The sequence below is a fragment of the Gordonia sp. NPDC003376 genome (genome assembly GCF_053589235.1).
The window spans coordinates 57,796-98,862 of the sequence record NZ_JBSFRM010000021.1 but is presented as its reverse complement, the minus strand read 5'-3'; the positions used below and the strand labels follow the sequence as shown (position 1 = coordinate 98,862).

At 68.7% G+C, this 41,067-nt stretch carries 41 protein-coding genes, 1 pseudogene and 1 riboswitch; of the genes and pseudogenes, 26 read left to right on the top strand and 16 right to left on the bottom strand.

Annotated features, from left to right (window positions below; translation table 11 throughout):
* Both ACWDUA_RS19320 and ACWDUA_RS19315 read right to left on the bottom strand, forming a co-directional pair.
* Window positions 1-985, bottom strand: a pseudogene (locus tag ACWDUA_RS19320) (IS1380 family transposase); the annotation flags it as partial.
* A gap of 554 nt (window positions 986-1,539) precedes the next feature.
* Entirely contained in the window at window positions 1,540-1,854 is a 315-nt protein-coding gene (locus ACWDUA_RS19315; RefSeq protein WP_449752620.1) for a DMT family transporter, read from the bottom strand.
* 16 nt (window positions 1,855-1,870) lie between these two features.
* A riboswitch (guanidine-III (ykkC-III) riboswitch) is annotated at window positions 1,871-1,937 on the bottom strand.
* Window positions 1,938-2,044: 107 nt separating this feature from the next.
* Here ACWDUA_RS19315 and ACWDUA_RS19310 point away from each other — a divergent pair.
* The 3 genes from ACWDUA_RS19310 to ACWDUA_RS19300 all read left to right on the top strand — a co-directional run bounded on the left by ACWDUA_RS19310 (window position 2,045) and on the right by ACWDUA_RS19300 (window position 5,101).
* A complete protein-coding gene (locus tag ACWDUA_RS19310; protein ID WP_053776858.1) occupies window positions 2,045-2,362 on the top strand; it encodes an antibiotic biosynthesis monooxygenase in 318 nt (105 codons plus the stop codon).
* A gap of 64 nt (window positions 2,363-2,426) precedes the next feature.
* Window positions 2,427-3,479: an alpha/beta fold hydrolase gene (locus ACWDUA_RS19305; RefSeq protein WP_449752619.1), complete on the top strand. Its 1,053-nt coding sequence runs from the start codon at window positions 2,427-2,429 to the stop codon at window positions 3,477-3,479.
* Between the two features lie 143 nt (window positions 3,480-3,622).
* Entirely contained in the window at window positions 3,623-5,101 is a 1,479-nt protein-coding gene (locus ACWDUA_RS19300) for a flavin monoamine oxidase family protein (RefSeq protein WP_449752618.1), read from the top strand.
* A gap of 25 nt (window positions 5,102-5,126) precedes the next feature.
* On the opposite strand, the gene ACWDUA_RS19295 is transcribed toward ACWDUA_RS19300, so the two are convergent.
* Window positions 5,127-5,849, bottom strand: a complete 723-nt coding sequence (locus tag ACWDUA_RS19295; RefSeq protein ID WP_449752617.1) for a hypothetical protein — start codon at window positions 5,847-5,849, stop codon at window positions 5,127-5,129.
* A 157-nt stretch (window positions 5,850-6,006) separates the two neighbouring features.
* Between ACWDUA_RS19295 and ACWDUA_RS19290 the strand changes: the two genes are divergently transcribed.
* The 3 genes from ACWDUA_RS19290 (at window position 6,007) to ACWDUA_RS19280 (ending at window position 8,545) form a co-directional block, all read left to right on the top strand.
* On the top strand, window positions 6,007-6,957 hold the full coding sequence (locus tag ACWDUA_RS19290; protein WP_449752616.1) for an esterase/lipase family protein: 951 nt from the start codon (window positions 6,007-6,009) through the stop codon (window positions 6,955-6,957).
* A 135-nt stretch (window positions 6,958-7,092) separates the two neighbouring features.
* Window positions 7,093-7,740, top strand: a complete 648-nt coding sequence (locus ACWDUA_RS19285; RefSeq protein ID WP_449752615.1) for an NAD(P)-dependent oxidoreductase — start codon at window positions 7,093-7,095, stop codon at window positions 7,738-7,740.
* A gap of 1 nt (window position 7,741) precedes the next feature.
* Window positions 7,742-8,545 (top strand): MBL fold metallo-hydrolase, encoded by an 804-nt coding sequence (locus ACWDUA_RS19280; RefSeq protein ID WP_449752614.1) that lies wholly within the window; start codon window positions 7,742-7,744, stop codon window positions 8,543-8,545.
* Between the two features lie 70 nt (window positions 8,546-8,615).
* Here the strand turns inward: ACWDUA_RS19280 and ACWDUA_RS19275 are convergent, their stop codons facing one another.
* Window positions 8,616-9,299 carry a TetR/AcrR family transcriptional regulator gene (locus tag ACWDUA_RS19275; protein ID WP_449752613.1) on the bottom strand — a complete coding sequence of 228 codons (684 nt, stop codon included), beginning with the start codon at window positions 9,297-9,299 and terminating at the stop codon, window positions 8,616-8,618.
* 145 nt (window positions 9,300-9,444) lie between these two features.
* Between ACWDUA_RS19275 and ACWDUA_RS19270 the strand changes: the two genes are divergently transcribed.
* The 3 genes from ACWDUA_RS19270 to ACWDUA_RS19260 all read left to right on the top strand — a co-directional run bounded on the left by ACWDUA_RS19270 (window position 9,445) and on the right by ACWDUA_RS19260 (window position 13,717).
* A complete protein-coding gene (locus tag ACWDUA_RS19270) occupies window positions 9,445-11,097 on the top strand; it encodes an FAD-dependent monooxygenase (RefSeq protein ID WP_449752612.1) in 1,653 nt (550 codons plus the stop codon).
* Window positions 11,094-12,761, top strand: a complete 1,668-nt coding sequence (locus ACWDUA_RS19265; protein WP_449752611.1) for an FAD-binding dehydrogenase — start codon at window positions 11,094-11,096, stop codon at window positions 12,759-12,761. The genes ACWDUA_RS19270 and ACWDUA_RS19265 overlap by 4 nt, the downstream gene beginning before the upstream one ends.
* Before the next feature lie 107 nt (window positions 12,762-12,868).
* The gene (locus ACWDUA_RS19260) at window positions 12,869-13,717 is read left to right on the top strand and encodes an MBL fold metallo-hydrolase (RefSeq protein WP_449752610.1); all 849 of its coding nucleotides are present in this window, start codon (window positions 12,869-12,871) and stop codon (window positions 13,715-13,717) included.
* On the opposite strand, the gene ACWDUA_RS19255 is transcribed toward ACWDUA_RS19260, so the two are convergent.
* The 4 genes from ACWDUA_RS19255 to ACWDUA_RS19240 form a co-directional block, all read right to left on the bottom strand.
* The gene (locus tag ACWDUA_RS19255; RefSeq protein WP_449752609.1) at window positions 13,709-14,434 is read right to left on the bottom strand and encodes a TetR/AcrR family transcriptional regulator; all 726 of its coding nucleotides are present in this window, start codon (window positions 14,432-14,434) and stop codon (window positions 13,709-13,711) included. The two genes, ACWDUA_RS19260 and ACWDUA_RS19255, sit on opposite strands and share 9 nt — an antisense overlap.
* Before the next feature lie 59 nt (window positions 14,435-14,493).
* The gene (locus ACWDUA_RS19250) at window positions 14,494-16,083 is read right to left on the bottom strand and encodes a zinc-binding dehydrogenase (RefSeq protein ID WP_449752608.1); all 1,590 of its coding nucleotides are present in this window, start codon (window positions 16,081-16,083) and stop codon (window positions 14,494-14,496) included.
* Between the two features lie 541 nt (window positions 16,084-16,624).
* Window positions 16,625-16,948, bottom strand: coding sequence for an AzlD domain-containing protein (locus tag ACWDUA_RS19245; RefSeq protein WP_449752607.1), 324 nt, complete (start codon window positions 16,946-16,948; stop codon window positions 16,625-16,627).
* Complete coding sequence (locus ACWDUA_RS19240; protein WP_449752606.1) at window positions 16,945-17,682, bottom strand: AzlC family ABC transporter permease; 738 nt, start codon at window positions 17,680-17,682, stop codon at window positions 16,945-16,947. Before ACWDUA_RS19240 ends, ACWDUA_RS19245 begins: the two co-directional genes overlap by 4 nt.
* Before the next feature lie 19 nt (window positions 17,683-17,701).
* Here ACWDUA_RS19240 and ACWDUA_RS19235 point away from each other — a divergent pair, with 19 nt between their 5' ends.
* Entirely contained in the window at window positions 17,702-18,325 is a 624-nt protein-coding gene (locus ACWDUA_RS19235; protein WP_449752605.1) for a helix-turn-helix domain-containing protein, read from the top strand.
* Window positions 18,326-18,357: 32 nt separating this feature from the next.
* Here ACWDUA_RS19235 and ACWDUA_RS19230 read toward each other — a convergent pair whose 3' ends face one another.
* Entirely contained in the window at window positions 18,358-19,203 is an 846-nt protein-coding gene (locus tag ACWDUA_RS19230; protein WP_449752604.1) for a maleylpyruvate isomerase N-terminal domain-containing protein, read from the bottom strand.
* A gap of 137 nt (window positions 19,204-19,340) precedes the next feature.
* On the opposite strand from ACWDUA_RS19230, the gene ACWDUA_RS19225 reads away from it, so the two are divergent.
* Window positions 19,341-19,847 (top strand): hypothetical protein, encoded by a 507-nt coding sequence (locus tag ACWDUA_RS19225; protein WP_449752603.1) that lies wholly within the window; start codon window positions 19,341-19,343, stop codon window positions 19,845-19,847.
* Window positions 19,848-19,913: 66 nt separating this feature from the next.
* On the opposite strand, the gene ACWDUA_RS19220 is transcribed toward ACWDUA_RS19225, so the two are convergent.
* Window positions 19,914-21,455, bottom strand: coding sequence for a 4Fe-4S binding protein (locus ACWDUA_RS19220; RefSeq protein ID WP_449752602.1), 1,542 nt, complete (start codon window positions 21,453-21,455; stop codon window positions 19,914-19,916).
* Between the two features lie 7 nt (window positions 21,456-21,462).
* A complete protein-coding gene (locus ACWDUA_RS19215) occupies window positions 21,463-22,464 on the bottom strand; it encodes an AurF N-oxygenase family protein (RefSeq protein ID WP_449752601.1) in 1,002 nt (333 codons plus the stop codon).
* 173 nt (window positions 22,465-22,637) lie between these two features.
* Here ACWDUA_RS19215 and ACWDUA_RS19210 point away from each other — a divergent pair, with 173 nt between their 5' ends.
* On the top strand, window positions 22,638-24,425 hold the full coding sequence (locus ACWDUA_RS19210; RefSeq protein ID WP_449752600.1) for a cation:proton antiporter: 1,788 nt from the start codon (window positions 22,638-22,640) through the stop codon (window positions 24,423-24,425).
* A gap of 6 nt (window positions 24,426-24,431) precedes the next feature.
* On the opposite strand, the gene rpsR is transcribed toward ACWDUA_RS19210, so the two are convergent.
* From rpsR to rpmB, 4 genes are read right to left on the bottom strand one after another with little or no spacing between them, the layout of a single operon-like run.
* Window positions 24,432-24,704 carry a 30S ribosomal protein S18 gene (gene rpsR, locus ACWDUA_RS19205; RefSeq protein WP_449752599.1) on the bottom strand — a complete coding sequence of 91 codons (273 nt, stop codon included), beginning with the start codon at window positions 24,702-24,704 and terminating at the stop codon, window positions 24,432-24,434.
* A gap of 57 nt (window positions 24,705-24,761) precedes the next feature.
* Entirely contained in the window at window positions 24,762-25,067 is a 306-nt protein-coding gene (gene rpsN / locus ACWDUA_RS19200) for a 30S ribosomal protein S14 (protein ID WP_449752598.1), read from the bottom strand.
* Window positions 25,067-25,231: a 50S ribosomal protein L33 gene (rpmG, locus tag ACWDUA_RS19195; protein ID WP_449752597.1), complete on the bottom strand. Its 165-nt coding sequence runs from the start codon at window positions 25,229-25,231 to the stop codon at window positions 25,067-25,069. Before rpmG ends, rpsN begins: the two co-directional genes overlap by 1 nt.
* Window positions 25,231-25,467, bottom strand: coding sequence for a 50S ribosomal protein L28 (rpmB, locus tag ACWDUA_RS19190; protein ID WP_449752596.1), 237 nt, complete (start codon window positions 25,465-25,467; stop codon window positions 25,231-25,233). Before rpmB ends, rpmG begins: the two co-directional genes overlap by 1 nt.
* A 95-nt stretch (window positions 25,468-25,562) precedes the next feature.
* Here rpmB and mrf point away from each other — a divergent pair, with 95 nt between their 5' ends.
* The 8 genes from mrf (at window position 25,563) to ACWDUA_RS19150 (ending at window position 34,600) form a co-directional block, all read left to right on the top strand.
* Window positions 25,563-26,924 (top strand): ribosome hibernation factor-recruiting GTPase MRF, encoded by a 1,362-nt coding sequence (gene mrf, locus ACWDUA_RS19185; RefSeq protein WP_449752595.1) that lies wholly within the window; start codon window positions 25,563-25,565, stop codon window positions 26,922-26,924.
* Window positions 26,921-27,169, top strand: coding sequence for a type B 50S ribosomal protein L31 (locus ACWDUA_RS19180; RefSeq protein WP_449752594.1), 249 nt, complete (start codon window positions 26,921-26,923; stop codon window positions 27,167-27,169). The genes mrf and ACWDUA_RS19180 overlap by 4 nt, the downstream gene beginning before the upstream one ends.
* 157 nt (window positions 27,170-27,326) lie before the next feature.
* Window positions 27,327-27,602 carry a hypothetical protein gene (locus ACWDUA_RS19175; protein WP_449752593.1) on the top strand — a complete coding sequence of 92 codons (276 nt, stop codon included), beginning with the start codon at window positions 27,327-27,329 and terminating at the stop codon, window positions 27,600-27,602.
* 200 nt (window positions 27,603-27,802) lie between these two features.
* Window positions 27,803-29,494 carry a hypothetical protein gene (locus ACWDUA_RS19170; protein WP_449752592.1) on the top strand — a complete coding sequence of 564 codons (1,692 nt, stop codon included), beginning with the start codon at window positions 27,803-27,805 and terminating at the stop codon, window positions 29,492-29,494.
* A 1-nt stretch (window position 29,495) separates the two neighbouring features.
* Window positions 29,496-29,933, top strand: a complete 438-nt coding sequence (locus tag ACWDUA_RS19165; protein ID WP_449752591.1) for a hypothetical protein — start codon at window positions 29,496-29,498, stop codon at window positions 29,931-29,933.
* Window positions 29,930-31,621 carry an FHA domain-containing protein gene (locus ACWDUA_RS19160; RefSeq protein ID WP_449752590.1) on the top strand — a complete coding sequence of 564 codons (1,692 nt, stop codon included), beginning with the start codon at window positions 29,930-29,932 and terminating at the stop codon, window positions 31,619-31,621. Before ACWDUA_RS19165 ends, ACWDUA_RS19160 begins: the two co-directional genes overlap by 4 nt.
* Window positions 31,622-31,652: 31 nt before the next feature.
* Window positions 31,653-33,827: a cation:proton antiporter gene (locus tag ACWDUA_RS19155; protein ID WP_449752589.1), complete on the top strand. Its 2,175-nt coding sequence runs from the start codon at window positions 31,653-31,655 to the stop codon at window positions 33,825-33,827.
* Window positions 33,779-34,600 carry a protein kinase domain-containing protein gene (locus ACWDUA_RS19150; protein WP_449752588.1) on the top strand — a complete coding sequence of 274 codons (822 nt, stop codon included), beginning with the start codon at window positions 33,779-33,781 and terminating at the stop codon, window positions 34,598-34,600. Before ACWDUA_RS19155 ends, ACWDUA_RS19150 begins: the two co-directional genes overlap by 49 nt.
* A gap of 148 nt (window positions 34,601-34,748) precedes the next feature.
* Here the strand turns inward: ACWDUA_RS19150 and ACWDUA_RS19145 are convergent, their stop codons facing one another.
* The gene (locus ACWDUA_RS19145; RefSeq protein ID WP_449752587.1) at window positions 34,749-35,078 is read right to left on the bottom strand and encodes a hypothetical protein; all 330 of its coding nucleotides are present in this window, start codon (window positions 35,076-35,078) and stop codon (window positions 34,749-34,751) included.
* Window positions 35,079-35,255: 177 nt separating this feature from the next.
* On the opposite strand from ACWDUA_RS19145, the gene ACWDUA_RS19140 reads away from it, so the two are divergent.
* The 6 genes from ACWDUA_RS19140 to ACWDUA_RS19115 all read left to right on the top strand — a co-directional run bounded on the left by ACWDUA_RS19140 (window position 35,256) and on the right by ACWDUA_RS19115 (window position 40,690).
* Entirely contained in the window at window positions 35,256-36,125 is an 870-nt protein-coding gene (locus ACWDUA_RS19140; RefSeq protein WP_449752586.1) for a universal stress protein, read from the top strand.
* Window positions 36,126-36,144: 19 nt separating this feature from the next.
* The gene (gene soxR / locus ACWDUA_RS19135; protein ID WP_449752585.1) at window positions 36,145-36,609 is read left to right on the top strand and encodes a redox-sensitive transcriptional activator SoxR; all 465 of its coding nucleotides are present in this window, start codon (window positions 36,145-36,147) and stop codon (window positions 36,607-36,609) included.
* A gap of 10 nt (window positions 36,610-36,619) precedes the next feature.
* Window positions 36,620-37,723 carry a patatin-like phospholipase family protein gene (locus tag ACWDUA_RS19130; RefSeq protein ID WP_449752584.1) on the top strand — a complete coding sequence of 368 codons (1,104 nt, stop codon included), beginning with the start codon at window positions 36,620-36,622 and terminating at the stop codon, window positions 37,721-37,723.
* Entirely contained in the window at window positions 37,720-38,961 is a 1,242-nt protein-coding gene (locus tag ACWDUA_RS19125) for an MFS transporter (RefSeq protein ID WP_449752583.1), read from the top strand. The genes ACWDUA_RS19130 and ACWDUA_RS19125 overlap by 4 nt, the downstream gene beginning before the upstream one ends.
* Before the next feature lie 101 nt (window positions 38,962-39,062).
* Window positions 39,063-40,319 carry an arginine deiminase gene (locus ACWDUA_RS19120; protein WP_449752582.1) on the top strand — a complete coding sequence of 419 codons (1,257 nt, stop codon included), beginning with the start codon at window positions 39,063-39,065 and terminating at the stop codon, window positions 40,317-40,319.
* Window positions 40,319-40,690 carry a GntR family transcriptional regulator gene (locus tag ACWDUA_RS19115; protein WP_449752624.1) on the top strand — a complete coding sequence of 124 codons (372 nt, stop codon included), beginning with the start codon at window positions 40,319-40,321 and terminating at the stop codon, window positions 40,688-40,690. The genes ACWDUA_RS19120 and ACWDUA_RS19115 overlap by 1 nt, the downstream gene beginning before the upstream one ends.
* The last annotated feature ends 377 nt before the right edge of the window (window positions 40,691-41,067 follow it).

The following is a 41,067-nucleotide window of genomic DNA, read 5'->3' as shown; positions in this document are numbered from 1 at the left end:
GTGAAGCGTAGTTGCGCACCCGGATGCGGGCGTTCTTTGCGCACGATCACTCGCATCCCGGCCGGCCAGGTGCTCAGGTCGAGAACACCGGTCAATTCGGCCACCCACGCCCCGTCACGTTGCACACCGTCGGCGTCGTGGGCCGGGGTCCAGGCCTGCGGTGAGAGGTGGTCGATGACGGTGGCCGTGGACTCGGTCAGGCTGAAGCCGACGGAGTATGCCAGTCGTCGGCGGGTCAGGAGTCCAGGAAGTCGTGGGTGCCGCCGGCGGCATCGGTACGGATCAACACACTCTTACCGGGCCGTGAACCGGTGACCGAGGGCAACTGTGCCAGTGTCTGGGCCACCACGGTGATGTGGTCGGCGGCGGTGTTGGCTCCGGCGTTCCCGGCCCGCGACGCGATCGCCAGCGGTTCCCCGGTGCCGGTGGCACCGTGGTCGACGAACGCGCAGAGTGGGTGGAATCCGGAGCCCTGCTTGTAGGTTGGTGCGGCGTGTTCTTTGTCCGAGTGCGCGGTGACCAGGGTGGCGTCGATATCGACGATCGCCGGGTTGCCCGCGTCGGCATCATGATCGGGGGCCGCCTTGCCGGCTGCTCGCCAAGCATTTCGACGGGCTACGGCACGAGCAGCATTGATCGCTGGTAGCGCGGTCGGGGGTGTCGGCGGCCAGCGCAGTGATCAACCGTGACACGGTGGGATCAGAGGCCACGCGACCGAACACCGCCGGATCGGCGCGGACTTGGTTGATGTCGGCCAGACAGTCCCGACCGTTCGCGACCGCGACGACGGCCAGATCCATCACGATCTTGCCTGGGTCATGAGTTGCCAACGGTTACGCCACCCTCCAAGTGCCCTCGACAACCCGGTGGTCAAGCCCGTTTTCTCTGCGGCACGCAGCAACACCGTCGCCCCGGCGTGCGACACGATCCCGGTTCCGGAGCCATCTGCAGATAACGACGGGTAGGGCGACGTAGACTTACTCACCAGATTGGTGCTCGGCGACCATGAGATATTCGGACCTTCGCAAGTCGAATTATCCCAGGTCAGAGCACCTTTCTTCGTTTACGACACGAAACCAGCGTGAAAGCCCGAGGCTAACCTCGGCTAGCAGCCCACAAGCCGAAGTCCGGCGTGTGAGCCGAGACGCCGCCCACTTCAAGCCCAGTGGCTACGCGGCCCGCCCCGCCTAGCGGAACAATCCTTCGAATGCGGCAATCTCGGCTTCAAGCCAGTCGTCGTAGTCGCGGATCCGCCGAATGTGCCCCCGGATGAGGATCGACCGTCGTACATCGAGGGCTCCGGTCGATCCCGGTGGCCAGTTCGTCGGCCCGACGAAGTTTGCGCACGATGTCCTCCGCCGTATGCCACTTACGTCCTGCCATGCCCTACATCGTCGCTTCTCTGCCCTGATTGGGGCAATCAGGACTCTATGACAACCCGGTTCGGTTCACGGGGTACACGCCAACTCTTTTCGTTCCCGCTTGTCGGATCCAGCAAGCGGAACCAGATCAGTACGCGGGATGGTGTTCGATCGGCGATCAGGGCGCAACCTTCAACCCGATCACCCCGGCGACGATCATCGCGATGAACAGCACCTTCAGCAGCGTCGCCGACTCGGCGCCGGTGGCCATGGCGAAGACGACGGTGAGCGACGCCCCGATGCCCACCCACACCGCGTATGCGGTCCCGGTGGGCAGGGTCCGCATCGCAAATGCCAGCCCCGCCATGGACGCCACGAGTGCGACCACGAAGACGATGGTCGCCGGCCATCGCGACAGACCGTCGGATCTGCCGAGCGCTGTGGCCCACACCGATTCGAGGACACCGGACAGGATGAGAACGATCCACGCCATGACGATTCGACCTCCGCGCGCGCCGTCTTGTCGTGGGGCCGGGTACGGTGCACCTCGTCCGGGGTGCGGTTCGCGCACCTGAATCCCGACCCTAGCAAACGTCAACTGCCGGTTGCGGGCTCGTCGTATCCGACGATCTCGCCGACCAGGGTCTTGACTTCAACCGAACTTGAACTCCGATCATCGTCGCATGACACACGAACTGCTGCACCGCATCGACAAGTTCTCTGTCCCGGCCGAGGCGAGGGACGAGTTCCTGGATCAGATCAACGCAATCCACCGACTCCTCGGCCGGCAGCCGGGAATCCTGCGCAACGAAGTCGCCCAACTCGTCCAGGGCGACAGCACTTTCGACGTCGTCACGATGGTGGCCTGGGAGTCGAGGGCGGCAGCCGAGGCCGCAGGCCGGGCAATCGCCGACGACGCCGCGGCGCGAGGGTTCGACCGCATCGCCTTCATGCAGCGACTCGGCGTCACCGGCGATTTCGGAACCTACGTCATCGCGTGATCTGCGTGTGGCCCAGCACGGAGAAGCGGGTCGGTGGTGCAGCTGATCTGGCACCATCGTCTCCGTGACCCGCATCGGCCCCACCCGAACCCTCGTCCGCGCAGCACTGATCGGTGGGCCCGTACTCGTCGGAGCGGCGGCAGTGGCGCGATTCGCGGCGACCAATCTCTGCACATTCCGGCGGGACTGGCGGTCGGTGCTCGCCGCCGGGTACACCGAGAAACAGGTCGTCGTCGACGGGGTGGTGATCAATTACGGGGAGGGGCCGGCACGCGGGAAGCCGCCACTGCTGTTGATCCACGGGCAGGCGTCGGACTGGAAGTCGTACGCTCCTGTGCTGCCCGATCTGGCCGCAATGTTTCACGTGTACGCCGTCGACGTCCCCGGCCACGGCGGCTCGGACCGGATCGCCGATGGCTACACCGCCATCGGAATCGGTGCGCTGCTGAAGCGATTCGTCGACGACGTGATCGGCGAACCGGTCGTGCTCTCCGGCCACTCCTCGGGTGGGCAACTCGCCGCATGGCTTGCCGCGAATGCTCCCGATGACGTCACCGCAGTCCTCCTCGAGGACCCGCCGATGTTCACCACACTGCTTCCGCGCGCCGAAAAGACCTGGAACTGGGTCGATCTCGCGACCTGCTGTCACTCGTTCCGCGCCGCTGACGACACCGACTTCGTCCGCTACTACTGGACCCATCAATACATGTGGAAATACTTCGGGGGCGGCGCCGACCGAATCCGCCGGCTCGGAACCCGATCCCGCGACCGGCATCCTGATCGTCCGCTCGCCCTGTGGTGGTGGCCGGTCAACAACCTGCTCCGCAGTATGCAGACCTACGACCCGGTATTCGGGGACGCGTTCTACACCGACGCCTGGGACGAGGGCTTCGACCATGAGTCCACATTGAAAGCTGTTGTCCAGCAGACGATCTACGTGCACACCGCCGTGGACTTCGACGGCGACATCCTCCGTGGGGCCGCCTCCGACGAGGACGCGGCCCGCATCGTGCACTTGCTCCCGAATGCGAGGCTGGTGCAGGCCGACACCGGCCACGGCTTCCACGACGAGGACCCCGCGCACTTCGTAAGCCTGCTGGACGAACTGCGTCGATGAGACCGGCGTTCACCGTTCCACATGAGATGACGCGCCAACACTGTTACGCTCCCCGAAATACTTGATCGAACGATCGACATCGGGGTCGAGGAATGCCCGTGTCCACGCGGGTGACAGGGTTGTGGCGAGAGTGAGAGGTGAGAATGACTTCTGGTGTGACGCGGCGTCGATTCTTGTCGGGCAGTGCGGTGGCGGCAGGAGCCGCAGCAGGTGCGATGACGTTCGGCCGGGGGTCGGCACAGGCTGCACCCGTCGACGGCGAGGTGGACGCGATCGTCGTCGGAGCCGGTCTGTCGGGTCTGGCCGCGGCGAAGTCCCTGGTGGAGGGCGGTGCGTCGGTCGTCGTCCTCGAAGCGCGTGACCGGCCGGGTGGTCGCGTCCACAACATCACCTCGCCCAAGCTGGGCGCCACCCTCGATGCCGGAGCCGAGTTCATCGGCCCGACCCAGAACCACATCGCCGCGCTCGCCAGGGAATACGGCGTCGCCACCGTTCCCACCTACAACACCGGCGACAGCATCTTCTTCGACGACGGTCGTGCGCAACGCATCTCGGCGTCGGTTCCGTTGCCTCTCATCCCCGACATCGGGCAGGCCGGCCCGGCGCTGGCGCGCGCCCAGGCCGACGCTCTCGCCGGGTTTCCGGTGGGGGAGCCGTGGAAGCACCCGAACGCGCGCTATCTCGATTCGCTGACCTGGAAGCAGTACACCGACCAGATGGTCTCCACCCAGACCGCACGTGACCTGATGCAGGTCGCGATGTCGGCGCCGTTGTCGGTGCGACCGGACGAGGTGTCGGCGCTGTACTTCCTCAACTACATCGCCGCGTCCGGCGACGAGAACAATCCCGGCACCCTGGTCCGGCTGCTCAGCACCGACGACGGCGCACAGGAGCGGCTCTTCGTCGGCGGTGCCGCACAGATCCCGCTGCGCATGGCCAAGGCGCTCGGTGACCGCGTGGTCTACAACGCCCCGGTCCGCTCGATCTCGTGGAACGGCAAGCGGGCCACGGTATCCAGTGATCAGGGCGCCTTCACCGGGCACCGCGTCGTCGTCGCCATGTCGCCGGCCATCAGCGGCCAGATCGACTACCGGCCCGGCCTGTCGGCCGCCCGCAAGGGGCTGCACCGCGGCTATCACATGGGAGCGGTCAGCAAGTTCGCCGCGCTCTATCCCACGGCGTTCTGGCGCAAGAAGGGGCTCTCGGGCCAGGTCTACGGCGACGGCTGGCCGATCGACGTGACCTTCGAGTCCTACACCGAGGGTCACCACATCCTGATGGGCTTCATCTCCGCCGACGCCATGCGACGCCTCGACCACCAGCCCGAGTCGGTGCTGGTGCGCGAGTGTATCGAGAACTTCGTCGACTACTTCGGCCCCGAGGCCTGTGACTACCTCGACTATGGCGTCTTCAAGTGGGATCTCGAACCGTGGTCCAAGGGTGGACCGGTGGCGGTCAGCTCGCCGGGCACCCTCACCCAGTACGGGCCCGCACTGCGCGATCCGGTGGGCCCCGTCCACTGGGCCGGCACCGAGACCGCCGACTACTGGACCGGCTACATGGATGGTGCGGTGCGCTCCGGGCAGCGCGCGGCCCGCGAGGTCCTCGGCGTGCTGTCGTGAGATCCGCGCGCGCCGGGCTCGGAGGTCAGGCGACCGTCGCGATCCCGAGGCTCGGGAAGAAGTAGCAGGTGGCATCGCCCTTCCTGATCGATCCGAAGATCGCCGAGAGCACCGTGCCCTGACCGGTCTCGACGATTCCGCCGCGGACGCCGTTGGACGGGACGTACGTGTTGAGTTCCTTCTTGAGGACCGCGAACACAGGATTGTTCGGTGAGAGGCCGACTCGGGCGGCGACCGCGCCGACGATGACATCGGTGAAGCTGCCCATCCTCGCGCCCAGCCCGCCCTGGAAGGTGTTCACGTTAAACCAGGCGACCTGCATCCCGGACTTGTCGCCGGAGTCGTCGAAGGTCCCGATCGGCACGAAGCCGTACAGGATCTCGCCGGATCGCACCGCGTTGATGTCGATATTGCCGTACGTGATGTTGCCGACGATCGGCGTGAACGGACCCGGAACCGCGCCGCCGAGCGCCGACGGGAAGGTGAAGTCGGTGCACGCACCGATGGTGGGTGTGAACGGGGTGATGCCCAGCTGGTCGAGCAGGGCGTTCGCCGCCTCGATGCCGTCGATCGCGCCGGCGGCCTGCGACGGTGACGGCGCGATCGCATCGAGGGCGCGTTTCGCGGCCAGCGCTTCGGCCGAGGCCGGCGGGGCGGCGTCAGCGGTGGCGGGTGCGATGAGTGCACCGCCGACCAGCGCGACGGACGCCGCGGCGGCGACCATCATGTGGCGAAGAGTCGATTTCATGATGGACCTCCATGGATGATGACCTCGACCCCCGATCGAGAGTCATTGTGGCCCTGTATCTGGCGTCCTCGGGGCGAAATCGGGTGAAACCGGGCGGTTCTGCGACCGATTCCTGGAAACGTCTCATCGTCGGGTGGTGCAGTTGTAGCTTCGGATCATGAGAACCAGGGGGATGCTCATCGCCGTCCTGTCCGCTCTTGCTGCGATCGCGGCACTCGTCGGACCAGGTGGTGGTGTGGCCCGTGCCGATCTGCCGGTGCAGTACAACTTCCTGAGTGGTATCCCGGGCGAGCTGACCCATCCGGGCGGATCGCTGCCCGGTTCCAACGACTTTCACTGCAAGCCATCTGCCGAGCATCCCAATCCGGTTGTGCTGGTGCATGGTACGGGTGGATCGCAGCAGACCAACTGGGGTACCTATGTCCCGCTGCTGAAGAACGAGGGGTACTGCGTCTTCGCGCTCACCTACGGTCGGATCCCCGGCGCGCCATGGCCGATCAGTGCCATCGGCGGAATGCGGCCGATGCAGGATTCGGCTGCCGAACTCGGCCGCTACGTCGACGAGGTCCTCGCCGCCACCGGTGCGGAAAAGGTCGACATCGTCGGACATTCGCAGGGAACGGCGATACCGGACTACTACGCCACACACCTCGGCGGCGCCGACAAGATCGACAAATACGTCTCCCTGGCGCCACTGTGGAACGGGACCAACACCTTTGGTGCAGGACTGCTGCTGCCGCTCGTCCGGCAACTCGGGGTCAGCGCCGAACAGCTGCCGATCTGCCAGGCGTGCGGGCAATTCGACCCGAAGTCGCCGTTCATGACCGAACTACGCGCCGGTGGTGTCTACCTGCCGCACATCACCTACACCAACATCGCCACCCGCTACGACGAACTCGTCGTGCCCTATACGTCCGGGCTGGAGCCGGGCGGCGCCAACGTGCACAACATCGTCGTACAGGACGGCTGCCCCGTCGACCACTCCGAACATGCGGGTATCGCCGGGTCGCGGCGCGCCGCCTTCTTCGTGCTCAACGCACTCGACCCGGACCATCCGAGGCCGGTCCCGTGCGATCGCGCCGCGCCGATCACCGGTAGTCCGTCCTAGGGAGCGGCCCTGGTCGGAGCCCTTCCGGGCTGGGCGCATGGGGCCGGTGCGTTTCCCGTCTTCATCCGGCGCCGGCGAAGTCGGAGATTAGCCTACGATGTAGGTTAATCTGGTGACGATCGGAAGGGGAACCGAATGAAGATCACGATCCTGGGTGCGACCGGCAATGTCGGGTCGGCGACGCTGCGTGAGGCCGTCGCCGCCGGACATCAGGTGGTCGCCTACGTCCGACGGCCCGATGCGGTGGAGGCGTTGCCGGGGGTCACCGTGATCGCCGGTGACCTCGACGATTCGTCGGCCCTGACCGAGGCGATCAGGGGTGCCGATGCCGTGATCGCGGCGGTCACGGGTCCCACCAAGGACTCCACGTTCACCCAACGGACGCTGCCCGTCATCGTCGCCGCCACGCAAGAGGCGGGCGTCGCCCGGCTGGTTCAGGTCTCGGCGTTCGGCGTCGGCGACACCGCCGACAAGGCATCCTGGTTCGCGCGACTGATCTACCGCACCGTGCTCGGCAAGTTCTTCGCCGACAAGGCGGCCGCCGAACATGTCCTGACGGATTCGACGCTCGACTGGGTCATGGTCTATCCGGTCAACCTGAAAAAGGCTGATGCCGTGAAGGACTGGGCGGCAGTGCCTCTCGAGAGCGTTGCGCGGGTCCCGGGGTTGCCGACCCTGCCGTTCGCGAATGTGGCCACGACGTTGGTGGAACTCGCCGGGAGTGCGCACCTCGATGCGCGCCGTATCCTCATCACCACGGCATCCGGGTGGAAGGGGAACTGACATGAAAGTCCATCACCTCAACTGCGGAAGCATGCATCCGTACGCCGTCCCCGACGGTCTGATCTGCCACGTCCTGCTGGTGGAGACCGACGACGGCCTGGCCCTGGTGGATTCGGGCTTCGGCCTGCTCGACGGCCCGCACTGGAAGACCCGCATGGGTCCGACGAGTCGGTATCTACGCCCCGACTACGCCGATGCGGAGACCGCGATCCGCCAGGTCGAGGCACTCGGATACGACCCGCACGACGTGCGGGACATCATCCTCACCCATTTCGACGGTGACCATGTCGGTGGACTGGACGACTTCCCTTGGGCACGTGTGCATCTCACCGTCGACGAGGTCGCCGCCGCTCGAACCCGTGCCACCCTCGTCGAAAAGCGCCGCTACCGGGAGGGGTACATCGACGAGCTGACCGTGGTCGGTCACTCGCCGAGCGCCGCCGAACCGTGGCGGGGATTTCCTGCCGCCACCGAACTGACCGACATCGCCCCCGGCGTCGTGCTCATCGCCCTTCCCGGGCACTCCCGCGGTCACGCCGCGGTGGCCGTCGATGCCGGTGACCACTGGGTCCTGCACGTCGGCGACAGCTTCTATCACCACGGTCAGATCGACGGAACCGGTGGCGTCCCCACGGCGCTGACGGTGATGGAGTCGGTGATCGCCCGCGACCGCGCCAAGGTCCGGGCCAATCATGAACGGCTCAGCGAACTCTGGGCAGATCATGACGCCCACCTCACCCTGGTCAACGCGCACGACCCCACGCTGTTGCGGGCCGCGCAACTGGCCTCGGGGACATCGAACTGATCGGGGCATCGAACTGATCGGACGCGCCGCACTGGCCGGGAAGCGCCGTACTGGTCGGGAAGCGCTCGGCTCAGTCCGCGCCCGAGATCCGCGACCGGTGACGCAGATACGCGGACACGACCACATCGGCGGCACGACGTGCGACCTCGTCCGGCCCGTAATGGAATCGGGTCGGTTGGTCCGGCCCGAAGATCAACTCCTGCTGCAGGATCGCCAGCGCCGTGCGAACGGCGAAGTCCAGGTCGCGCGCGGCGGCGTCATCCTCATCGAGGTGGGCGGTCGCGCCGTCGGGTCCGGTCGAACGATGCAGCGGTGTAGCCAGCCGGCGTGAGATCAGTGTGGTCAATTCGGCAGCGCGCCGATAGACCGTCGGGTTGTCCGACAGCAGCACACTCCGCAGCAGGCGGTGATTCGAGCGGTAGAGCTCGGTCCATTCCGTGGCCGCGTCCCGGATGAATTGCTCGTCGTCCACGTCCGCACCGGTGGTGGCGCCGGCCGGACTCGTCGCGGCTTCCGCCGCGCGTCGGATGAATCGCTCGTGGAGCTCGAGCAACAATGCCGTCTTGTCCGAGAACCGGGCGTAGATCGCCGTCGGCGCACATCCCGCCTTCGCCGAGATCTCGGCGATGGTGATCTCCTCGAACGGCTTGTCGGCCAGGAGTTCCTCGGTGGTCGCGATGATCCGCTCCATCGTGGCGCGGCTACGCGCCTGCCGTGGAGCGATGACCTGGGTGTCGGTGGCTCGACTTGCCATGGACCCACTCTAGGTCAGCGTGGGGGTTGACTAAAACGGTAGTGCCACTACAGAATGGCGTGACGGAGATCTCATGTGGGTGAGATCCATAGCTGCCCAGTGCGATTGCCGGGCCGATTCGTCATGACGCAGAGGTGGTGAACTGATGGCACAGACGGTCATCGTGGTGGGTGCCGGTCCCGTGGGTCTGGGTGCCGCGCTGGAACTGGCTCGGTTCGGTGTTCCGACCGTCGTCCTCGAGGCGCGCGACCGGCCGTCCGGGCATCCCAAGACGCGGAACTTCAACACCCGCACCATGGAGATCGCCCGCGGCTGGGGACCGTTGGTCTACCACCGCTTCCGGTCGGTCGACACCCCTCCTGGCTGGAAGAGTCCCATCCGGTTCTTCGACACCGTGACCGGTCGTGAGTTCGGCTCCATCGAGAGCAGCGGGTTCGCGGGGCCCGGTCCCGCGGTGAGTCCGGCGTTGCCGGTGATGTCGTCGCAGGATCTGCTCGAGTCGATCCAGCGTGACGCCGCGCGCGCGACCGGGCTGGTCGATCTCCGGTTCGGCCACCGGGTGACCGAGGTCGTGCGAGGTGCGGGCTCCACCGACACCGACGCCGCGGTGCTGGTCACCACCGGTGGCGGTGACACCTACGAACTCACGGGTGCGGCGATCGTGGCGGCCGACGGTGTCGACAGCTTCGTTCGCGCGTCGGTCGGCGCCGAACTCGACGGTCCGCAGAACATCCACCACTTCGTCAACTGCTACTTTCACGCACCGCTCGAGTCGTACGTCGGCGACCGCACCGGAGTGCTGCTCTACGTGGCCAATCCGCAGGCGTACGGAGTGCTCCAGCCCCTCGACGCCGCCGGACGGTGGCTGTGCCAGATCACCGTCGGACCCGACGACTGGGATCGGGAACGATGGCCGGCGCAGCGGGTCGTCGACTGGGTCCGGGCAGCCGTCGGCGTGGACGACATCGAGGTGGACGTCCGCAGCGTCGGGACCTGGCGGATGAACGTCACCGTCGCCGACCGGTTCGTCCATGGCCGCGTCGTCCTGTGTGGCGATGCGGCACACCAGTTCCCGCCGACCGGTGGCCTCGGTGTGAACACCGGTCTGCAAGGTATGCACAACGCGATGTGGAAGCTCGCGATGGTCGTTCTCGGTCATGCCGACCAGGCGCTGCTCGCCACCTACGACGCCGAGCGTCGCCCACCGGCGCGACGCACCGCCGACCAGAGCTACGTGAACTTCCAGAACGTCACCCGGATCGGTGCCGCCGAATACGGGCTCGGTGACCCGGGGCTGACCGCGGCCGAGGTCATCGCCGAGACACGCAGGTACGGAAACCATCTCGGTGTCGAGTTCGGGACGCACTACACCTCGGACGCGGTGATCCCGGACGGGTCGTCGCCGCCGGGCGTCGCCGACGACTACTCCGACTACGCACCGTCCGCAGTGCCGGGATGCCGTGCGCCGCATGTGTGGCTCGGCCGCGACCGCGAGGTGTCGACACTCGATCTGTTCGGGGCCGGGTTCACCGTGCTGACCGGGCCGGACGGCGTAGAGTGGCATACCGCTGTGGCGCAACTGCGTTCAGATCGTCGGGTTCCGGTGGTCGGCTACACCGTCGGCTCGGTGGGCCTCACCGACACCGGGAACTTCTTCGACACCTACGGGATCGGCGCAGCCGGGGCCGTGCTGGTTCGACCCGACGGATACGTCGCCTGGCGCTCACCGGACAGATCGGTCCGTGAGGGGAGCGAACTCGTCGATGCGCTGACCGAGATCCTGGGAGGAGACGCATGAGTGACGTCATCGTGGTGGGGGCGGGGCTGGCCGGGCTGGTCGCCGCACACGAACTGACCTCGCGCGGACGGTCGGTGACCCTGGTCGACCAGGAGAACGCGCACAACCTCGGCGGCCAGGCGTTCTGGTCCTTCGGCGGACTGTTCCTGGTGGACTCTCCCGAACAGCGTCGGATGCGTGTACACGATTCGTCGGACCTCGCCTGGAACGACTGGCTCGGCAGCGCCGGATTCGATCGTCTCGACGACGAGGACCGGTGGGGCCGGCGCTGGGCGCAGGCCTACGTCGAGTTCGCGGCGGGGGAGAAACGTTCGTGGATCGCCGAGCAGGGGATCGAGTTGACCCCGATGGTGGGCTGGGCCGAGCGTGGTGACCTCACCGCAGGGGGGCACGGCAACTCCGTCCCCCGGTTCCATGTCGCGTGGGGCACCGGGACCGGGGTCGTCGCCCCGTTCGTGGCCAGTGCCCAGCAGGCCGCCGAGCAGGGACTGCTCACGTTCTGCCATCGGCACCGGATGGACGAGCTGATCGTCGACCAAGGGGCCGTCACCGGGGTCCGCGGCCGGATTCTCGCGCCCGACGACGCACCCCGGGGCGTGGCCTCCAACCGTGACGAGATCGCCGACTTCGAACTGCACGCCCAGGCCGTCATCGTCACCACCGGTGGTATCGGCGCCAATCATGATCTGGTGCGCCGGTTCTGGCCGGATCGGATGGGAACAGCACCGCGCCACATGATCTCCGGGGTCCCCGCCTATGTCGACGGCCGCGGTCTGGAGATCGCGGCGCGCGGTGGTGCCCGCCTGGTGAACCGGGATCGAATGTGGCACTACACCGAGGGGCTGCACAACTGGAATCCGATCTGGCCGGCACACGGTATCCGAATCCTGCCCGGGCCGTCGTCGCTCTGGTTGGATGCGCTGGGCCGGCGGCTGCCCGCGCCGTACTTCCCGGGCTATGACACCGTCGGTACGCTGCACTACCTGCGCACCACCGACGACCTCGCCGGCCACGATCACTCCTGGTTCGTCCTCACCCGCAGGATCCTGGAGAAGGAGTTCGCGCTGTCGGGGTCGGAACAGAATCCGGATATCACCGGCGGTACCAAACTCGACGTCGTGCGATCCCGCCTCGCCCGCGGAATTCCGGGACCGGTGAAGGACTTCGAGGAGCAGGGAACGGACTTCGTCACCGCGGACACGATCGAGGAGTTGGTGTCGGGGATGAACGCGCTCACCGAGCGGCCACTCCTCGACGCCGCCGTCGTCCGGGAACAGATAGAACAGCGAGATCTTCAGGTGTCCAACCCCTTTGCGCGTGACGCCCAGATCCAGGGGATCCACAACTCGCGGCGCTACCTCGGCGACCGGCTCAGCCGGACCACCGCGCCACATCGACTCCTCGACCCGCGCCATGGCCCGCTGATCGGGGTCAAGCTCCACACCCTGACCCGAAAGTCCCTGGGCGGCATACAGACCGACCTCGATTCGCGGGCACTCGGGGCCGATGGTGAACCCGTCGACGGTCTGTACGCCGCCGGTGAGGTCGCCGGCTTCGGTGGAGGTGGCGTGCACGGCTACAACGCACTCGAGGGCACGTTCCTCGGTGGCTGCCTGTTCTCCGGCCGGCAGGCCGGCCGGGCCGCGGCACGGAGTGTGCTCTGATGGGCGCGCCGGGACCGCTGACCATCCTTCGCGGCCTCCGATCCCCGTCTTTGGATCCGTGGCGGCATCTCGAATCACCTTCGGCTGTATCAGGATCGGCCGGGAAGGTGCACGCCCGATTCCTGGGTGTGTCGACCCTGCTGCTGACCGACGGCACCAGCACGATCCTCACCGACGGGTTCTTCACGCGCCCTGGGCTCGTGCGCGTGCGCGCCGGGCGGGTCCGGCCCGACCGCGCCGTGATCCGTGCGACCCTCGACCGATTCGGGATCGGTGCGGTCGACACCGTGTTCGTGGTGCACTCGCACTACGACCACGCGCTCGATTCGGCCGACGTGGCCGACATGACCGGAGCCCGGCTGCTCGGGTCGTCGTCGACCCGCAACATCGCCCGGGGCCATGGATTCGACGACGACCGTTTCGATCTCGTCACCCTCGGTGAACCGTACCGGGTCGGGGCGTTCACGCTCACGGCGCTGCCGGCCGAACACAGTCCGGGTGACCTCGCACCCGGGTCGATCGATGCGCCGATGTCGCCGGGCGTCAAGGCCACCGACTATCGGACCGGGGACTGCTACACACTGCACGTCGAGCACGACGGTCGCGAGCTGATGATCCACGCCAGCGCCAACATGCGGGCCGGCGTGATCAGTGGATACCACGCCGAGACCGTGTATCTCGGCATCGGGGTGCTCGGCAAGCAGACCCCGGGGTTCCGTGACACGTACTGGCAGACCCTCGTCACCGACACCGGTGCCCGCACGGTGATCCCGATCCACTGGGACAACTTCACCCGAGGACTGGATCGACCGCTCGTCCCACTGCCGGAGTTCTTCGACGACTTCACCACGAGTATGGAGTTCCTCACCGCACGAGCCGATCGCGAGGGTGTGCGACTCGAGTTGCCGGTGCTGGGGCGGGTTACCGACCCGTTCATCGAAAAGTACTCACCCTGAGCGCGATTCGGACTCCTCCTCCGGTCCGGGCTGCGGTCGCATCCGGTCGAGTGCGTCGAGCATGACGTGCAGGCCGAACTCGAACTCCGCCTCGTGATCGCACACGGCGAGGTCGGCGGCCGCGGTGGCGACGGCGGGCAGGCCGGAGCCGGCCAGATCGTCCCGGCGCTGCGCGCTCGCCACCGGGTCATCGGTGCCGAACGTGGGCCCGGCATCCACCTCGCGGAGCAGGGTGCCGAGCAGGAAGGCGAGCGCCGTGCGCATGGCGTGGACTGCTTGATCAGTTGGAAACCCCTGGGCCAGTAGTGGTTCGAGCACCGACTCGATCGGTGCCAGCGCGGCCGGCGAGGTGAGCTGGCGGGTGAGCACGACCGGTGCGGCCTTCGGATGCTCGAGCATCGCATGCCGGAATTCGCGTGCGCGCATCTCGATGTCGGTGCGGGGATCGCCCGACGACGGCGTGTCCGCCAGCGTCGACAGCAGCATCTCGGCGAGGCCGTCGAGGATTCCGTCCTTGCCGTCGACGTGGTTGTACAGACTCATCGGGTCGACGTCGAGTTCCTTGGCCACCCGGCGCATGGTGATCGCGTCGAGCCCTTCGGCGTCGACGATCGCCAGGGCCGCGTGCAGGACACGATCGCGCGTGAGGGCGTTGCGGCTGCCGCGGGGCGGGCGGCCACGACGTTTGGCGGGGGCAGGCTCGGGCGCGGAATCCACCCGACCAGTCTGCCCGACCCGCCCCACGCCGTCGCCGCCCGCTCGCCGGTGGGGCCTGATCAGCCCAGCGCCGCCATGATCTCGGCGAGGGCCGCCGGATCTCCACCGATCAGGCTCGCGTCGATCTCCTGGATCGGATTGGAGCCGTCCCAGTTGTCGGCGGCCAGTTTGACCAGGCCGAACACGAACTTCTTGGTGCCGCCGACGTCGGAGATCTCCACCACCGTTCCCGGGTGGTGCTCGGTCTCGAGGTAGGCGAAGCGGCCGTCGTCGCCGCCGATCTGGCCCTCCTGCCCGACGGTGAACCCGGCGGCCAGCGCGCGGTCGTAGAGGCCCTGGTAGTCCTCGCTCCAGTACGCCAGATGCTGCACGCCCTCGTTACCCGCGTCGAGGAAGTCGCGGTACATCGACGGCGCGTCGTCGGTGGGACTGATCAGCTCGATCTGCACGCCACCACTGTTGGCGATGGCGACGTCCATCGCCATGTCCGACAGTTCGCCGCGATAGGTGAAGTTCTGTGGCCGAACGCCTTTCAAGTAGAACCACGGGCCCACGCCGGTGGCGAGAAAGCCGCGCATCGACGCCTCGACATCGCGGACGACGTAACCGATCTGGGCGATGCCACCGAAGATGTTGGCCACCGGATCCGGGGTCGGATCGGGGGTGGTGTGCGCGGCGGAGAAGTCGAGCACCACCTTTCCGACACCCTGCCCGGACCGCAGGTGCTCGGCCGCGGCCTGCGCGTCGTCGGCGTCGAAGACCCGATCGAGTCGCGGAGTGATCGCGCGGCTCGCGACGGCGGGTAGCACCTGGTCGGTCAGGGCGCCGACGACGGCCGCGAGTTCGGCCCGGGTGCGGATGGAGAAGGTGGTGCCGAGCAGCCGCTGGCGCCGGAATGCGACGGTGTCGAGATCGAGTTCGGTGCCCGCACCGGCGAGGCGTCCGATGCTGACGATGGTGCCGCCGATCGCCGTGGCCGCGGGTAGCGACGCGAACAGCGGTCCGCCGACGTGATCGAGGGTGATGCCGGCACCGGCGCCGTCGGTGGCCGCGAGGACCGCCTCGGCGAGGTCCTCGGTCCGAGTGTTGACGGTGACGTCGGCGCCGGCGTCGATCAGGGCCTGGCGCTTGGTGTCGGTGGTCGTCGTCGCGATCACCGTGGAGGCGCCGAGGGCCTTGGCCATCTGCACCCCGATCAGGCCGATCGACGAGGTGGCGCCGACGATCAGCACCGAGTCGCCCGCGGTGAATCCGGCCTGCGTGACCAGCGCGTCGTGTTCGGTGATGAGCCCGACCGGCAACGAGGCGGCGTCGGTGAAGTCCAGGCCGTCGGGGATCGGGACGACGAGGCGCGGATCGCAGATCGCGTTGTCGGCGAAGGCGCCGACCGTGATGCCCATGACCCGGGTGCCCGCGGGTAGATCCGGGCTCAGCAGGCTGGCGGTCTCGACCACCCCGGCCACCTCCATGCCCGCGGTGAACGGGCCGTCGCCCTGGGAGTTGGCGGTGTAGCTGCCTTCGAGGGCGTAGAGATCGGCCCGGTTGACCCCGGCCGCCATCACCCGGATACGGAGCGCACCGAGCTGGTCGGGAGGAGTGATGTCCTCGCGGACCCAGTCCGGTCCCTTTCCGCCGATGAGTGCACGCATGGTCTTCCCCGCTTTCGCCGTCGACGTCGGCCTCCCGGCGTCGGATCTGTTAGACAGATCACAGGGTAAACCTACTTCGTAGGTATATACAAGGATCGGTTCGGTCGTGACGTTCAGAAACCAGGGGAAGCGGGTCGGTCGGAAACCCGGGGAAGCTCGCCTTCCCTTAGGTGCATCGCCGTCCCCGAGTTGCAACGCGGGGAAGGTGATGAATGTCGGGGAGGGTCACTTTCCCCGACTTTCGGGACTTTCCCCGAGTTGCAACGCGGGGAAGGTGATGAATGTCGGGGAGGGTCACTTTCCCCTGGTTTCGGGACTGTCCCCGAGTTGCAACGCGGGGACGGTGGTGAATGTCGGGGAGGGTCACTTTCCCCTGGTTTCGGGACTTTCCCCGAGTTGCAACGCGGGGAAGGTGATGAATGTCGGGGAGGGTCACTTTCCCCTGGTTTCGGCGCGTGGCGGGGAGGGTTGGGCGGGTGTCGGAGGCGCAACCTTCCCCGAGTTTCGGGACTTCCCCCGATTTCCGGACCTTCCCCGACTTTCAGGCGACGCCGACAGTGCGTAGACCGGCGGCGGTCGCGGCGGCGAGGACGACGACCACGGCGATCGGTGCCCGGCAGACCGCGGCGATCACGCCGACGGCGACCCCGGCGGCGCGGGCCCAACCGGCGAAGTCGTGTCCGGCGTAGATCGCGCCGGTGGCGGCGACGGCGAGCAGCAACACCACCGCGGCGCGGTCCATGAGTGCGGCAATCCTCGGCGGCACCGACACCCTGCTGCGTAGCGCGGGTCCGGCGATCCGCAGGAGGTAGGTGCCGAGTGCGAGCGTGGCCACGCCGATCACCACCGACATGCTGTGGCTCATCGGACCGCTTCCTCGATCTGATCGTGAGAATCTCTGGGCGCGTGGCCCATTCGGACGGTGAGCAGGATTCCGACCAGGGCGATCAGCACCGGAACGCCCGGCGGGACGAACGGCACCGCCGCCAGTGCCGCTCCCGCGCCGATGAGAGCCGCAGTGGCAGTGGACCTCTCGCGCAACGCCGGGATGGCGAGGGCGGCGAGCAGTGCGGGGAAGGCGGCATCGAGGCCCAGGACGTCCGGGTCGGCCACCATGCTCCCGAGCAGTGCGCCGAGTGCGGCCCCGGCGGGCCAGCAGGCGAGAATTCCCATGCCGCACAGGAAGAACACCGCGCGTGCCCGACGCCGGTCGGTCTCCGGTGCGGTCAGTGCGGCGGTCTCGTCGTTGATCAGGTGGGCGCCGATCAGCATGGACGGCCCGCGGTCGAGGTGACGGCCGACGGCCAGTCCGTAGCCGAGGTTACGGGTGTTGACCAGCAACCCGGCGGCGGCGCCGAGCAGGGGAGCGCCACCGGCGGCGAGCACCGCGACGAAGACGAACTCCGACGACCCGGCCAGGACCACCACGGCGATGATCGCCAGCTGCCACCAGCTCAGTCCTGCGCCGTGCCCGGACACCCCGTACGACATCCCGATCACCATCACCGACAGGCACATCACCGCAACCGTCCGAACGGTGGCGGCATCCAGATCGCGCCAGGGGGCGCGCACGACAGGTGTTCTGTCCGACGAACGCATGTCTACTAGAATGAACACCATGACAGGTGTTCGTCAAGATGGACGATCGTCCGGCGAACCGGACGATCCGGCCGTGCGGACCGATCCGCGGCAACAGCTCGACCCGAAACAGCTCGTCGCGGCGGGTCTTCGGCGCGAGCGGGCGCGGGCGGGACTCTCGCTGGGCGAGCTGGCCCGCCGGGCCGGCGTCGGCAAGTCGACGCTCTCCCAACTCGAGTCCGGCGTCGGAAACCCCAGCGTGGAAACGATGTGGGCGCTCAGTACGGCCCTGGGTATCCAGTTCTCGGCGCTGCTCGACGCGCCCGAACCGCGCGTCGAGGTGATCCGTGCGGGGGAGGGGCCGGTGATCGCGGCCGCCGACGCCGACTACCTGACGACCCTGCTGTCCTCGGCGCGGCCGGGCTCACGGCGTGACCTCTACCTGATCCGGGCCGAGCCGGACTCGCCGCGGCGGTCGCTGCCGCACGCGCGCGGCATCGTCGAGCATGTGGTGATCAGTGCGGGGCGCGCGCTGGTGGGGCCCGTCGACGATGCGGTCGAGCTCGGGCCGGGTGACTACATCTGCTATCCCGGCGATCTCCCGCACATCTTCGATGCCCGGGAACCCGGCACCGTCGCGGTGCTGATCAGCGAGGCCTTCTGACGCGCCGACCGGCACCGGTGACGGTACCGACGTCAGGTTTGCAGACGTCCGGGGTGTGGCGCGCAGTGGCTGCGGGCGTCGGCGAGCCTGCGGTTCAGACCCAGCGCGAGCCACGGCCGGGCGCCCCATGCCACACACCGTCCGGCCAGGATGGACGGTGCGGCGGTGAACCGGCCGTGCGCGGCCAAGACCACCGAGATCGGGTCGATGCTGATGTGGACGTCGGCAGGCTCCGGGTCGGTGGGATCGATCTCCAGGCGGCCGTCGCGGAACTGGTACACGATCCGTTCGCCGGTCTGCCGGATCCGGATGTCGTAGGTGGCCGAATGACCCGAGCAGACGTGGTGGTCGGCCCACGGCCGGAGGAGTTCGTGGCCACCGCGGGTGACCATCGGCGCGATCATCGGGTCGATCGACCAGTGCCGCCCGAGCGAGCGTGCGATGTCCCGGCCGCGAACGGCCATCTCGCCGATCAGGATTCCCAACGCGGCGTCGGCCCGGACACGACGCTGCCCGGCGATCCGCATCATCGGAACGCGGGCGCCGAAGTGTTCGACGGTGTCGAGCAGTTCGGCCAGGTCGGCGCGGAACATCTCGACCAGGTCGCCGACGTCCCGGGTGGGGAGATTGGCGATCTGCTTGGCATAGATGTCGTTGAGATACTTTGGGTGCGAAGGCCATTCGTCGTCGCCGCGGGTCAGTGCAAGGTAGCGCGACGGCTCACAGGCCACATGCCCGACGCAGTCGGCGAGCGACCATCCACGGTGGGACTCGACGCGGACCTCGGGGGATTCGACGTCGTACACCAACGCGGCGAACCGGTCACCCAGTGCCTGTGCTGCATCGATGTAGTCGAAACGGGAGATCGTCTCGCGCATCGGCGGTTCACCCCCCATCGCACGGACGAGGTTACCCCGGCGAGAGCAAATGTGCATCGACCGATCCACAACGATTTGATAGCGAACGATGGATCGATGGACGACGGAACCGCGGTCGTCGCCGTAGCGTGGCAGCCATGACCTCGCCGTATCGCCGCAGCACCTCGGTCGCCGATCTCAGCGACCTGCCCCGCGGGCTCCGCGACGCACTGCGCAACCACGCGCAGTCGCACCAGCTCACCATCACCGACGGACTTCCCGCCTGGCTCACCCGAAGTGAGAACCCGCCGTCGTCGTCGCTGCTCGGGCGCGCGTTCAAGCGGCGGGCCAACTCCGCCGATCCCGACGCCGAGCACCAGACCCTGGTGATCGTGCACCCCACCCATCTGATCGTGGCCATCTCGGGTGCGGTGCGCGGCGAGAGCGTTCTGTCCGGACCGCTGGTGGCGCTGTCGGTGGCGCGGCGCTCCATCCCGCACGCCGACCGCGTGTCCGACGCGGAGGCCGGCCTCAGCATCACCGGCCTGCGCATCGAGTCCGGTGAGACCGGTTCCTTCTACGTCGGACTCGGACCCGAACAGGCCGGACACGAGTGCGCCGACGCGGTCCGCGCCGCGATCGACGCGGCCAAGAATCCGGGGTGACCCGAATCCTCCTGTGTTCGACACCTACTGTCTACGAATCCTTCTGTCCACGAATCGTTTTGGCACTCAAGCGCGCCTGGTGCGCAACAGGGTCCGGCGGGATCGGCGCGCCCGGGTGCGCGGCAGACGCCCGGCCTCGAGGTCGGCGATCAGCGCGGTGACGGTCTCGGCCGAGTCGGTCTTGTTGGTCCCGATGAACCCGGACGGTCCCCGCTTGATCCAGCCGGTGACGTACATGCCGGGGACGGCGCCGTCGGCGTCGACGATGCGCCCGGCGTCGTGACGGATCGTCCCGGTGGACTCGTCGAAGGGCAGGCCGGGCACCGGCCTGCCGCGATAGCCGATCGCGCCGAGTACCAGTCCCGCATCGAGACGATCGGTGCTGCCGTCGGAGCGCGTCACCGCGACGCCACCGACCCGGCCGTCGGTCACCTCGAGGTGATCCGGCGTGCGGCCGAAGGCGAATCGGATGTGCGGCGCGGTGGGCACCGGGCGTGCGGAGACCTCGCGCAGCAGCTCGAGTTTGCCGCGGATGGTGGGGTCGGTGGTGATCGTCGGGTCGGGGACCTCGCAGGCGTCGATGGTCACCGGGATACCGCCGTCGACCAGCCCCACCAGTTCCGGCAGGGTGAAGGCGGCATGTTCGGCACCGCGACGCCCGAGTAGCGTCACCCGGCGCACCGTCGACGTGCGCAGAGCGGCCAGCGCCCGCCGTGCGATCGGGGTGTCGGCCAGGTCGTCGGGGTCGCGCACCAGGATGCGGGCGACGTCGAGCGCCACATTGCCGGTGCCGATCACCACGGCCTCCTGCACACGCAGGTCGACGGCGAGGTCGGCGAAGTCGGGGTGGTCGTTGTACCAGCCGACGAACGACGTCGCGCTGGTGACACCGACGGCCTCGGCACCCGGCAGGGTCAGCGCGCGGTCGGTGGGGGCGCCACCGGCCCAGATCACCGCCGAGTGCCGGGCCCGCAGCTCGGCGAGGGTGACGTCCCGGCCGACCTCGGTGCGCAGGCGGATCTCCAGTGCGGGATTGCGCGCGATGTCGTCGAACAGCCGCGTCACCGTGCGGGTGGAACCGTGGTCGGGGGCGACGCCGAAGCGGGCGAGACCGAACGGGCGATCGAGCCGCTCGTACATGGTCACCGAGATCTGCCGGTGCCGCAGCAGCTCGTCGGCGGCGTACATCGCCGACGGACCGGACCCGACGATCCCGATCGACACCGGACCGTCGACGGCCAGCGGCCCGGGATGACCCACCGGCGCCAACGGCAACCGCCGGACCGGGTCGACCGGGAAACGGGCTGCGGTGAGGCCCAACGGATCTGACGCATCCGGTGCGGCCGGGTCGGGGAGTGGCACATACATTCCGGTGTTGATGTCGACGAAGCGTTCCTGACCGGGTGTCAGACGATGCGACGGGGTGATCGCCCCGACCGGGCACGCGCTGACGCAGGCACCGCAATCGACGCACGTGCCGGGGTCGATGTAGAGCATCTCGGCGATGCCGAAGTCGGGCTCGTCCGGCGTCGGATGGATGCAGTTCACCGGGCAGGCGTAGACACACGAGGCATCGCCGCAGCACGCCTGGGTGACGACGTGGGGCATCGGTGGATCAGCTCGCGGCGTAGGTGGGTTCGCTGCGGTAGCGCGACTTGCGACCGGAGACGCCCAGGGTATGCCACAGGGTGCGCGAGACCGGATTCATCAGGCCGCACTGGTCGGCGAGCATCCGCACGTCACCGAAGACGTTGCGCAGCACGCGCCTCGACTCGTCGGACTTCCAGAAGATCTCGCGCATCACCTCGTCGGGGACGTCGAACTGACGACGGAACCGGCGCGGCGGCACCATGATCGCGCCGGCCAGCACGCGCATCGTGATCGGCATCGCCAGCGACAGCATGAACCGCTGCACCGGGCCCTTGGCGGGCACGGTCTCGCGCAGATGGTGGTGGGCGAAGGAGATGTGGCGGGCCTCCTCGGCGACGTGCAGCTGCATCACCGCGGCCATGGCCGGATGCAGGTCCTCGCTGGTCCGCAGGAAGTCCTTCTGCAGATGGTCGATCGGCTCCTCGCCGCCGAGCACACCGAAGAAGAAGACGGTGGGGAAGAGGGTGGAGGCCAGCGGGACCAGTGGCGAGAACCGGCGGTAGTACTTCTTGGCGCCGGGCACGTCCATGCCGACCCGGTTGACCAGCTCCTGGAACATCAGGGTGTGGTTGCACTCCTCACGCGACTCGTGCGTGGTGTACCGGAACTCCTTGGCGCCGTTGGGCAGTGAGAAGCTGTACTGCATCAGTCCGCGGATCAGGATGGACTCGAACTGCAGGCCCACCTTGGCGACGTTGGCCTGCCGCCACATGCCGATCGCGATCTGCTTGTCCTGCGGCTGCGCCTGGTACCACGGATGACGGCCGATCGGATCGACCTCGTACGACAGGATCCAACGCGGGTCGTCGGGGACGACGGCCATCTCGGGGGCATCCCAGTCGATGTCGAGGTAGGGATCGAAGTTGCGGTGGACGGACGCGGCCGACAGGTCGTCGAGGACCTGGAGGTAGTCGTCGTCCGCGTCGGACCTGGCATTCTCGGGCTCGTAGCGAAGCGCTTCGGTCATCTCAGAACTCCCCGGGTGTGACGGCGGCAACGGTGGACGGCGACCGCACGGTGACAATGTTCGTTGTCATAGACGGTAACGCGGGTCACTGTATGCGTCAATATCCGATGTAACGATCGGCGATGACCGGCACCGACGCGGACAGCCGGACGATGTGCGGCACGATGTCTGGCATGGAGCAGATCCTGATCGTGATCGGCGTGATCCTGTTGATCACCGCAGTCGTGGAACTCGGCCCCAGGGTGCACGTACCGCCGGCGCTGGCCCTGGTGGTGATCGGCGCGGTGATCGGCATCCTGCCGGTGGTGCCCGCGGTGCACCTCGATCCCGAGTGGATCCTGGTCGGTGTGCTGCCGCCGCTGCTCTATGCGACCGCGGTCCGGATGCCGGCCATGGAGTTCCGGCGCGACTTCGGTGCGATCTCGGCGCTGTCGGTGCTGCTGGTGCTGATCAGTGCCCTCGTGCTCGGGTTGTTCATCTGGGCGGTGGTCCCCGGCATTACCCTTGCCACCGGTGTGGCCCTGGGCGCCATCGTCAGCCCCACCGACGCCGTCGCCACCGGCATCGCCAAGAAACTCGGGGTGCCGTCCCGGGTCACCGCCGTGCTGGAGGGGGAGAGCCTGCTCAACGACGCCTCGGCCCTGGTACTGCTGCGCGCGGCCGTCGCCGCGATGGCCGCATCCATCTCGTTCGGTGGCGTCGTGCTCAACTTCTTCTACTCGGTGATCGTGGCCGTGGTGATCGGTGCGGTGATCGGCATGCTGAACCTGCGGGTGCGTGCCCGGATCAGCGACCCCGCGGTCAACACGGCCATCTCGTTCACCGTCCCGTACCTCGCCTACCTGCCCACCGAGGAACTCGGCGGTTCCGGTCTGGTCGCCGCGGTCACCGCAGGCCTGATCACCGGCGCCGGGGCCGTCCGCTACCTCACGTCGCGGCACCGGATCTCCGACACCCAGAACTGGAAGATGGTCGAGATGCTCGCCGAGGGCGGCGTCTTCTTCTTGATGGGCCTGGAGCTGTGGGGCCTCGTCGTCGACGTCGGCAACGAGCACGACGGCGTCATACACGCGGTGTGGCTGGGACTGGCGGCGCTCGGTGTCACCCTGGTGGTGCGGGCGGTCTATGTGGTGCCCCTGGTGGGGGTGCTGGAACGCCGGCGGCGACGCGGTGAGGCACTGCGCCCGGTACTCGAGGGTTTCACCGCCACGCCGACCGTCGCGACCGAACCGGACAGCCGGCCGTTGCGGCGTAGGTTCTCCCGATGGCGGTGGCGTTTCCGGTTCGGTAGTCGCCGCGATCCCGACCTCGGTGACATGACCGTGGTGTCGCCCGAGACCGCGGGCCGGATCAATGCCCGGGTGACCCGTGCGCTCGCCGACATCGACTACTACGACGATGCACCGATCGGCCCCAAGGAGGCGACCATCGTGGTGTGGGCGGGCCTGCGCGGTGTGGTCACGGTGGCTGCGGCGCAGACCCTGCCCACCGACACCCCGGCACGGTCGCTGCTCGTGCTCACCGCCTTCGTCGTCGCGGCGGCGTCGCTGCTGCTGCAGGGCGGTACGCTCTCGTGGCTGATCCGCGGCCTGCGGTTGCCCGACACCACCGCCGACACCCGCGCCGAACGTCTGCGCGTGCGCGCCGAGATGGACCGGACCGTGCAGCAGGTGATGGCCAACTCGGACACGGTCCGCCACGTCCCGTGGCTGCGTGACCGCATCGAGCAGGCCAACCGCGAGGCCGACGACGACGAGGACGGCGTCGGCACCGGGGCCACCTTCGGGCTCAGCAACACCGAACGTGCCCAGATGCGTGCGGTGCGCCGCGAGATCATCAAGGCCCAGCGCACGGATCTGTTGCGGATGCGGCGGCAGGGCAAGTACTCGTCGGAGACGTTGTCGAAGGTGCTCAGCCAGCTCGATGCCGAGGAGATCAGTCTCGATCTGCAGGGCGGATAGGGGCCGTCACCGTCGGGACTCGTACGGCAGCAGCGCCATCTCGCGGGCATTGCGGATCGCGGTGGCGACCTGACGTTGCTGTTGTGGGGTGAGGCCGGTGAGGCGGCGCGACCGGATGCGTCCGCGGTCGGAGATGAAGTGCCGCAACGTGGCGACGTCCTTGTAGTCCACCGGCTCCCGGCCGGATGCGGTGATGCCGAGCGCGGTCAGCCGGTTGTGCGCCCGGGCCGACGGTTTGGGGTCGCGGGCGGGTCGCTTCCTACCCGTCGATTTCTTCATGGATGCTCCTGTGTGGGTGTGGGTGTGGGTGTGGGTGTGGGTGTGGGTGTGGGTGGGTCACCAGCTGGACTTGCGGATGCCCGGGAGTTCACCGCGGTGCGCGAGCTCGCGGAACCGCACCCGCGACACCCCGGCCTTGCCGAGGAAGCCGCGGGGGCGGCCGTCGACGGCGTCGCGGTTGCGGATGCGGACCGGACTGGCGTCGCGGGGGAGGGCGCGGAGCCTGCGCTGGGCGTCGGCGCGGGCATCGGCATCCGACGTCGGATCGGCGATGATCCGCTTGTACCGGGCCCGGCGGGCGGCGTACCGCGCGACGGTGACCTTGCGCTGTTCGTTGCGGATGATCTTGGCCTTCTTGGCCATCAGCGGTCCTCCTTGAACTCGACGTGGCGGCGTGCGACGGGGTCGTACTTGCGCAGCACGAGGCGATCGGGGTCGTTGCGGCGGTTCTTGCGGGTGACGTAGGTGTATCCGGTTCCGGCGGTGGAGCGTAGCTTGATGATCGGACGGATCTCGTTGCGCGCCATCAGATCTTCTCCCCGCGTGTCCGGAGTTCGGCCACCACGGCCTCGATCCCGCGACGGTCGATGGTCTTGATTCCCTTGGCGCTCACGGTGAGTGTGATGTACCGGCCCTCGGAGGGGAGCAGGTAGCGGCGGCGCTGGATGTTGGGGTTCCAGCGGCGATTGGTGCGCCGATGTGAATGCGACACCTGTTTGCCGAAGCCGGGTCGGCGCCCGGTCACCTGGCAGTGTGCGGACATGCCCATCTCCTTATTGGTAACGATTGGCGTTAATGCATCCGGCACGCTACCGTGGCGAGCAGCCAAATGGAAATCGTTGTCAAAAGTAGAGGTGAGTGGTGGAGATCGAACCGAGCGTCCCCGACCCGGCGCCGCGCACGCCGGTGATCCTGGTGGCCGGCCTCGACGCCGCGGCGGCCGCCCGTACCGCCGATGCCCTGGTCGTGGCCGGTACGACCCTGGTCCATCACGACCTCGGGGCGGTGGCGTCGGGACGGGTGATGCGGACGGTCAGGTCGGTCGACCTCGAGGGTGTGGAGACCGAGACCATCACCGAGGTCACCCTCGAACACGGTTGCGTCTCGTGCACGCTACGCCTGGATCTGCTACCGCTGCTGCGGCGTCTACACCGTCGGGAGTCGGTGGAAACCATTGTGGTTCATCTTGATTCATTGCTCGAGCCGGAGGCGGTGAGCTGGGCGGTCGAGCAGGTGATGGTCTCGGACATGCCGGGCTTCGTCGACGGGCCGGCCGGTCGTGACGTCGAGGTCTCGGCCACGATCGTGTGTGTGGCCGAGTCGGACTGGCTGACGAGTGCCACCGGCGAGATCACCGTCGGCGAGGCGGGACTCGGCGCCGTCGACGACGAGCGCACCCTCGCCCAGGTGGCCGTCGGTCAGGTCGGCTTTGCCGACGCGCTCGTCGTCCAGGGGACCGATCCGATGATGCGGGACCGGTGGGAGACCGCGAGGCTGATGGCCGTCCTGCGTCGGCTCGCGCCCGGAGCGCCGATGATCATGGAGATCCCGCAGCGGCCGCTGACCGCTCTGATGGCGACGCAACTGATGCGGGCGATCCCCGCCGGCGCGAGGCGCGGCCGGATCGACGGTCCGCACGATCCGCTGCTGCGCGGGCAACCGCCCCTGGAACCCGAATGTGGGGTCGGGATGGTCGAGTTCGACTCCGACCGGCCGTTCCACCCGGAGCGGCTGCACGCCGCCTTCGACGCCCTGCTCGACGGGGTGGTGTGCGCCCGCGGCCGGCTGTGGCTGGCCAACCGGCCCGACGAGGCGCTCTGGCTCGAATCGGCCGGTGAGGCCTTGCAGGTCAGCGCCGGTGGTCCGTGGCTCGCCACGATGGACGACGAGGACGTCACCGCCGTCGATCCCGAACGGAGTGCCCTGGCCGCCCTGCGCTGGCATCCCGAGTTCGGTGACCGGCACAGCGCCGTCGTGGTGCTGTGCCACCGCGCCGACCCGGACGAGATCGCCCGCGCGTTGCGGGCCGCATGTCTCGACGACGCGGAGATGGCCGACGGTCAGGCGCTCTGGATGGCCTACCCCGATCCCTTCGGGCATGCCCACGCCGACCCGTGCGACCGGTCCGACCCGGCCGACCTGCGCCTACCCGTCACCGACACCGACCCGGCCCGACCCGACACCGATGTCGGCGACCCCTACCGAGAGGACCCCCGATGAAACCCGGCATCCACCCGCCCTACCAGCCCGTCGTCTTCCGTGACGCTGCCACCGGCACACAGTTCCTGACCCGGTCGACGCTCACCTCGGCCGACACCGTCGAATGGGCCGACGGCAACACCTACCCGTTGGTGGTGGTCGACGTGACCAGCGATTCGCATCCGTTCTGGACCGGCGCCGCCCGCCTCGTCGACACACAGGGCCGCGTGGAACGGTTCCGGCGACGCTACGGCGACCGCCACTGATCGGCGTCGACCTGCGGTGGTGAATCAAAACCGCTGGTAGACAGGCTCCGACGGCTGCCGACACGGTGTCCTCCGTTCGATCGGTTAGCAGGTTCAACGCGGACCCGCCGGGTTAGAGTTGCTTGCATTCACGCACCCGCTCTCACCCTGGAGGATCATGCGTCCCCACGACTCGCGCCGGTCCTCGGCCCGGCGGGTCCGGCTGTTCATGGCCGAACTCGTGGTCGGCGTCGCCGGGCTGTCGGCGACGATGGCATCGGTGGCCGCCGAACCGGTCCGGCACCCGGTCTCCACCGGCTCGCCGGCCGGTCGCGGGCCCGGGACCCGACCCGCGGCGGCCGACACGCCGCTCGCCGTGGCGGTGGTCGCCGCTGTCGCCGTCTCGGTGGTGGGCCGTCTGGTCTCCGACCGGACTCGTCGGAGGCGGAGATGACCGGCGGCGGGCGGTACCCCGCGCAACCCGGTCCGGTCGAGCCGACCCGGCAGGCGCCCGTTCCCGGGCGACCGCCGGGCCCGGGCCGGCCGAACCCGGCACCGCCGCACCATATCCCGCCCCAACCCGTCCCGCCGCACCATATCCCGCCCCAACCCGTCCCGCCCGGTCCGGCGCAACCGCCGGTTCCGCCGCGGCAGGTGCCGCCGCAGCGGCCCGCGCAACCCCCCGCCGGTCGACCGGCGCAGCCACCGCCGGGTGCCGCGCCGCGTGGCGGCCGCTCCGGGGGAGACCTGACGCCCGAGCTCATCGAGACCGACGTCTGGACCGACGCGATGGTCGAGCAGGCCGGGATCCCGGTGATCGACGTCCCGTTCGTCACCGTCGGCTCCGGCATCGGTTCCTTCGTGACCGTCGACTATCTCCGCGTCTGCGGAGTGCCGCTGGAACAGATCGCGGTGCTCGGTCCCCAGGACGTCCCGTGGCACTCCTACGAGTACCTGACCCGCGTCTCGCAGATCCCGAGAACCGAGCGGCTGCGCTCGGACTCGGCCTCCACCCCGGACAACATCTGGGGGTTCCCGTCGTATGCGGTGCGCGAGGCGTGGGCCGACAAGTCCCTGAAACCGCTGTGGAACGTGGGCACCGAACCGATCTTCAGCAACTACTACACGCCCCGCGCCGGTCACGCCTTCGAGTCGATGGAGGCCGAGTGCAACCGGATCGGATACCTGCAGTGCCTTCGGCTCGGGCAGGTCCGCATGATCCGGCGGCGCGCCGGGGGTGGCTACTACACGATCCTCACCCCGCAGGCCGCGGGCACCGGTGTCGCGCCCGGCACCGCCACACCGAATCATGGCGGGGCGCAAGGCGATCCGCAGCAGTACACCACCAAGCGGGTGGCCTTCCGCAGTCAGTGGGTGCACGTCGCGATCGGCTATCCGGGCATCAAGCTCCTGCCCGACCTGCAGGCATTCCGCGAGAAGTACCGTGACGCGAGCAAGGTGGTCAACGCCTACGAGCCGCACGAGACGGTCTATCAGGCGCTGCAGCGGCGGCCGGGCACGGTGATGATCCGCGGTGCCGGCATCGTCGCCTCCCGGGTGCTGCAGCGGCTGATCGACGATCGCGACGCCCTCGGCCTGCAGACGCAGATCGTGCACCTCTTCCGGACCTACGTCGACAAGCCGCACGGACCGCATATCTTCATGCGCCGAAAAGGCAAGGACGGCTGGGCATATCAGGGATTCAACTATCCCAAGTCGGTGTGGGGCGGGCAGCTCAAGGCGCGGATGCGCAGACTCGAGGGCCACGAGCGTGCCGCCGCCTACAAACAGATGGGCGGCACCAACACCCCGGTCCGCAAGGACTGGCAGGAACAGCTCAGGCGCGGCCGGCGGGAGGGCTGGTACCGGGTGGCCGTCGGCAAGGCCGAGTCCCTGGTGCCGGGCCCCGGCGGTCAGGGTGTGGTGGCCACTGTCCGCGTCGACCCGTACGCGTCGATCACCCAGGAGGCACGCCCGGACGGGACGTTCGAGCTCTACGCCGACTACGTGATCGACTGCACCGGACTCGAGGCCGACGTCCGCGAGCATCGGCTGCTCGCCGACCTGCTCGACCACACCGGCGCCGGGATCAACCCGGTGGGCCGGATGGATGTGGGCCGCGACTTCGAACTGCTCGGCTGCCGCAGCGGCAACGGCAAGATCTACGCGTCCGGAAGTGCCACCCTCGGCGGCTACTTCCCGGGGGTCGACACCTTCCTCGGCCTGCAGATCGCCGGCCTGGAGATCGTCGACGACCTTGCCCGGCAAGGATTCTGCAAGAAGCTGACACCGTGGCGGTCGACGCGACAGTGGTGGCGCTGGGTGCGAGGCAAGGGAGTGGACTGACGTGCTGCCGACTCTGTGGGGGCGTGTGCAGACCAGGATCCTGGTGCTGGCCATCGTCGGCGGCGTCTGGACCCTGATCATCGGTCCGCTGCTGCCCGACGGCGCCGACCTCGCCACCAGCTATCGCGTGGCGTTCACCGTGCTCGCGGTGGTCATCGTGCTCGGGATCGCCTGGGAGTTCCTCTACCACCTCCTCCAGCAGTTCCGGTGGGAGAAGGACTGGCCGACGCTGTTCGGCCTGCTCACCGGCATCCCGGAGGGAATCGCCGCCTGGTGTGTGGTGGCCTACACCCCGCTGCTGCCCGAGGATCTGCGGCCGTCGCCGCTGGTCTTCTCGATCCAGTTCGTCACCACGTGGCTCGTGGTGTGGGTCGTGCTCAACGGTCCACTGCGAGCGATCTTCCCGCACTGGCGATTCCAAGGAGGTCGGTTCTTTTGAGTGCGCCTGTCGGCGGTCCCAGCGTGACACCCACGGCGACGTTGGTGCCCGGTCCCGGGATCGTGATCCGCAAGCCGGCCTTCCTGTGCGTGATCGGTGAACGCTCACGTGCCCTGGTGCCCGAGATCCTCGCCCTCGAGGAGTCGGTGGCCGTCCCCGACCGGATGCCGCGCCGCGGGCGCCACGTCGCGCGGGCGCTGGCCCAGCTGGTCGCGACCGCAGATCTCGATCACACCGCCGACGTGGCGTTCGCCGCGCCGGACAGTGTGGGCATCGCGATCTACCTGAGCGGCACCGTCTTCGGTGAGGTCGACGGGCGCCGTCTGCAGCCCGGGGGCGACGAACCCTTCGACCGCGCCATCCCGTGGCCCTATGAGGGTCTGGGACTGTATCTGTCGGGGATCACGCCCGCCGAACCCGGCGAGGAGACCTACGACCTGGTGGAGGGTTTCGTGCCCGCCGCCGGCGCGCTACTGCACACCCCCCTCGGTCTGCGGGGCACGGAGATCCACGACCTGGGTTCCCGCGCGGCCCCGGTCCGCGACGAGCCGGTGCCCGAACCGCTCGCACGACCCGTCGTCGAGGCGGCCACCCCGGCAGCGCATGATGAGCCGGCGGTGCCCGAAGCGCCGGTGAGACCAGAACCCCCGGCGACACCGGAACCCGTGGCAGTGCCGGAACCCGTGGCAGTGCCGGAACCCGTGGCAGTGCTGGAACCCGTGGCAGTGCCAGAACCGGCGGGCACCGAGCCGCCGAGTACCGAACCGCCGAGTACCGAACCGCCGAGTACCGAACCGATGCCGGTGATGGACGACGAGCCCGAGCCGACACCTGCACCACCGTCGCCGTTCCGGTCCGCATCGCTCGGAGGCGTCGACGTCGAACCCGATCGGCGTGCGCCGCTGGGCAAGGCCCCGCCCCGCCCCGCCCCGGCGCTCCCGGAACCGGGCCACCACGATCCCGCGGGATCGGACCAGCAGACCGAGGCCCTGCGTCCAGAGCCGCGGCATTCGGAGCCCCTGCATGCCGAGCCGCTGCATGCCGGCCCCGTGCGTGCGGCGACCCCCGCCGATCATCGGCACGCCGACCGCGCGTTCGGTGATTTCAAGGTGGACTCCCTGCAGGACGCGTCGTCCGAACAACGCGAACCGCTGCCGGTGGAGGAGAGCAAACGCCCGGCAACCGAGGTGGTCGAGATCGTCGAATCCCGTGCCCACGTGCACGGAATCCGATGCTCCCGCGGGCATCTGAATCATCCGCGCTCGTGGCTGTGCGGGGTGTGCGGTATCCGCATGGACCAGCTCACCGGCATCCTCGTCGAGGGTGAACGTCCGCCGTTGGGCTGGCTGCTGCTCGACAACGGCTCGACCTACCTGCTCGACGAGGACCTCGTCCTCGGCCGGGAACCCGGTAGCTCGGGTGGTCGGCGACGCGGCACCCCCAAACCGATCCGGGTGCCCGACGAGACGGGTCAGCTCTCGCGTCGGCACATCGAGATCCGGCTGGTCGAATGGGACGTCCAGGTGATCGACCTGGGCTCGGCGAACGGCACCTACGTCGCCGATCCCGCCCTCGGTAACCGTGAGGTGCGGTTGAATCCGCGCCAGCCGCACGTGCTCTCACCCGGCTCGCATGTCCGGATCGGTGGCCGCCACTTCATCTTCGAATCGCCGCACGCCCGGACATGAGCGCATTCCCACGGGCGACGGGAGCCCGATGATGGACAAACACACGGTGGCATTCCTGCTGATCGACGTCGCGGTGGTGATCGCCGCTGCCCGCGTCGGCGGATGGATCGCCCAGCGGCTGCGTCAGCCGGCCGTGGTCGGCGAGATCGCGGCCGGGATCTCGTTGGGTCCCAGCCTGCTCGGGCTGCTCCCCGGCGACCCGAGCGGATGGTTGTTCCCGGCGGAGGTCCGGCCCCTGCTCGGTGCGCTGGCGCAGATCGGCCTGGTCCTGTTCATGTTCATCGTCGGACTCGAACTCGACATGCGCCTGATCAAGGGCAGGGAACGGGCCGCGGGCACCATCTCGATCTGCTCGATCATCCTGCCGTTCGCGCTCGGCGCGGGGCTCGCGGTGGTGCTCTATCCGTCGCACAACGTGGTCGGCGGCACCGAGATCGGGTTGTTGGGGATGGCGCTGTTCCTCGGCATCGCCATGTCCATCACGGCCTTTCCGGTCCTCGCCCGCATCCTCACCGACCGCGGTATGCAGCGGACCGTCCCCGGCGTGTTCAGTCTCGCGGCCGCAGCGGTCGACGACATCCTCGCGTGGTCGGGCCTCGCCTTCGTGATCGCGGTGATCCAGGGTGGCAGTCCGCTCGCCGTCGCCCGGATCCTCGGACTCACCCTGGTCTACGCCGCCGTCATGTTCCTGGTGATCCGGCCCCTGCTGCGCAGACTCCTGATGTGGCGCAACGCGGCCGGACGTATGACCCCCGACATCCTCGCGGTGATCCTGATCGGGTTGTTCTGCTCTGCCGCGGCCACCGACCTCATCGGCATCCACCAGATCTTCGGTGCCTTCGTCTTCGGTGCGGTGATGCCGAAGGTGGACGCCGAGGACCTGACCCGTGACATCCTCGAACGCCTCGAGCAGGTCAGCGTGCTGCTGTTGTTGCCGATGTTCTTCGTCGTCACCGGTCTCGGGGTGAACCTCGCCGGCATCGGCCCCGGCGGCTGGTGGCAACTGCTGCTGGTGCTGGCCGTCGCGATCGGCGGCAAGTTCGTCGGCGCCTACACCGGGGCCCGGCTGTCGGCGATACCGGGCCGACAGTCGGCGGCGATCGCGGTCCTGATGAACACCCGCGGACTCACCGAGCTGGTGATCCTCAGCGCGGGCAAGCAACTCGGGGTCCTCTCCGACGAGCTGTTCGCGATGATGGTCGTGATGGCACTGGTCACCACCGTCCTCACCGAACCCCTGCTGCGGCTGGTGTACCCGGACGCGGTGGTGGACATGGACATCGCCGCCGCCGAACGCAAGGCCCTGGCCACCGGCACCGCCTCCCGGACGTTGATCGTCCTCGCCGATCTCGACGCCGACCTCGAGGACCTGCTGTCGCGGCATCGGCGTGCGTTCGCCGCGGGCGCGGACACCGACGTCGTCCTCGCCGGGATCCTGCCGACCGCAGCGCGATCGGAACGTCTCGAGCTGGGGGTACCGCTGGTGCCGGATCTGTCGGCGATGGCGTCGGCCGTCGAGAAGCTGGGGGCGCTCGGCTCACGGCTGACCGGCGCCGCCTCGGTGTCGGTGCTGTGCCGGTTCAGCGCCGACCCCGCCGCCGACGTGCAGGAGATGGCCGACAACTCCAACGCCGACGTCGTCGTGGTGGACAGCGAATGGCGGTCGCTGACCGAATCGGTCACCGCCGCACCGATTGTCGTCGTCGACGAGCAGGCGTCCCCGAGCCGGTCGCCCGGCGCCGCGCCGCTGGTCTGTGTGGCCGCCGACCGCCGCTCCGGGCGTACCGCGGTGATGCTCGCCGGCGCGCTCGCCGTGCACGCCCACAGCGCGCTGACCGTGGTGACCTCGGGGTCGAAGCGTCGGCTCACCGCCGACCTGACGCCGGTTGCCGCACGCGGCGTCGACGTCACGGTCACCGATCGTGACGACGTCCTGGTCCTGCCCGGCACCCTGATCATCGCGCCCGCCGACGCCGGCCAGGCTTCGGTTCCGGTGGCCTTCACCGTGATCGACCAGATGCAGACCAGTGAGGAACCACTCGCCCAACGCATCGATCTGCTCGTCGCGGCGGTGGATCCGAGCGTCGGCGAACGCTCGGCACCCACATCCGATCTGAACGCGAACCCATCCGACCGCATCCCCGGAGAGGCACTGACATGGCCACCGTCGAGGTACCGCAGCACCTGGCCGACTTCACCGTCCTGAGCCGACTCGGCGAGGGCGGTAACGGCACCTTCTACCTGGCCGTCCCGCCCGAGCGGCTGGGCCTGGCCACCGACCGCGTGGTGCTCAAGGTGTTCGGTGGCATGTGCAGCGACGACGCCTACCGCCGGGGTGTCCGGGAGCTCCGCGCCTTCGCCGCGGTGCGCTCGCCTCACCTCGCGTCGCTGTACGACGCGGTGCTGCAGGGGCAGTTCATGTACGCGATGGAGTACTTCCCGCTCGGATCGCTGGCCCGGCCGACGCATCCGCTGACCCGCGACGTCGCGCTCGCGGCGATCGCCGACGCTGCACGGGGCGTGGACGCCCTGCACGAGGCCGGGATCGCGCACGCCAACATCACGCCGTCGAGCGTGCTGCTCACCGAGACCGGCGGCCGTGCCGGAGGCAAGGTGTCGGATCTGGGCCTGGCCCGAGTACTCGCCGCCGACGAGCCGATCACCAGCTTCGCGCAGCCCGGTGCGGTGCAATACATGGACCCGGCTCTGCTGGCGGGGGATGCGCCGTCGCGGGCCACCGACATCTGGTCGCTCGGGGCCGTGCTGCACCGCGCGCTGACCGGTCAGGGCGTCTACGGCGAGGTACCCGACGCACAGCCGCTGCTGGCGATCCGCGCCGCACTCTCGACGCCGCCGGCCTTGTCGGACCAGCTCGATCCCCAGGAACGCACCCTGATCGCCAATTGTCTTGCGCTGTCGGGGGAACGCCCGGCGACAGCCGGGGACGTGGCCGAGCGGATCGACCGCCTCCGGCGCTGATCGGCGGCGTCGTGCCACGCTGCCGGTGCCACCGGTCGTGACCACATCGATCCGCGACGGCGGTCGCCCGGACGTCTCGGCCGGCCGGCCGAGACGGCGCCATCGGGGCGTCGTCCGGCCGGTGATCAACGCCGGCCCGGGTGGACGGTCAGCCGGACACCAGGAACGGCGCGGTGGCGAACAGGAACACCACGAACGACGCGAGCAGGAACCACGACGCGCCCTGCCAGACCTGCCAGCGGCCACCGGCACGCCACTGCCGATAGGTGTGCCACAGCGCCCCGAGGGCGCCGACCCCCACGACCGCCGGGGCGACGATCACCAGCACGGTGCGCAGCCCGTCGCCCGACAGCATCGCCACCACGAGGGTGGCGATCCCGAAGCCGAGGACGATCACGCCATAGCGGACGGCGCGACGCACCTGCTCGTCGGTGCTGTCGGGGCCGCGGTCGTGGGGGTGATGCGGATCAGGGGACATGGCCGGCTCGTGGGACGGAAGATTGTCGGAAAGGTGAACATCACCGAGCGTACACATTGCCGAAATATGCCGTATTTCAGGACTTTCCTCACTTTGCCGGGCCCCGTATGTCGGGGCAGGATGGGGAGCGGAAGCAAGGTTATGAGCGTGTGAGAGCACGAGAGGGAGATGACCGAAATGAGTGCCATTCTCGTCGGCGTTGACGGTTCGGATGCGTCCAATGCGGCCGTCGCGTGGGCCGCGAAGACCGCGCAGTACGAAGGCCACGAACTGAAGCTGGTCGCGGTCTACGATGCCAGCACCAGTGACTACGCCCCGGGTCTGATCATTCCCCAGGACGTCATCGACGCCATTCGTCAGGATGCCACCGACTCGGTGCACGCCGCCGCCAAGCTCGCCCACGAGACTGCCCCCGGGCTCGAGGTGCACTCGTCGATCGTCGACGGTGACGCCGCCCGCGTCCTGCTCGAACTCGGCAAGGACGCCGCGATGATCGTGCTCGGCACCCGCGGGCTCGGCAGCGTCCGAGGCCTGTTCCTCGGTTCGGTCTCCACCACCGTCGCCGCCCACCATCACGGGCGTGTCGTCGTGGTGTGCGGTTCCGAGGGCAGCGACGACGGCCCCGTGGTCGTCGGTGTCGACGACTCGCCGGTCAGCGCCGCCGCGGTCAAGGAGGCCTTCCGGCAGGCGGCCCTGCGTGGCACCCAGCTGGTCGCCGTGCACACCTGGACCCCGCTCGACGCCGATGCCCTCCACGGTTACGGCATCGACCCCGACGAGGTGTCGCGGATGTCGCAGGACGCCGTCGCCGCAGTCGCCGAGCAGCTCGCCGGATACCACTCGGACTACCCGGACGTGCAGGTCATCCGTGAGGTGCTGCCGGAGGAGCCGGGCAAGGCCGTCCTCGATGCCGTCGACAAGTACAAGGCGCAGTTCGTGGTGGTCGGCAGCCGTGGCCGCGGCGGGTTCAAGGGTCTGATGCTCGGCTCCACCAGTCAGAAGATCCTGCACAACGCGAACCTGCCGGTGATGGTCGTTCGGGCCTGACCGGCATACGCTCGCAGGGATGGGCCTGAAGAAACTCGAGCTCTCCGTCGGTGAGCTCGCCCTGCGAGCGGGGATCGCCCCGTCGGCGGTTCGGTACTACGAGGATCAGGGACTGATCTTCGCGCGCCGGACCGCCGGCAACCAGCGCCGCTACCACCGCGCGATGCTGCGGCGCGTCGCCTTCATCAAGGCGTCCCAGGTCGCCGGAATCCCACTCGGCGTGATCGCCGAGGTGCTCGCCGAACTCGGCCACACCGAGTCCCCGTCGAAGGCGATGTGGGAGGCGGCCTCCCGACGCTGGCTCGACGACCTCGACACACGCATCGCACTCCTGGAACGCCTCCGCGACATGATCGGATCCTGCGTGGGCTGCGGCTGTCTGTCTCTCGGGGCATGCCATCTGCTCAACCCCGGCGACGAGCTCAACCGGCTCGGCCCCGGTCCGCGCCGACTCCTCGACGAACAGGATCAGGCCGACCTATAGGGTTGACCGCATGCCAGGAGGGTCCCGTGTCGCGCTCGCCCTGGGCAGCGGAGGCGCCCGGGGATATGCCCACATCGGGGTGATCGCCGAGCTCGAGGCCCGCGGATTCACCCTCGTATCGGTCGCCGGGTCGTCCATGGGCGCCCTCGTCGGCGGCCTCTACTGCGGCGGCGGACTCGACGACTACGTGCGCTGGGCATCCGGACTCACCCAGCTCGACGTGATGCGGCTGCTCGATGTGTCCCTGTCCCGACAGGGTGGGGTGATCGGCGCCGAACGCGTCGTCGCCCGCGTCCGCGACATCCTCGGGGACGCACGGATCGAAGACCTCGCCATCCCGTTCACCGCCGTCGCCACCGACCTCGGCACCGGCCGGTCGGTGTGGTTCCAGAAGGGTTCACTGGTCGACGCCATCCGCGCCTCGATCGCCATTCCCGGCGTCATCGCACCCCACCGCTACGACGGTCGGCTGCTCGCCGACGGCGGCATCCTCGACCCGCTGCCGGTCGCGCCCACGTCGGCGGTCAACAGCGACGTCACCATCGGGGTGGTACTCGACGCCGACGGCGGACCGGGCACCGGGGCGACCCGGGTGCCCGGCGGGCGGGAGAAGGACCGTGATCGGGAGTCCAGGCAGTCGTCGAAGGACGCCGGTGAGACCAGGGAGCACCGGGAGTCCAGAGAGCACCGGGAGCCGAAGGACAAGGGGATCATCCGCCGCAACATGGAACCCCTGCTGTCGGGGGACTTCGTCCGATCCGTCCGCGATCGGATCGGCCTCGACGTCCCGGCCGTCGCACCCGAGACCGCCGACGGGCCCTATCAGGACATGCTCGACGAGCTCGGCCGCGCCGATCCCGCGGCCACGCGCTCGGCCGAACCCGAGGTGCGGATGGCGCGGACGATGGGCCGGATGGAAGTGCTCAGCCGGTCCCTCGACATCATGTCGGTGGCGCTGACCCGCCATCAGATCGCCGGGTATCCGCCGGACATCCTCATCCGGGTGCCCCGAAAAGCGGTGCGCACCCTCGACTTCCACAAGGCCACCGAGATGATCGAACTCGGTCGGACGCTGACCGCCGAGGCCCTCGACCGGCTGCCCGAGCAGTCGTGACCACACCGGCCTGGCGACAGATCCCCCGCGGTATCTGGGTCCTGCTGAGCGCGAACGTGGTGATCGCGCTCGGCTACGGGCTGATCGCACCCGCGTTGCCGAGCTTCGCCCGCAGCTTCGACGTCGGTTACACCGCAGTCTCATTCGTCGTGTCGATGTTCGCGTTGATGCGCCTGCTGTTCGCCCCGCCCGCCGGCAAGTTGGTCGCGAGACTCGGGGAGCGGCGGATCTATCTGACCGGTCTGCTGATCGTCGCGGTGAGCACGTTCGCGTGCGCCTTCGCCCAGGACTATGTGCAGTTGCTGATCTTTCGCGGACTCGGCGGCATCGGGTCCACGATGTTCTCCATCTCGGCGATGGCCCTGCTGATCCGGTTGTCGCCCAGCGAGATCCGCGGTCGGGTGTCGGGGTTCTTCTCCGCCGGGTTCCTGATCGGCAACATCGCCGGGCCACTCGTCGGTGCGGCGCTGGTCGGTTTCGGGTTGCGGATGCCGTTCGTGGTGTACGGCGTCGCACTGCTGATCGCGTCGGTGGTGGTGGCCACCCAACTGCGTGATGCCGGGACGGCGGCGACCTCGACCTCACCCCGGCACGGGGTGACGGCCCTGCGGACGGCGCTGCGCGACAGTGCCTATCGTGCGATCCTGGCCTCCAACTTCACCCAGGGCTGGGCGTCGATCGGGGTGCGGGTGGCGGTGGTGCCGTTGTTCGTCACCGAGGGGCTCGACCAGTCGGCGGCGATGGCCGGTGTGGTGCTCGCGGTCTATGCGGTCGGCAACGTCTCCGCGATCCTGCTCGCCGGCCGGTTCTCCGACCGCTACGGGCGCCGCCGCGTGATGCTGCCCGGACTCGCCACCATGGCCGTGTCCACCGCACTGCTCGGCTTCGCCCCCGGCATCGGGGTGGCACTGGCGCTGTCGGCGCTTTCCGGCGTCGGATCCGGGCTGTTCGCACCGACCCATCAGGCCGCCCTCGCCGACGTGCTCGGTGAGCGCCGGCAAGGCGGTTCGGCGCTCGCGGCCTACGGCATGGCGTCGGATCTCGGGGCGATCAGCGGACCGGTGGTGGTGGGATTCGTCGCCCAGCAGATCGGATTCGGTCCGGCGTTCGTGTTCACCGGGGCCGTGGCCGCGGTGGCGTGCCTGGTGTGGGGATTCGCCCGCGAGACCGCGCCGACCGTCGTCGGGGAACCGGCCAAGTTGAGCCACCCCGAGGCCGACAGCCCCGGCCCTGTATGAACCCCGGCCCTGCATGAACCCCGGCTGCATGAACCCCGGCTGCGCGAACCCCGTCCGCGTCGTCGCGCGACCGCGCACCGTCCAGGCACTACGGTTGTCCCATGGCGAATGAGGGTTCCTCCACAGCGCCCGGCGCACCGGGTGACACCTACCGTCTCGGTAGTGATTCGGAGGTGGGCCGGCTCCGCGCGGTGATGCTGCACCGGCCCGGTGACGAGCTCCGGCGCCTCACCCCGCGAAACAGCGACCAGCTGCTGTTCGACGGCCTGCCGTGGGTCGACCGTGCGCAGGAAGAACACGACGCCTTCGCCGACGAACTCCGTGCCCGCGGGGTGGACGTGTTCCTGCTCGGTGACCTGCTCGTCGAGGCCATCGAGCACAGCGGCGCCGCGCGCATCCAGGGCATCGCGGCAGCGGTGAGTGCGCGTCGGCTCGGCCCGCACCTGGCGAACGAGTTGTCGGCGCACCTGCGGGGATTGCCGGCGCCGGAGCTCGCGCACGTGCTGATGACCGGGATGACCTTCGACGAGCTCCCGATGGCCCCGCACGCCGGCCGTGCCTCGCTGGTGCGGGTGATGCACGTCGGGCCCGAGTTCGCGATCGACCCGCTGCCCAACCTGCTGTTCACCCGCGACAGTTCGTTCTGGATCGGCCCGCGGTTCGCGATCACCTCGCTGGCCATGCCCGCACGGATCCGTGAGACATCGCTGACCGACCTGATCTACGCCCACCACCCCCGGTTCACCGGGGCCCGACGCGCCTACGAGTCGCAGGTCGCGCCGGTCGAGGGCGGCGACGTCCTGTTGCTCGGGCCCGGTGTGGTGGCGGTGGGGGTGGGGGAGCGGACCACCCCGGCAGGTGCAGAGGCCCTGGCGCAGAGCCTGTTCGGTGATGGGCTGGCGCACACGGTACTCGCCGTACCGATCGAGCAGGCGCGGGCGTTCATGCATCTCGACACCGTGTGCACGATGGTCGACGTCGATGCCGTGGTGATGTACCCCAACATCCGCGAGACGATGTCGGCGTTCACACTGACCGAACGCGGCGACGGTCGGATCGACGTCACCGGCGCACGACCGTTCGTGGAGGCGGCCGCCGAGGCGATGCAGATCGAGAAGCTGCGGGTGATCGACACCGGGCTCGATCCGGTGACCGCCGAGCGTGAACAGTGGGACGACGGCAACAACACCCTCGCGATCGCGCCCGGCGTGGTGGTGTCCTACAACCGGAATGTGGAAACCAATCGGCGCCTGCGGGATTCGGGTATCGAGGTGATCGAGATCGAAGGCCGCGAGCTCGGTTCGGGCCGGGGTGGCCCCCGTTGTATGTCGTGCCCGCTGGCCCGGGATTCGCTGTGATCGACCTGGGCGCGTACCTGCGTCTCGACCCGGAATCCGGTCAGCCTCCCTACGAGCAGATCCGACGCGGAGTGCTCGCCCTGATCGACGACGGTGTGCTGCTGGTGGGTTCGCGCATCCCTACCGTCCGTGCCCTGGCCGCCGACCTGGACGTGGCACCGAATACCGTCGCCCGTAGCTATCGGGAGCTGGAGAGCGCCGGGGTGCTCGAGACCCGCGGGCGTAGCGGTTCGTTCATCAAGTCAGGCCCGGACGCGACCCTGGCCTCGGCACAGTACGCCACCGTCGAGCATGTGAACAACCTTCGGCAGCTGGGCATCTCGGACGACAAGATCGTCGAGCTGGTCACCCAGGCCGTGCGGAGTCGCTGATCGACACCCGGCCCGCATGGGTCGGGGGTCGATCAGTGTGTGGTGCTTGGTGGTTGAGCGCGGACCCGTGTCGAAGCCCCTGTGGTGTCGGTGGGGAAGTGGGGTGAACCCCAATGTTGCTGGGCGCGGTGTTGGTTCAATCGGTTTGTGGTGCTTGGTGGTTGAGCCGGGACCGAGCGGAGCGAGGACCCGTGTCGAAATCTGGTGAGGTGGGGGTGGTCCGTAGCCGCGTCTGGGGTGGTTGCCATCCGGCGTGGGCTGGAGGGGGTTTCGATTCGACGTGTTGCTGGGCGCGGTGTTGGTTCAATCGGTTTGTGGTGCTTGGTGGTTGAGCCGGGACCGAGCGGAGCGAGGACCCGTGTCGAAACCTGGTGAGG

Coding starts and splice junctions, on each gene's coding strand:
- ACWDUA_RS19315 (WP_449752620.1), bottom strand. CDS start 1,854: ATGGCGTGGATCGTTCTCATCCTGTCCGGTGTCCTCGAATCGGTGTGG.
- ACWDUA_RS19310 (WP_053776858.1), top strand. CDS start 2,045: ATGACACACGAACTGCTGCACCGCATCGACAAGTTCTCTGTCCCGGCC.
- ACWDUA_RS19300 (WP_449752618.1), top strand. CDS start 3,623: ATGACTTCTGGTGTGACGCGGCGTCGATTCTTGTCGGGCAGTGCGGTG.
- ACWDUA_RS19295 (WP_449752617.1), bottom strand. CDS start 5,849: ATGAAATCGACTCTTCGCCACATGATGGTCGCCGCCGCGGCGTCCGTC.
- ACWDUA_RS19290 (WP_449752616.1), top strand. CDS start 6,007: ATGAGAACCAGGGGGATGCTCATCGCCGTCCTGTCCGCTCTTGCTGCG.
- ACWDUA_RS19285 (WP_449752615.1), top strand. CDS start 7,093: ATGAAGATCACGATCCTGGGTGCGACCGGCAATGTCGGGTCGGCGACG.
- ACWDUA_RS19280 (WP_449752614.1), top strand. CDS start 7,742: ATGAAAGTCCATCACCTCAACTGCGGAAGCATGCATCCGTACGCCGTC.
- ACWDUA_RS19275 (WP_449752613.1), bottom strand. CDS start 9,299: ATGGCAAGTCGAGCCACCGACACCCAGGTCATCGCTCCACGGCAGGCG.
- ACWDUA_RS19270 (WP_449752612.1), top strand. CDS start 9,445: ATGGCACAGACGGTCATCGTGGTGGGTGCCGGTCCCGTGGGTCTGGGT.
- ACWDUA_RS19265 (WP_449752611.1), top strand. CDS start 11,094: ATGAGTGACGTCATCGTGGTGGGGGCGGGGCTGGCCGGGCTGGTCGCC.
- ACWDUA_RS19250 (WP_449752608.1), bottom strand. CDS start 16,083: ATGCGTGCACTCATCGGCGGAAAGGGACCGGACTGGGTCCGCGAGGAC.
- ACWDUA_RS19245 (WP_449752607.1), bottom strand. CDS start 16,948: ATGAGCCACAGCATGTCGGTGGTGATCGGCGTGGCCACGCTCGCACTC.
- ACWDUA_RS19240 (WP_449752606.1), bottom strand. CDS start 17,682: ATGCGTTCGTCGGACAGAACACCTGTCGTGCGCGCCCCCTGGCGCGAT.
- ACWDUA_RS19235 (WP_449752605.1), top strand. CDS start 17,702: ATGACAGGTGTTCGTCAAGATGGACGATCGTCCGGCGAACCGGACGAT.
- ACWDUA_RS19230 (WP_449752604.1), bottom strand. CDS start 19,203: ATGCGCGAGACGATCTCCCGTTTCGACTACATCGATGCAGCACAGGCA.
- ACWDUA_RS19225 (WP_449752603.1), top strand. CDS start 19,341: ATGACCTCGCCGTATCGCCGCAGCACCTCGGTCGCCGATCTCAGCGAC.
- ACWDUA_RS19220 (WP_449752602.1), bottom strand. CDS start 21,455: ATGCCCCACGTCGTCACCCAGGCGTGCTGCGGCGATGCCTCGTGTGTC.
- ACWDUA_RS19215 (WP_449752601.1), bottom strand. CDS start 22,464: ATGACCGAAGCGCTTCGCTACGAGCCCGAGAATGCCAGGTCCGACGCG.
- ACWDUA_RS19210 (WP_449752600.1), top strand. CDS start 22,638: ATGGAGCAGATCCTGATCGTGATCGGCGTGATCCTGTTGATCACCGCA.
- rpsR (WP_449752599.1), bottom strand. CDS start 24,704: ATGAAGAAATCGACGGGTAGGAAGCGACCCGCCCGCGACCCCAAACCG.
- rpsN (WP_449752598.1), bottom strand. CDS start 25,067: ATGGCCAAGAAGGCCAAGATCATCCGCAACGAACAGCGCAAGGTCACC.
- rpmG (WP_449752597.1), bottom strand. CDS start 25,231: ATGGCGCGCAACGAGATCCGTCCGATCATCAAGCTACGCTCCACCGCC.
- rpmB (WP_449752596.1), bottom strand. CDS start 25,467: ATGTCCGCACACTGCCAGGTGACCGGGCGCCGACCCGGCTTCGGCAAA.
- ACWDUA_RS19180 (WP_449752594.1), top strand. CDS start 26,921: ATGAAACCCGGCATCCACCCGCCCTACCAGCCCGTCGTCTTCCGTGAC.
- ACWDUA_RS19175 (WP_449752593.1), top strand. CDS start 27,327: ATGCGTCCCCACGACTCGCGCCGGTCCTCGGCCCGGCGGGTCCGGCTG.
- ACWDUA_RS19155 (WP_449752589.1), top strand. CDS start 31,653: ATGGACAAACACACGGTGGCATTCCTGCTGATCGACGTCGCGGTGGTG.
- ACWDUA_RS19150 (WP_449752588.1), top strand. CDS start 33,779: ATGGCCACCGTCGAGGTACCGCAGCACCTGGCCGACTTCACCGTCCTG.
- ACWDUA_RS19145 (WP_449752587.1), bottom strand. CDS start 35,078: ATGTCCCCTGATCCGCATCACCCCCACGACCGCGGCCCCGACAGCACC.
- ACWDUA_RS19140 (WP_449752586.1), top strand. CDS start 35,256: ATGAGTGCCATTCTCGTCGGCGTTGACGGTTCGGATGCGTCCAATGCG.
- soxR (WP_449752585.1), top strand. CDS start 36,145: ATGGGCCTGAAGAAACTCGAGCTCTCCGTCGGTGAGCTCGCCCTGCGA.
- ACWDUA_RS19130 (WP_449752584.1), top strand. CDS start 36,620: ATGCCAGGAGGGTCCCGTGTCGCGCTCGCCCTGGGCAGCGGAGGCGCC.
- ACWDUA_RS19120 (WP_449752582.1), top strand. CDS start 39,063: ATGGCGAATGAGGGTTCCTCCACAGCGCCCGGCGCACCGGGTGACACC.